This window comes from Flavobacterium algoritolerans, from assembly GCF_030010385.1.
GTDB lineage: Bacteria > Bacteroidota > Bacteroidia > Flavobacteriales > Flavobacteriaceae > Flavobacterium > Flavobacterium algoritolerans.
In genome coordinates this window covers 56,021-113,691 of record NZ_JASCRZ010000002.1, presented here as the reverse complement: position 1 = coordinate 113,691, position 57,671 = coordinate 56,021, and the positions used below count along the sequence as shown (strand labels likewise).

The following is a 57,671-nucleotide window of genomic DNA, read 5'->3' as shown; positions in this document are numbered from 1 at the left end:
CTTTCCATTGCAGTTTTTTGTCTAATTTGAAGAAAGACTGTAATCCCATAATAGCCAAAACTGGGAAACACAATTCCAAAACAACTTGTATAGAAGATACCGCTCTGAATTTATCGTACATTGGAACATAATCAATAAAAAAGTCAGTCAAAACAGGGAAGTTTTTACCCCAAGAAAGAACTAACGCAACTATTGAACCAGAGAGAAAAACATATTTAATCTTTCTTTTATCGATAAATAAAGCCAAAATCGCCAAAAAGAACACTACAATTCCAATATATGCAGGAGCTGCCACAATAGGCTGATCACCCCAATACGTTGGCATTCCCGAAACAAAATCAGTTGCCTGATCCTCCGGAACTCCCTGACCTATCATGAATTCATACATATTACTGTCTTTACCTACAGCCTCATTATTAGAACCACCAAAAAGTCGGGGTGCAATAAGATTAAAACTTTCCATTACTCCATAACTGTACTCCGTAATATAGTCCTTAGACATTGAAGAAGTAGTTTCGTTTTTTGAACCGTTTGGATTAAATGTCAGTTCGCTTTTCCCACGAATACTAAAATCAGCATATTCAGAAGTTGCTAATAGATTTGTAGCATTGGCACCAATAGCTAAAATTCCTGCCGCAGCTAATATCCCAAAGGAATACAACAAGGATTTATATTCCTTCTCTTTTACTTGCTGATATATAAAATAAGCAGAAAGTATCAATAGGAAAATCAATAAGTAGTACGTCATTTGGAAGTGATTCGCATTGATTTCTAATGCTGTCGCAAAAAGAGTAATCAAGCCTCCCAGAATGTATTTTTTTTGAAATACCAAAATAAATCCGGCAATAACCAGCGGCATATAAGCAATAGCATGCGCTTTGGCATTATGCCCAACTCCAAGAATAATGATCAAATAAGTAGATAAACCAAAGGCTAATGCACCAAAAAAGGCTTTCAAAGGATCGGCTTTTAGTACCAGCATCAAACCGTAAAATCCAAGGAAATATAAAAACAAATAATCCGCAGGACGCGGTAAGAATCGCAATACATCGTCTATTGCACCAATATAATCGTGTGGATATTTGGCTCCCAATTGATACGTTGGCATTCCACCAAAAGCAGAATTAGTCCAATACGGTTCAACATCATCAGTGGCTCTAAAGTCATTTTGTTCTTTGGCCATTCCTGTATACTGCACAATATCTGACTGGAAAATTTGTTTTCCTTGCAATACAGGATAAAAATATAGGAGAGAAATTACAACAAAACCAAATATGGCTAAGGCGTGTGGATAGAACTTATTTATTATTTTCAATGTAAAATGGTTTGGATTAGAGTAAAAACGGTGCTAATAACGACAAATTTAATCTATTTCTTCGTAATCAACATAATCTCCCACTTTTTTGGTTTCGCGTGGATTTTTAGCATTTGCCGTATTGTATATTACTTCATCCTTACTTTGTGTTTTTTTCCAAGTATTATCTTGCGCGTACTGTTGCTGCTTCTGCATATTTTCGCCCGCTTTTTCGACTACTTTTTTAACCAATAATGGCAAAAATAGTTTTGCTAGAAATCTAAAAATATAATAGAAAGCGATCATATAAAAAAGCGCTTTTATAAAACCAGTGAAAGAAGCTGTTTGCATATAAGTGTAATTTTTTCCAAAATTAATAAATCAACCGTTCAAAATTAAAATATCTCTCTTAAATAAATAATAAAATATAGTACATTTGAAAAGCGTTATTACTTTTTAACCCAAAAAAAATAATATGTCCAAAATCAAAATCTTACTTATCGCTGCTATTTCAATGATTCCAAGTATTCATTATGGCCAACATACCGATCAAATAAATTCTAACAGACCGGGAGAAACCATGTCGGCTTACGCAGTTGGAAAATCAGTAATCCAAATAGAAACAGGCGTTTACGGAATAAAACAAAATCACAGCTTATTGAATTATGATGCCAATGGTTTTGGAATCGATGCCACCTTGCGATGGGGATTATTCATGGAAAAACTGGAATTGATAGCCGATATACAATACCAAAATGAAAAATACACCACCTTATTCAACAGTTCCAATCGAGCAGATTTCAAACAAACTGTTTTAGGAGCCAAATATTTGATTTACGATCCTTTCAAAAATTACGAAAAAAAGGTAAACATATACAGTTGGAAAGCCAATCGAGCATTCAATTGGCGCCAATTAATTCCTGCCGTTTCCGTATTTGCTGGAGCTAATTTTACTATGGCAGGCAACCCCTATTCTTTTTCACCAGAATCCAGCATATCACCAAAAATTATATTAATTACCCAAAACCACTTGGGTGATGGAAAATGGGTTTTTGTAACCAATATCATAGCTGATTATGTGACAACGGACTATCCAAGTTATGGTTATGTCTTGACTTTAACAAGAGGATTTAATGACAAATGGTCGGGATTTGTAGAAAATCAAGGATTTAAAAGTGATTTTTACAGCGACGCTATTGTTCGTGGTGGCGCAGCTTATCTGTTGAATAAAGACATGCAAATTGACGCATCTATAAGTACAAGCCTTAAAGACACTCCTTCTGCACTTTATGGCGGAATTGGTTTTTCTTGGCGTTATGATGCCAATTACCAAGAAGTAAGAATAAACATTGACAATAAGGATTCTGATAAGAAAGCATTAAAAAGAGCAAAAAAGACAAAAAAAGGATAATGATTACAATTAAAGAAGCTAAAACAAAAAGTGAATTAACGGATTATATCAAATTCCCTTTTTCCCTATACAAAAACAATAAATATTGGGTTCCGCCAATCATTGCCGATGAATTGGAAACCTTCGACAAAACAAAAAATCCGGCTTTTGAAAATGCCGAAGCCTATTTTTATATTGCCTACAAAAACAATGAAATAGTAGGCAGAATTGCAGCAATCATTAATTGGAGCGAGGTAAATGACCAACAAAAAAAGAAAGTTCGTTTTGGTTGGTTTGATGTGATTGACGATATCGAAGTGACAAAAGCACTTTTGGAAAAAGTATATGAGTTAGGTCGAAAAAATAACTTAGACCATGTTGAAGGTCCAATGGGATTTTCCAATTTAGATAAAGTTGGTGTTTTGACGGAAGGTTTTGACGAGATTGGAACTATGATTACATGGTACAATCATCCATATTATGCCCGTCATTTTGAGCAGTTGGGATATCGCGTAGAAAAAGAATACTTAGAAAGTAAATTTCCTTTCGAAAACGTAAAACCAGAGTTTTTTGAAAAGGCAAATGATTTGGTAAAAAGAAGGTATCAATTAAGTCCGCTTAATTTCAAAACTACCAAAGAAGTGATGCCGCATGTAGATAAAATGTTTGATTTATTCAATGAATCGTATGCTTCCTTATCTTCTTTTGTAGCTATTTCTGACGTTCAAAAAGAATATTTCAAGAAAAAATACATCAGTTTTATCAATCCCGAATTTATCAAATTTGTGGAAGATAAAGACCATAATATTGTTGCTTTTAGTATTGTAATGCCTTCCTTTTCTGAAGCATTGCAAAAATCAAAAGGAAAATTATTCCCATTTGGATTCCTTCATTTGCTTAAAGCAAAAAATCAAAGTAAGGATATGATTTTCTATTTGATAGGCGTTCATCCTGATTATCAAAACAAAGCGGTTACAGCGATAATTTTCAATGAATATTACCATACTTTCAAAGAAAAGGGAGTTGTCAACTGTTTCAGAACTCCAGAATTAGCGGATAACCTTGCCATTCATAACTTATGGAAACATTTTAATCCTGTTGTTCACAAACGAAGATGTACTTTCCTAAAGAATTTATAACAACTTAGATTGTACTACTTAAAACACAAAATCCATTTGCCGCGGCAAATAGATTTTGTGTTTTAAATAATGCTGTTTTATAATGAAAACTACATTTTGCAATCAACTTTTGACAAAACGATATTTCCTTCAAATTTTAGTTGTTTCTTGTCTTTAAAAGTGACTCTTCCTTTATTGTCATCTACAACATCTCCATAACCTTCAACATACGTATTTCCTTTTTTCAAAAAAGCAACTTGACGTATTGACGAAACTCCTTCGGACATAAAAGTATAGTCTGCAAAAAGCGTATCGCCTTTTATTTCTCCCACTAAAGTACCTTCATTTTTATCTTTCTCAAAAAAATTATAACTCAATTTCCCAGAAGCAATTTGATTTCCTTTAATATTCAAAGACAAAGAAATAGTGTCTTTTTTAATAATTGCACTATAGCATTCTTCTGAAACTGGTTCTTCTACAACTATTTCTTCAGATGGAGCCGGCATTTCTTCCATTTCTTTTTCTTTTTTACAAGAGACAAAAACACTCATAAAAACGACACTCAATAAAATTACTTTTTTCATAAAATTCAAATTTTAGATTGCATAAATATACTCTTTATTGGCTAAATACATTTCAAAAAAAATCCATCAACAAAAGCTGATGGATTTTTATAAATTTAAAATTGCAATATTTTAGAAACTAAGCATCTAAATCTACTGTAGTTTTAGCTGCAATTTCTTTGTATGTTCCGTTTACTAATTTCTCACGAATAGCTTCAAAAGCCGTTAGTGTTTCGTCAATATCATCCAATGTATGAGGAGCAGTAGGAATAACACGCAATAAAATCATTCCTTTTGGAATAACTGGATAAATTACGATTGACAAGAAAATACCATAATTCTCTCTTAAGTCATTTACCATTACCATCGCTTCTGGTACACTTCCTTCCAAATAAACTGGTGTAACGCAAGTATTGGTATCACCAATATTAAATCCTTTGCTTCTCAAACCATTTTGCAAAGCATTTACATTCTCCCAAAGTTTGTCTTTCAATCCTGGATTATCACGCAACAATTGCAAACGTTTCAACGATCCAACTGTTTGAATCATTGGTAATGCTTTAGCAAACATTTGCGAACGTAAGTTGTATTTTAGGTAATCGATAATATCTTTATCAGCTGCTACAAAAGCACCAATATTAGCCATCGATTTTGCAAAAGTCGAGAAATAAACATCAATTTCATCTTGGCAGTCTTGCTCCTCACCTGCTCCTGCTCCTGTTTTACCAAGAGTACCAAAACCGTGAGCATCATCAACCAAAAGACGGAAATTGTATTTCTTTTTCATTTCTACAATCTCTTTCAACTTTCCTTGTTGTCCACGCATTCCAAAAACACCTTCAGTAATAAAAAGAATACCTCCACCTGTTTCTGTTGCTATTTTGGTAGCACGTTGCAAGTTTTTCTCCATACTTTCGATATCGTTGTGTTTGTAAGTAAAACGTTTTCCACTATGCAAACGAACTCCGTCTATAATACAAGCGTGCCCATCAACATCATACACAATCACATCATTTCTAGTCACCAAAGCATCAATTATAGAAACCATTCCTTGGTAACCAAAATTCAATAAATAAGCCGATTCTTTCATTACAAAAGCAGCTAATTCATTCTCTAATTGTTCGTGATATTTAGTATGACCACTCATCATACGAGCGCCCATAGGAGCGGCTGCACCAAACTCTAACGCTGCATCCGCATCTGCTTTACGCACTTCGGGATGGTTTGCAAGACCTAAATAATCATTCAAACTCCAATTCAAAACCTCTTTTCCTTGAAATTTCATTCTTGGGCCTAAATCTCCTTCTAATTTTGGAAATACAAAATATCCTTCTGCTTGTGAAGCCCATTTCCCTAACGGTCCTTTATTGTTTTGAATCCTTTCGAATAAATCTTTTACCATGATATATTAAGTAATAATTTTAATTTTAAGAAGTTGCAAAAATAATTATTTAAATTTTATAATGGTATTGAAAGTAAATTTATTTTTCAGGAGCTAATTCCTGCTCTCCACTATATCTTTTGTGCCGTCAAAGAAGATTGCTTCGTCCCTAGCAATGACGGCACAAAAGGATGCCGTTTCGATCAGGGCTAATCCGCAAACTTCGAGTCGTATTCCGTAATAAACTTTGTATATTTGAATAAATATTTCAACATTAGAAATTTATGTCACAAGATACAAAAGAATTAAAACTGGCCGTTCTCATTGATGCTGACAACGTTCCTTACAGCAATGTAAAAGGAATGATGGAGGAAATTGCCAAATTTGGAACACCAACCACCAAACGTATTTATGCCGATTGGACCAAACCCAATGCCGGTGGATGGAAAAGTGTTTTATTGGAACATGCCATTACACCAATCCAGCAATACAGTTATACCGTAGGCAAAAATTCATCGGATTCTGCCATGATTATTGACGCAATGGATTTATTATATTCGGATAAAGTGGATGGTTTTTGTATTGTTTCCAGTGATTCTGATTTTACAAGACTCGCAATACGACTCCGCGAATCCGGTATGAAAGTCATTGGAATTGGAGAACAAAAAACGCCAAATTCATTCATCGTTGCCTGCGACAGGTTTATTTATATTGAAGTTTTGGACGGAGCTATCAAAAAGAAATTACCAAAACGAACTGCCTCCGATGCTAAAAAAGCAACTCCAAAAAGCCTGAATAAAATTGATTTACAAACTATAGAATTAATAGAATCTACCATTGAAGATATTGGTGATGATAGTGGTTGGGCATTTCTTGGGGATGTAGGAAACCTTATTGTAAAGAAAAAACCAGAATTCGATCCAAGAAATTATGGTTTTTCTAAACTTACTCCAATGCTAAAGTCACTTACCGATATTCTAGAAATCGACGAGAGAGATTCAGATAAAAAAGGCATCAAACACGTTTATGTACGATTGCGTTTTAGTTAAACTAAGTTTTTTACCGCACGATATAAAGTGTCATTCTTAATTGGTTTAGATAAATAATGATTCATCCCAATTTCTGCCACACGTAATTTAGTACTTTCCATCACATCAGCCGTTACTGCAATAATGGGGACAGAAGCATTCGCCGCTCCTGCTTCCCCATTTCTAATCGCTATAGTTGCTTCGTAACCGTCCATTACCGGCATTTGAAGATCCATTAATACAATATCAAAATGATTTGTTTTAAACGCATCTAAACATTCCTTACCGTTATTAGCATAAACTACTGTCGTGTTCAACCATTTTTTAGTGATCATTTTAATAACCATCTGATTAATCGGATTATCTTCTACCACTAAAACTGATTTACCTTTTAAATCGTAAACCATAGGTGTAGCTATAACTTCTGTCTTGTTTTCTTGCGGAACTATATCAAAATCAAGAGTAATTATACAAGTTGTGCCTTGGTTAACTTTACTTTCCATTTCAATGGTACCGTTCTGCATATCCACTAAAGTCTTTACAATGTAAAGTCCTAATCCTAGCCCTCCAAACTTTCGCTTATTATCTATACTATTTTGAGAAAACGAATCAAAAATACTATCCATTTTTTCTTTGGGAATTCCTACTCCGGAATCTGAAACTGTAAATCTTAAACATGCACGATTATTTTCCTTAATCATGCAGTCTATATCAAATTTTACAAACCCTTTAGGAGTGAATTTAATGGCATTATTTAATACGTTATTCACAACTTGAACTAATCGGTTGACATCACCAATTACAAAATCAGGAATTGTATCTGATTTCGAAAATTGAAAATCTAATCCTTGGTCATTAGCTCTATTAACTGCATTATTTTTTAAATTTTCCAGAACTCTCGAGGGATCAAACTTAACGGATTCCAATTTTAATTCCTTTTTCTCAATTTTAGAAAAATCTAAAATATCATTGACAGAACTTAATAAACTATGCGACGAATACTTTATAATTTGGCAATTTTTTCTAATCTTATCATCCTGAACCTCAACAGAAATTGAATCAATCATATTCATAATGGCATTCAAAGGCGTTCTTAATTCATGACTGATGTTCGATAAAAAATAGGATTTCAAATCATTCATTTCTTCAGAACGAACCAAAGCAAGTCGATTGAGCTCGTTTTTTTCATTCTTAAGATTTCTGATCAAATTTGCCATCGAAAGCGAAAGGAAAATAACCTCTAAACCAGTCCCTAATTTCGAACTGTTCTCTGTCCAAAAAACAGAAGGCAAAACACTAAAGTTTTTTAATATGAAAATAACGAATCCGCTAATTAAGAAAAAAACACCAATTGAAAAAAACTTGTCAATCTTTTTAGTCTTGTAATAAACGACTGCAATAGACACAATAATCAACAATAATAAAAACAATCCTAATACATTAGCTAAAGGATATAAATATTTCAGAGATCCAGGATATACTAACAACGCTGTAATAGAAAGTAGATTTAAGCCATATAAAACATAGAACATTATATAAATCGTATAACTATACTTCTTAATATTTAAAAATACTTGCGAATATTTCCCTAAAAAAAAGTTTGCTAACGTAGCAAATATTATTACTGAATGGGAAGACAACCAACCATTATTTGGAGTGAAATATTGATAAAAATAACCATCCACAGAGAATTGTAGTAACCCTATGAAAGTAACGTATAAACTATAGAATAAAAAACTTCGTTCTTTCATAGCAAAGTAAAAGAACATGTAAATTATTGCTGTTATGAACAATAGACCATAAAAAGCCCCAAAAATAAATTGTTCAAATGAAGCCGTTTCTAATTCCTTCTCAGCAGACTTCATATAAATTGGAGCATTTATTACCTCGCCATCGCTTTTTAAATGAAGGTAAAAACGAGTTTCCCCATTCGGCTCTAAAGCGGGTCTAAATAAAGTTTTTGTAGAGTTTAATGATCGTTCTTTAAAAGGTATTAAATCCCCACTCTTTAACAACTCAATTTTTCCACTTGGATCAATGACATACAATTCAGCAACATCAACTATTGCTCTGGAAGTTTCTATAAACGGACGCAAATCGCTTCTTGTATCATTAACAACCTCAAATACAAGCCAATAGTTATCATCCGTAAATCCTAAATCTTTATTTTCTATGAGTAATGGTTCAAACTTAAGAGAGGTATCATTAATGATCTCTTGTATCGTATAGTTACGCTGACCTACATTTACAATTTTGGCATATTTATGTAATGAAACTATATCTTTAAATAAAGAGTCATTTACTACATATTGGGCTTTTGTAGAAATGCTTAAAAACAAAAAAATCAGCACGAATAAAAACGTGCTTAATTGTATTTTATAATTTTTAAAATTCATTTATAGTGTAATTTATTTCTTCATTTACGTTTAATTAAAACAATTGGTTTTGCATTGATTAAAAAAATCAGGCAAATTAGATATTTAACATTTAATAACTTACTTTACAGATTTTCGGAATTATTTTAAAAACGAAATCCTTTTAAAATCAATTCTATAAGTAGTTTACAAAACTATCAAAAAATTAGAAAATTCTGAGTAATTTAGAAAATTTAAACTACAAATAACATGAGGAAGCAATTTTTTATTTTTGGGATTATAATTTTATTTTTAAGTTCAATTATTGCTTACTATTATAAATATAGCATCTTTTTTCCTTTAACAATTTTAGCCATAATTGTCATTGGATTTGCAAACAGCATTCAAACCAAACATGCCATTTTAAGAAACTTTCCTGTTTTGGGTTATTTCAGATATTTATTTGAAATGATTGCTCCGGAAATTCAGCAATATTTCATAGAACGATCCACAGATGGAGAACCATTCTCCAGAAACCAACGTTCTCTTGTGTATCAAAGAGCCAAAAACATTGATTCGACAACCCCATTTGGAACACAATTAAACTTGAATCAATCAAACTATGAAGGAATCAAACATTCTATTTTCCCTACAGCTGTCAACGAAGAATTACCCAGGGTACTGGTTGGAGGCAAAGACTGCACACAACCTTATCTTGCGTCACTATTAAACATATCTGCAATGAGTTTTGGTTCTTTAAGTGAAAATGCCATAGTTTCATTAAACAAAGGAGCGCAAAAAGGCAAGTTTTATCACAATACAGGCGAAGGCGGATTAACTGAATTTCATTTACAAGGAGCCGATGTTACTTGGCAAATAGGTACAGGATATTTTGGTTGCCGTGATGACAGAGGTGGTTTTGACGGAGGTAAATTTGCTGAAAAAGCGAACTTACCGGAAGTAAAAATGATTGAAATCAAATTATCACAAGGCGCAAAACCGGGTCATGGAGGTGTTTTACCTGCTGCAAAAAACACCGAACAAATAGCCAAAATAAGAGGCGTGCAACCACACACCACTATCCTTTCTCCTCCCAGCCATTCTGCGTTTTCTGACACTAAAGGTTTAGTAGAATTTATTGCAAAATTACGATTGCTGTCTAATGGAAAACCTATTGGTTTTAAATTATGCATTGGAGAAACCCGTGAATTTGAAATGATTTGCCAAGAAATGATTTCTCAAAATTGCTTTCCTGATTTCATCACCGTTGATGGCGCCGAAGGTGGAACCGGTGCTGCTCCACTAGAATTTGCAGATGGTGTGGGAATGCCATTTGAACCAGCGCTTATTTTTGTAAATAAGACTTTAGTCCGTTATGAAATCAGAGACAAGATACGTGTCATTTGTAGCGGCAAAATCATATCTGGATATTCAATCCTTAGAGCGATAGCCCTTGGAGCAGATATGTGCAACAGCGCACGTGGATTCATGTTTTCATTAGGATGTATTCAAGCCTTACGATGCAATAACAACCAATGTCCAACCGGAGTCGCGACACAAGATAAAATGCTGATGAAAGGACTGGTTGTAACGGACAAATCAGAGCGTGTATATCATTTTCATAAAAACACTTTACACGCAGCTAATGAACTTCTTGCTGCTGCAGGCAAAAAAAGTTTTGCCGATGTTGACATTAACATTTTCATGCGTGGTGATGAATTTGCCCATTTATCTGATTTATATTTCCCTGATAATTTAAAAAGTGTTCAAAAACATTAAAACAAAAAAGGAGGACCTTTAGAGTCCTCCAGTTGTCGGTTCTGATTTACCATTATCAACTCATACAATTATATTAGTATAGCTGACTATTGAATTATCATATCTTATTGCAAGATTGATATACTCAAGTAATTAATCAAAACCACACTCAAAGATACAATCTTATTTCATTTAAAACATTGAAAAACATACGTTTAACTAATAATTAACGCACAAGCTCATCGCGTTAGAAATCACAATAAAATAATCATTCCATACCTATAAAAATTATTTTTCTAATTCTTATTTAAAAAAGTAAAATCCTTAGAATTAAACCATAAAAAAAGGAGGTCTTTTTAAAGGACCTCCGATTGTAAATTTTGATTTACCATTTATCAAACATACCGTTCAGTATGAAATGACAATTTGAATACTCTTCTCCTTGCAGATAGTTTTTATTCAAGTGATTAATCAAAACCACACTCAAAGATACAACTTATGTTCGTTAAACAATTAAAAATCAATACTTTAACTATTAATTAACGTACTGAATTTCAATTAATTACAACCGAATATACTTTTAAAATCCAAATACACAGCTATTCTTATTATCAATAGACTCTTCATACTGTTATTCGCACATCATAACACACTGTCTAAAAAAATGTATCTTTGAACTTTAAAATTAAACCCAATAAAATGCAACTTGTTTTCGCTTCCAACAACAAAAATAAAATACTGGAAATACAAAGTATACTTCCTGAAACGATTGAAATTCTTAGTTTAGAAAGTATCGGCTGTTATGAAGATATTCCGGAAACTGCCGCAACAATTGAAGGCAATGCAGTTCTAAAAGCCAATTACGTTACACAAAAATACGGTTACAATTGTTTTGCTGATGATACCGGATTGGAAGCAGATTCCCTGAATGGCGAACCTGGCGTTTACTCTGCAAGATATGCCGGAGAGCAACGTAATGCTGATGATAATATGAATAAATTATTAGAATGCTTATCTGATAAAAGTAATCGAAAAGCACAATTCAAAACAGTGATTGCATTGAATTTAAACGGAAAACAGCATCTTTTTACAGGAATTGCACGAGGCGAAATTACTTTAGAAAAATCGGGAGATCAAGGATTTGGTTACGACCCTATTTTCAAACCTGAAGAATATCAAGAAACTTTTGCACAATTATCATTGGCTATTAAAAATAAAATCAGCCACAGAGGAAAAGCTACACAGCAATTAATTGATTTTTTAAAACTGAATAAATAAACGTCTTAAAATAGAACATTTTTATAACAAAAAAACAAATTTCAAGGCGTAATTTCACACTAAAATCCTAAATCAAAACGCACAATTCGCAAATAAAAAATATAACTTTCTGATAATCAAATTATAATAAAACATTAAATCTTAAAATAGCATTAGTTTATATCGATTATTAACAGTAATTTTGCACCCTATTTTAAAAATACATATGAATAAATTTGAACAATTAGGATTGAGTGAATCGTTACTGAAGGCGATTTTAGATCTAGGATTTGAAAATCCGACCGAAGTACAGGAGAAAGCGATTCCCCTATTATTGGAAAAAGACACAGATATGGTTGCGTTGGCTCAGACAGGGACAGGGAAAACGGCAGCTTTTGGTTTTCCAGTTATTCAGAAAATTGATGCCAACAACAGAAATACACAAGCATTAATTTTATCTCCAACACGCGAACTTTGTTTGCAGATTACCAACGAAATTAAAAACTACTCTAAATACGAAAAAGGTATTAATGTGGTAGCAGTTTACGGTGGAGCTAGCATTACAGAACAAGCGAGAGACATAAAGAGAGGCGCACAAATTATTGTGGCAACTCCAGGAAGAATGCAAGACATGATTAATAGAGGATTGGTAAACATCTCTCAAATTAGTTTTTGTATTCTTGACGAAGCTGACGAAATGTTGAACATGGGTTTCTACGAAGATATCGTAAACATCCTTTCTACTACGCCAGACGAAAAAAACACATGGTTATTCTCTGCAACAATGCCTGCTGAAGTAGCACGTATTGGAAAACAATTCATGAAAGACCCAATTGAAATTACAGTTGGTGCTAAAAACTCAGGTTCTGCTACAGTTTCTCACGAATTTTACCTTGTAAATGCACGTGACCGTTACGAAGCTTTGAAGCGTTTAGCGGATGCTAATCCAGACATTTTCTCAGTAGTTTTCTGTCGTACCAAAAGAGATACGCAAGCTGTTGCTGAAAAATTGATCGAAGATGGATACAGCGCTGCTGCATTGCACGGAGATTTATCTCAAGCGCAACGTGATGGTGTAATGAAATCTTTTAGAGGAAGACAAATCCAAATGCTTGTAGCTACTGACGTTGCTGCTCGTGGAATTGACGTTGATAACATTACTCACGTAGTGAATTATCAATTACCTGACGAAATCGAAACGTACAACCACCGTTCTGGTCGTACAGGTCGTGCTGGAAAATTAGGAACTTCTATCGTAATTGTTACTAAAAGTGAATTGCGTAAGATTTCTTCAATCGAAAGAATCATCAAACAAAAATTCGAAGAAAAAACAATCCCTTCTGGAATTGAAATCTGCGAAATCCAATTGTTACACTTAGCTAATAAAATTAAAGATACAGAAGTTGATCACGAAATTGACAACTATCTTCCTGCAATTAACAGCGTTCTTGAAGGTTTATCGAAAGAGGAATTAATCAAGAAAATGGTATCGGTTGAATTTAATCGTTTTATCAATTACTACAAGAAAACAAGAGATATCTCTAATCAATCTTCAGGTTCTGAAAGACGTGATCGTGATGATAGAGATGGTGCTCCAAGAGAAAACAACAATGGTGGTGCAACAAGATATTTTGTGAACATAGGTTCTAGAGATAACTTTGATTGGATGTCATTGAAGGATTACTTGAAAGAAACATTAGACTTAGGTCGTGATGATGTTTTCAAAGTAGACGTAAAAGAAGGTTTCTCTTTCTTTAACACTGATCCGGAACATACAGATAAAGTAATGGAAGTATTGAACAACGTACAATTAGAAGGACGTAGAATCAATGTTGAAATTTCTAAAAATGACGGTGGCGGAAGACGTGACCATAATGGAAGAAGTTCTGGTGGAAGTTTTGGTGGTGGAAGAAGTTCTGCACCAAGAAGAGAAGGAAGCTTTGCTCCAAGAAGAGAAGGTTCAGGTGGTGGATTTAGAAGCGATAGAAATTCAGCTCCAAGAGAAGGTGGTTTCAGAAGCGACAGAGGACCAGCTCCAAGAAGAGAAGGAGGTTTTTCATCTGACAGACCTAGAACTGAAGGTTCGTCTGACAGAGCACCAAGACGTTCTGAAAGCTTTGGTGACTCACCAAGACCAAGAAGACCAAGAAGAGACTAACATTCATTGTTAATTTTCTTATAATTATATACTGGAACTACAAAATATTTAATCCTGTTTTATTACTTTTAAAGTCTTAAACCAGTTTATGAAATATTTTGTAGTTTTCTTTTTTTTAGTACTATCCGCAACTGCTTTTGCGCAAGTTAAAGAACCCTCCCAAAAAGTTAATGGTATCATTATCAGCAATACAACTAGACAAGCATTATCTAGTGTAAATATCATTAATATCAATAAAGTTAGAGGTGCAACTACTGATTCAGGAGGATATTTTGAAATAGATGTACAACTGAACGACACGCTTCACATTACAAGTTTAGGATTTCAATCGCTTCGCGTTCGCGTAACCAATGACTGGATAAAAAACAAAAGCACCAAAATTCAACTTACTGAAAAAGCAATTGCACTTGAAGAAGTGGTAATCAGACCCTTTAATCTAACAGGATATCTTGAAGTAGACACTAAAATTATCCCCGTTAGAGAAAACTACAGGTATAGTATTTCCGGTTTAACGCAAGGTTATGAAGCAGGGGAATATTCTCCAAATGCTTTTGGAAGAGTGCTAGGTTCTATATTCAATCCAGCGGACATGCTCTATAATTTCTTTGGGAAGAATCCAAAAGAGCTCAAGAAACTGAAAGAAATGAAGAAAGATGATACGGTACGAAACCTTTTGGAATCTAAATTTGATAGAGAAACAATATCAGTTCTTTTAGGTGTTGACAAAAATGAAATTGCCGAAATTCTGCAACGCTGTAACTACTCTGAATCCTTTATAAAAACGGCTAATGATTTACAAATTATGGATGCTATAAGTGGCTGTTACGAAGAATATAAAGTCTTGAAGAAAAAATAAACCCAGTATTCCATTACACAAACAACTAGTTATTTTGAAATAAAAAAAATAATTTAATCCCCGATTCCGAAAGTAGTTGGGGATTTTTATTTTAAAACAGTTAAATTTGAGTTTTAACACTCTAAAAGTAAAATCTATGTCTACTATACCTTTTCAAACTATTAATTGGGATTCAATAGAAAAAACTGAATATATCGGAACAACAGGAATAGCGCATTGGCAAACAACTCAATTAGGTGGACTTAGAATTCGTAAAGTAACCTATTCCAAAGATTATCTGGCAGACCATTGGTGCCAAAAAGGACATATTGTGCATTGCCTTGAAGGTGATTTTATTAGTGAATTAGAATCAGGAGAACAAGTCCAGCTTTCAAAAGGAATGACTTATGTAGTTTCAGATGACGCAAGTTCCCATCGCTCTATATCCACTAATGGAGTTGAATTATTAATCATAGATGGGGATTTTTTGAAATAATCTTTAAAATCAATCAAAATATTATATACATTTACTTACATCAAAATTAAAAACAAAATTAAATACCTATATCATGGCAAAAAGTCAAGACGCTAAGAAGACCGTAAAAAAAGAACCTTTAAAAACGGCTAAAGAAAAGAAAGAAGAAAAAAGAGATAAGAAAAACAGTCCTAAAAGAGACTAAAAATTTAGTATTCAGTATCCAAAAAAATAGTGTTCAGTTTCGTTTATAACTGAACACTATTTTTTTTACACTGAACACTGAATACTATTTCACAGGAATGTTAGCTAAAATTTCCAATACAAATTTCCAAAATTTCTGAGAAGAAGAAATACTGGCTCTTTCATCAGGGGAATGTGCTCCGTGAATCGTTGGTCCAAAAGAAATCATATCCATATCAGGATAATTCGTTCCCAGAATTCCACATTCTAATCCTGCGTGACATGCCACTACTTTTGGTTTTTCACCGTTTTGTTTTTCGTAAATTGGAACTAAAACATCCAAAATCTCTGATTCAGAATTTGGTGTCCAACCCGGATATGCTCCCGAAAACTCAACTTCACAACCCATTAATTCAAAAGCGGAACGCAAAGCATTAGCCAAATCAAATTTGGAGGTTTCTACCGAAGAACGTGTTAAACATTGTACCGAAAGTTGCCCTTCGCCAACAATTACTTTAGCAATATTATTCGATGTTTCCACCAAGTTATCAAAATCAGCACTCATTCTATAAACGCCATTATGAGCTGTATACATTGCTCTTACAAAGTAAAATTGAGCAATTGAAGGCATTACTTTAGTAGGAGTTGCATCCATTTTTTCAAAAACAACTTCTAAATTAGGCTCCGTCGTTTTTAACTCCGTTTTGATTTCGTTTACAATTTGCTGCATGTCAAAAACAAAAGCCTCATCATAAACTTCAGCAATAATTACTTTTGCTTGACTTTCACGCGGAATCGCATTACGCAAACTTCCACCTTTTATTTCAGAAATTTGTAAACCAAAATTATCAAAACCATCAAATAACAATCGGTTCATGATTTTATTGGCATTACCCAAGCCTTTGTGAATATCCATTCCGGAATGCCCACCTTTCAAGCCTTTTACAGTAATCGTATATCCTACAGAACCTTCCGGAGTTTCCTCTTCATCATATTCAGCAGTAGCCGTCACATCAATTCCTCCCGCACAACCAATATCTATTTCGTCATCTTCTTCGGTATCTAAATTCAAAAGAATTTGACCTTGTAAAATACCTCCTTTTAAGTTCAATGCTCCTGTCATTCCTGTTTCCTCGTCAATAGTAAACAAAGCTTCAATAGCAGGATGTGGAATATCCGTACTTTCTAAGATTGCCATGATAGCAGCAACTCCAAGACCGTTATCAGCACCAAGAGTTGTTCCGCGAGCACGAACCCAATCTCCATCTATATACATATCGATTCCTTGTGTATCAAAATCAAAAACGGTATCCGAATTTTTTTGATGCACCATATCCAAATGTCCTTGAAGTACAATTGCTTTTCGGTTTTCCATTCCAGCAGTTGCCGGTTTACGGATAATTACGTTGCGAATTTCATCTTCAAAAGTCTCTAATCCAAGGCTATTTCCGAAGTTTTTCATAAACTCAATCACACGCTCTTCTTTTTTAGAAGGACGCGGTACAGCGTTTAAATCGGCAAACTTATTCCAAAGTGCTTTTGGTTCCAGATTTCTTATTTCTTGACTCATTTATTTTTGTTTGAGGTTTAACATTTACAAAGCCCAAAGTTACAAAGTTTAAATTCTTTATCGATACTAATTGATATTGTAATTATATTTACACTACTAAAATTCATGCTGTGCGAACAAAATATTTCCTTTCTTTCTTTCTTTTTGTCCAAATATTAATTTTGCAGGTACTACCTTATTTTCCGCTACAAGTAGAACAGTTTTACAGTAATGGTTTTTATCCGATACTTTCAAAATTCTCAAGATTAGCATTGGGAAGCATTCCATTTTCTTTGGGAGATGTAATGTATATTATTGTTATTGCTTTTGTCTTAAAATGGTTTTGGAACCAACGAAAATCTTGGAAGTCAAAATGGAAAAGCAATATATTATCCATATTAAGTTTTGTTTCAGTGTTCTATTTCTTGTTTCATTCACTGTGGGCATTTAATTATTACCGCCAACCTCTTTTTGAAAAAATGGAGATTAAAAAAGACTATTCAGATACTGATTTATTGGTTTTCACCAAAAAGTTAATCGCTAAAACAAACGCTATTCAAAAACAGATTACAAAAAATGATAGTTTAAAAGTAGTATTCCCATACACACAAGATCAGGTTTTTAAGATGAATTTGAATGGTTACAAAAAACTAGCTGAAGAATATTCGTATTTCACTTATAACCATTTAAGCACCAAGAAATCACTTATCAGTTTGCCTTTGACCTACATGGGTTTTGGTGGTTATCTAAATCCGTTTACCAATGAAGCACAGGTTAATTATCTGGGTCCAATGTACAGTTTCCCCATGACTACCAATCATGAAATGGCGCATCAAATGGGTTTTGCCAGCGAAAGTGAATGCAACTTTATTGGTTTTTTAGCTTCCATAAAAAATGAAAATGCTTACATTCAATATTCAGGCTACAGCATGGCTTTGCGGTATTGTTTGGGTAATTGGCAAGTTCGAGACGAAAAAATTTTCAAAGAACTACTAAAAACAATTCATCCAGGAATTTTGAAAAACTATAAAGAAAGTGAGCATTTTTGGAAACAGTATGACACTATAATAGACAAAGGTTTTCATGCTTTTTACGATAGATTTCTGAAAATAAACCAGCAAAAAGACGGTTTAGAAGGCTATAGTAAATTTGTAAATTTGATGGTGAATTATTATCAGGAAAAAAAGTTATGAGTTATGGATTATGAGTTATAAATTTTCATACCATTTAAAGCCTAGCTTAACTCTTAAAAAATTATATTTTTTCCAGTAACAAACCTGTAGCTGTAAGTCCAGGTCCAAATGCCATTGCTACAATTTTCTTGCCTGATTCAATGTTTGGATCGTTTACAATTTCGTTAAAAATATGAGGAATCGTGGCCGAAGACATGTTCCCTTGACGGCGTAAAATCTCATAAGACCAATTCGCTTGTTCTTTAGCCAATCCAATTGCATCTATAACATAATCAATGATTTTTGGTCCACCCGGATGTATAGCAAAATGCATATTCCCTTTTTGCTGTTCAAGATCAACATTCCCTTTTTTACAAAGTGCAGTCAAAAAAGGTTTGATATTTTTACGTATAAAAACAGGCACTCGTTTAGACAAGGTCATCAAAAAATTATATTCCCCTAAATCCCAAGACATATCCTCTAATGAATCCGGTATAATGACTTCATGTGAGGCAATAATTCGCAGTCCTTTTTTCTCAGGAAACGAATCATCATTCAGGAAAGATTCTTCATCAAATAAGGAATAACCAATAAATCCATCTGCAAAAAGAGAGCAAATCATAATATTTGAATTCGAAAATTCGGTCAGATTTAAGTGCGCCGATAATAATTCTGTGTGAACTACATCTACTCTACCTTTAGTTGCACTGGTACACAGTAAACTTCTTCCTGTACGAATTGCAGGAAAAGCTCCATAACAACCCATGTGATAGGAATGTGTGACTTGTACTATTTCCCAATCTCTTTCTATAACGGCTTCTTGAGCTACACTTGGCGAAGAATATCCGGAACAAGTGACATGTATGAGATTTTCCGGACTAGTATTTGTTTTTAAATAAAATTGATCAAAAACATATCCCATTTTCCTTTTGAACCATTCCATGCGAACCTCAATTTTAGGCCCATAAAGATTTCCGGATTTGACTTCGAAACCAACTGGAAAATGATATCCTGAAGGCGACGTAATTTCCATAATATGTTCAATAAAATCCTCTACTTCTTCAAAAATAATACTTTGTCTGCTATTAATGTTTTCAGAAGAAACAGCATACTTATCCACTTGATCAGATATAAATTCAAAAGTAATAGGTTCATTATCAAAAACTCCATTTCCAGTCACACCTGATTTTGGAAGATTTTGAAAATGATAATACAAAAATTTTGTGTACTGATTTAGCTTTTTTTGATCTATCAATTTACCCACTAAAATTGGATGAAAATTGGAAAGTATAACGCTTTTCATGAACTGTTGAATTTTAATTGAAATATAAAATTAAATCAAAAATCATTCAAAAAAAATTAAATCAGGATAATTAGTGAATTAAAAAAACACAAATAATTGATTTACAATTGTTTATGATAATTATAATTTTGTTAAAAAACTGAAAATCAATTAGTTATAAGAATTACTGCACACAATCACTAAGTGCTGATTATCAAGTATGTAAGAATAAAAATACAACCCTAAAACTGCTATTTTTAAATGTAAATTTTCTTGATTTTTTAAAAATTAATTAAACTTCATCACTAGTAAATGTCGTGAAACTTTTCTTTTTATAAGGCCTGATAATCAAACGCCCTTCACGATCAAAACGAATGTAATTATAGACCCAATTTAAGAAAACTACAGCTTTATTTTTGAATCCAATAAGTGAAAACAAATGTACAAACATCCACACAAACCATGCGAAAACGCCGTTGAAATGGTATTTAGGCAAATCGACTACCGCTTTATTCCTTCCTATGGTTGCCATAGAACCTTTATCATTATATTCAAAAGCTTCCATGGGTTTGTTTTCAATTAACTTTATTAAATTTTGACCTAATAATTCCCCTTGTTGCATTGCAGGTTGCGCCATCATGGGATGTCCTTGTGGATACATTTCAGATTCCATAGAAGCAATATCACCTACGGCAAAAATATTACTATATCCTGCGACCTGATTGTATTCATTTACCCGAATACGTTCTACTTTTTCAACCAAAGATTCTGCATCCAAACCAGCTACAAGAGCTCCTTGAACACCCGCAGTCCAGATTACTGTGGCGGTTTCAAAAGATAAATCGGAATTTGTGGTTATGGTACGCCCATCGTAATTAGTGACGCGAACGTTTTTCCAGATTTTTACGCCTAAACTGATTAGAAATTTTTCGGCAGCTTGAGAGGATTCCTCGCTCATCGTATTTAGAATTCTATCCCCACTTTGAATCAGATTGATTTCCATTTTGGTAATATCGAGATCAGGATAATCTTTTTGCAGAATGGCTTTTTTCATTTCGGCCAAAGCGCCAGAAAGCTCCACTCCTGTAGGTCCGCCACCTACGAGTACAAAATTAATCAGGCCATTTTGTTCGGCTACATCGGTGGTTAAAACAGCTTGTTCAAAATTTTCAAGAATCAGACTTCGAATATTGAGCGATTGCGGTATGGTTTTCATGGCCATACTGTTGCGCTCAATTTCTTTGTTGCCAAAATAATTAGTTTTAGAACCAGTGGCAATGACTAAATAATCATACTTTAATTCGCCAATTTCGGTGATAATTTTTTGATTTTTAGTATCGATTTCTTGGACATTGGTGAGTCTAAAATAAACGTCATCGTATTCTTGAAATACTTTTCGGATTGGGTACGCTATAGAACCTGCTTCGAGCCCGCCTGTGGCAACTTGATATAATAGAGGCTGAAAAGTATGGTAATTGTGTTTGTCTAAAAGAACAACCTGTACTTTTTTATTTTTTAGCTTTTTGGCTAATGCGATTCCTGCGAAACCTCCGCCAATGATTACTATTCTGGGTAAAGTTGAATTTGGGATGTTCATATTTAAAAAAGTTCTGAATTGTTGATACTCAAAGATACAATGTTTTCTACTTTTGAATTTCATCAAATAGTATCGAAATTTTTGTTTTTTGGAAAAGGTCTTCGGAAAACTAAACGTGTAAATTAGCCCCGATAGTCCCGAAGCTTCGGGAGAAATCCTTTCTAATCCTGAACTTGTTTCAGGATCCTGAAACAAGTTCAGGATTAGAAAGATTGTAATGTACAGCGGGACGAGTCATAATTATGAAATGAATACTGTGTGCTACTGATTACTTTGAAGCTCACAATGACAAATTTGAGAAGTATAATTTTATTCCTTAATTTGTAACAAAATCTACTTTTGAATTACTAACGTATATATGAGTGATAATCTAGAACATTCTTTTGTAAAGCAGTTGCAGGAAAATCAGAATATAATCCACAAGATTTGTAGGTTGTATACTAATGGCGATGATGCTCATAAGGATTTGTTTCAGGAAATTACGATTCAGTTATGGAAGGCTTTTCCAAAATTCAGGGGCGACAGTAAATTTTCTACATGGGCCTATCGAGTCGCGCTGAATACAGCGATTACTTTGTACCGAAAAACAAAACGATCCATAAATACTATTGAATTTGAAGGGCGACAACATTTCCTGAATGATGTGGAATATGATTATGAGGAGGAAGAGCAATTAAAATTAATGTATAAAGCAGTTTACCAGCTGAATGATATTGAAAAAGCGTTGATATTTATGTATCTGGAAGATAAAGATTATCAGGAAATATCAGAAACATTGGGAATTAGTGAAGTAAATGCAAGGGTGAAAATGAATAGAATTAAAGGAAAATTAAAAAAAATATTAAATCCATTAGGCGTATGAAAGAGTTGGATTTATTAAAAAAAGACTGGCAGAAGAGTACTAATTCTTTTGAGCAAGTTTCGGAAATCGAGATTTACAAAATGATACATAAAAAATCATCTTCGATTGTGAAGTGGATTTTGATTATTAGTATTTTGGAAGTTTTATTGTGGACCTGTTTAAGTCTCTGTTTTAACAGTGATGATTATTTAATTAAAATGAAACATCCTGAGTTAATTCAATACTTTGAAGTGTTTACTTATTTTAATTATGGTGTGATACTGTTTTTCATCTATTTATTTTATAAAAATTACAAAATTATCTCGACCACCGCTTCTACAAAACAATTAATGTCTGACATTTTAAAAACCCGAAAAACGGTTCAATACTATGTTTGGTATAATCTGGGAATGATTGTTCTGAGTTCAATCATCGCCTTCTATATAACTTTTGCGTATAATCCCGAGATGAGTGCTTTGAAAGATCAAATTGCCACTAACGGAAAAGTGATGGCAATAACAATAGGAGTCATAACACTGACTACTTTAGTATTCTTTGGAGCATTCTGGCTGTTTTATAGAGTTGTATATGGCATACTGCTTCGAAGATTGTATGCTAATTATAAAGAATTAAAAAAGATAGATTTATAAAAAAAAGAGTTCGCCGTAGCGAACTCTTTTTTTTATTTTAATACTCCCATTTTCGTAATCGATTCAATTCTTCCTGTTCTTTAATTTCTTCAGCAGGAATAACTTTTAGGAATGAAGGATGTTGTTCGATTGCATATTCTACTTTTTCTACAATTTCTTCAATGGTATCATTATCATAATCTATATCCAGAGGTTCTTTGATGATAAAGGACTGCAGGATTCCTTTTTTCTTCATTCTAATTCCTTTTTTGTCAAACGAACGACGGAAACCGTCAATAACGATAGGCACCACAATAGGCCTGTGTTGTTTGATAATATGAGCTGTTCCTTTACGAACCGGTTTAAACGATTTTGTTGTCCCTTGCGGGAAAGTGATTACCCAACCATCAGCTAGAGCAATTTTAATATTCTCAGTATCGTTAGGGTTAATATCTTTTTTCTCCTGGACATCAACTCCTTTAGCACGCCAAGTACGCTCTACAGAAATTGCTCCGGCATACGCCATGATTCTTGGCAATAATCCCGCCTGCATAGTTTCTTTGGCAGCAACATAATAGATATTCATTTTAGGTTGCCACAAATAGCAAACATTCTTAATCGTATCATCGCGACCACTCAAACTTGCATTAAAAACATGAAACATGGCAACGACATCAGCAAAATAGGTTTGGTGATTGGAAATAAAAAGTACGTTATTGTCTGGTAAATTTCTAATAATTTCCGAACCTTCAATTTGTAATTCATTAAATCCTCTATAGCGTCTATGTGTCATGGCTCCAAAGATTCGGATTAGCCATTTTTTTATAAATAATATGTGTCCGAAAGGATTTCTCTTCAACAATCCCATAAAATTGTGTGTTTTTTTGTGAATTTGGATTACAAACTTACGAAATTTATATTTGAAGTTAATCGTTGAATTCAATAGAACAATTTGAAAAAACCAACCAATTAATTTGCTCTTTTTTAACGCTCAAAATTAAAATTTCCTATCCAAGAACCTCTTTTAAAACTTCTTTTAACTCACTCAACATCATTGCCGTAGCACCCCAAACTATATGCTCCTCTATTTTAAAAGCAGGAATACTGATGTTGTCAGCGTATGAAGTTGTCAAATTTGTATCTACTACAAGTGCATCGTCTAAAAAAACTGATAAGGGCAATTCGATAATATTTGCCACTTCCGAAGGTTGCGGTATAAACACCAATTCTTCTTTACTGATACCCAAAAAAGGATGTACCATAAAGTTACTTGGCGGAATATATAATTCTGTAAAAGGTTTAAGGATTTCAATTTTATCCGGATGAATTCCTACCTCTTCATGCGTTTCCCGAAGTGCGGTTTGAGCAAAATTCTCATCTTCGAATTCGTATTTACCTCCCGGAAATGCAATTTGAGCAGAATGAACTCCTTTATAAGAATTTCGGACAATTAACACCAAATGTGTTGTCTCATTTTTAGGATAAAAAAGCATCATTACTGCTGCAATTCTTGGCTTTTTATCTTCAATATTGATATTCTTTAAGCTTTCCAATCGTTCTAAAGGCGCCATTTTTACATGTGCGTCAAAAGCTGGAAGCCTTGCTTCAATTAATTTAGGAACATACTGTAAAAATTCTTGAAAATCCATAATCAAAGTCTATTTTTGCATATAAAATAGCATATAAATATAGTTTAGAAAATACAATTGCACAAGTTTTTCTATAACCAAAAAGTCATAACAGATGTACAGCAAAGAAGAAACACAAAGGTTAAAACGAGAATTCTGGGTTGCTTTCGCAGAAAAATATCCTCGAAAATGGGTATTATACGATACTAAAATCAAGGATTTTTCTTTTAAATTTTATGTGGACAATAAAAAAGCTCAAGTTTTAATAGATATTGAACATCGAAGTGATGAAAAAAGAATTGCTTATTTTGAAAAACTGGAGGCGCTAAGAACTATTCTCGACGAGGATTTCATCAAAGACTTGATTTTCGAAAAAGAATACACACTGGAAAGTGGCAAAACAATCAGTAGGATTTGGGTTGAAAAACTAGGAGTCGGGGTGAGTAATCGCAATTATTGGGATGAAATATTTGACTTTTACAATGAAAAAATGAATGCCCTGGAATTATTTTATTCAGAGTATGATGATTTTATAAAGGATATCGTGTAATACGCCTTTATAAAAACATTTATTTTCTTACAAATGTCAGTATTTTTTTTATATTTGATAAAATCTTGTCTCAAATGAAAAAAATATTTTTTGCCTTACTTATTGGCTATTTTTCGAAAACGTATTCTCAAACTGACTACTCAATTGTATACGATAATGATGCAATAATAAATAAAGGCATCACACTTTATGATACAGAAAAATACAATGAGGCAATAATTGAATTTGATAAAATCGTGTCAATTGATCCTAAATTTCTCAATGCACAATATGAAAAAATATTGTCTCTTTCTGCCTTAGAAAAAAAAGATGAATTAAAAGTACTTTTAGACGATCTGTATAAAAAGGGTAAAATGCACGAACTTCCTTCACTTTACACCCTTTACGGAAGCTTCTTGAGCGATGAAAAAGAATACGGAAAATCAGAAAAAATCTTTGAAGAAGGAGAAAAATACCTTTCGAATTCTTCTAATTTCCTATACAATTTTGCGCTTTTATATCTTAGAAAAGAAGAAAATCAAAAATGCGTCAATCTTTTAAAACGTGTCATATCAAATGATCCTAATCATGCTTCTTCACATTATCTATTAGGGTTAATTGCATTTGATAACGGGAAAATTACAGAAGGTACATTAGCTTTAATGAGTTATTTAATTATTGCTCCTAATGGGCGTAATGCAGAAAAAGCAATATTAAAATTGAATGCTAAATTTGGTGAAAATTATTTAGCAGATAACAAATTAATTTTTTCTAAATCAGGTGATAATTTTGAAGAAATAGAAACTATTCTTAGAAATCAATTGCCTTTAAAAAGCGCTTATAAAATCAAATCAAAAATTGATGATGTTATTATTCGTCAAGTACAAGCTGTCGCAGAATATACCTTAGAACATAAAATGGGAGACGGTTTTTTTGAAACGATTTACATTCCTTGGGTTAAAAATCTCGTAGAGCAAAATCAATTTGAAGGATTTTCATATTACATGCTCCTTTCAATGGAAAATAAGTTAGGGAAAAAACTTAGCGAGCAAAAGAAAAAGATAAACACTTTTAATGAAGATTATGTGTTGAAAGAATTTTGGTCTTTTTATGCTAAAAGAAACCTGAATCTTTTTGGAAATTCTCAAGAAGTTATTGTAAGTTTAAAAAACAACAAACCATATCTTATTGGTGCGCAAATAAACGGTAAAAAAGAAGGAAGATATAAGTACCTGAATGAAGATGGCAATCTAAATGGGGATCTGAATTTTCAAAATGATGCTTTGGAGGGAATACAAAAATATTATGACGAAAAAGGAAATCTGACAGAAGAAAAATCTTTTTCAAATAATAAACTAAACGGAACAAGGACAACCTATTTCTCTAATGGTTCAGTTAATTTAATAGAAAATTACAAAGACGACTTATTAGAGGGAATTAGCACATCTTATTACCCAAATGGTGGAAAACAATGTGAAATTAATTTTACAAATGGTGAGCGGGACGGAAAATTCATTTGTTTATATGAAAACGGGACACAAAAATCAAATATGTTGTACTCAAACGGAAAACTAAACGGTACCGTTTTCAACTATAACGAAGTAGGTGATTTAATTGACATTTCAAATTATATAAACGACCGAATCGAGGGGGATTATTTTGAATATTACAATGGAAAAACGATCAAAACACAATCTTCATACAGCAACGGAAAAAATAAAAATTCCTATAAAAGTTTTTATAGTAATAACATTTTAGAAAAAGAAAACACTTTTGAAAACGGGAAAATAAAAACCGAAACTGATTATTTTACAAATGGAAAAAAATCAACCGAATCATTATATAATGAAAATGAAGAATTAGAATCCTATAGTTATTTTGACACCGATAACAATAAATATTTTGAAGAAAAATACAAATCTGGAGAATTAAAATCTGGACTTCAATTTTCTAAAAGCAATCCAAAACCTATAGCAATCAATTTAACTAAAAACACCTTTGAACTCAACAATTTCAAAGGAGAATTATTAGTTTCCGGAACATTCGAAAAAGGTAAAAAAGCGAGTCAATGGAACCATAATTACGAATCCGGAATATTAAGGTTAAAAGAGTTTTACAGTAATGGAAAACGAAATGGGCTTAGTACTGATTACAATAAAAACAGCTTGTTAAACTCCATTAAAAACTACACTAATGACACTATTAACGGAACATATGAAGTATATGAAGAAGGCTTATTAGATCAAACTTTTAACTATGTTAAAGGATATCAGAATGGTCCTTCAAAGACCTTTTATGCAAATGGAAAAATAAAAACAGAAGGATATTTTACAGATGGTAATTTAAATTTTGAAAAAAGGACATATTGGCAAAATGGTTCTATAGCCAAAAAAGAAAATTATATCAATAATTACAAATCATCTCTTATTAGTTATAATACAAAAGGAGAATTAGAGAATGATTTCAATTTTAAAAACAAAAGCGGAAAGTTCACTTTTAACTATAATAATGGGACAATTATAGAGGTTTGTAATATGATAAACGGAAAATTAAATGGAAAATATACAATCAAAGACAAACTAAATACGCCAATTGCAGAATACGAATATGTAAATGGCTTATTAAACAATACTTACAAAACCTACAATCCACTTGGAACTATATATTCAGAAAGAATTTACTATTGTGGAAAACTTCATGGAACATACAAACAAAATGATTTGATAGGAAATATTCGACTAAGTGACGAGAATACTTTTGGTCAAGAAAACGGAAAAACAATCCGTTATTATCATACAAAATCAAAAATGACAGAATACAATATAATAAATGGAACTGTCGAAGGTGAGCAAGTATATTACAATCAAAAAGGGGATGGTATCTTAATCTTGGGATATAATAACAACAGTCTTTCATATTATATTCGCAGAAGTGAAACAGGTGCGTTGGATGAAAAGGTAGAAGTTATTGGAGAAACCGCTGAAATTATTTCTTTGTATCCTGATGGAAAAATAGCCATTCAAATGCAGTTTGTAAAAGGGAGTTTAGAAGGGAAATTTATCATTAACAACAACGACGGAAAACCAGAATTTGAATGTGTTTATACGACTAATTTATTAGATGGAGAACGAATAGAATATTATGCAAATGGTGCTATTTATAAAAAAGAACATTTTATCAAAAACAACTATGAAGGTTCTCAAGAATACTTCAAAGAAGACAAAAAACCATGGCTGACTGCAATGTATAAAAATGATGAATTACACGGCAACACTTTAATTTACAATGATGGAAAGTTAGTACTAACAAAAAAATATGATTCAGATGAATTGGTTGAAATTATTAAATAAAACATTTTTTTGCATGGGGCTTTATTGTTTTTGCCTTTTCACTACCAATGCACAAAATACACTACAAGAATATAAAAACATCTACCCTAATTATAATGAACTCGTTGTAAATGATGTTCAAAATTACAACATAACTATTGAAGATAAAAAGCTAAAAATCATTCAGGATAATCATTATGAATCTATCATTTTAACAGAGAATGGGATACAGAATAATAAAGAATCTTTTTCCTATTCAGAATTAATAAAATTAAAAAGTTATGATGCCTATTCTATTATCAATGAAAACGGAAAAGAAAGAAAAATTAAAGTTACTCAAACTACTGAAAAACAAGCTCAAGAAAGCTCCGTTTTTTATAATGATGTAAAGGAACGCGTACTTACTTTCCCAAATCTAGAAGCAGGATCTAAAAAAGTTTACGATTACCAAACAGAATTTATGGATCCCTACCTTTTACACAAATTTATTTTTGGTAACAATATCCCCATCCAAAATTCCAGTTTAGAAATTAAAACGGATAAAGAAATCACTATTGGCTACAAAATTTTCAATGACCCTAACAACAATATTATTTTTTCAAAAACAGAAAAAAAAGGAAAATGGATTTATAAATGGACTTTGAAAAATATAACACCATTAAAATTTGAAGATAATTCACCTGGGTTCTTATACATTGTACCCCATATCAATATCTACATCAAAGACTATACTGTAGACAATAAAGTAATTGAAGTATTAGGTAATGAAAACAAATTATTTGAGTATTATAAAGGTTTTGTAAAAAATTTAAACCAAAAAGAAAATGTTGATTTAAAAGCTTTGTCATTAGACCTCACAAAAAACCAAATAAATGATGCTGACAAAATTAAAAGCATTTTTTATTGGGTAAAAAACAACATTAAATACATTGCTTTTGAGAACGGTTACGAAGGTTTTATCCCTCGAGAAGCTAATTTTGTTTTCGAAAGAAAATTTGGAGACTGTAAGGACATGACGAGTATCATATCCAGTATGGCAAAATATGCTAACATTAAAAATGTGAATCTTGCATGGATTGGCACAAGAACAATTCCATATTCCTATGCAGAAATACCAACACCATCAGTAGACAATCATATGATAGCTGTTTTTAAGGATGGCGAAGATTATTTGTTTTTAGACGCAACAGACAAAGAAACCCGATATGGTATTCCTACGGCTTTTATCCAAGGAAAAGAAGCTATGCTAAATGAAAACGGAAGTTATAAAATTATATCTGTACCCGTTGTTGCTGCCGAAAAAAATGAAATCAAAGAAGTAGTCAAATTGGCTATTGAAAAAAATAAACTAATAGGTTCCGGAAAATTAGAACTTCAAGGATATAACCGAAGCCATACGTTGTCCAGAATAGGTGATGCATCAAATAAAACCCGATTTGAAATGATTAAAGAGATGGTTTTAAAAGGTAATAACAAATTCAACCTAAAAGAATATTCCGAAGAAAACCAAGAAGAAAGAGATAAACCCTATGTAATCAACTTCAATTTTGATTTAGATAATTATATTGTAAAAGTTGATAAAGAAATATACATTAATCTTTTTTTAGATAAGATTTATGACAAAATGACAATCGAGAAAGGTCGTGTTTCAAAATTTGAATTTGAATTTCTAACATGTTTCAATACGAAATATGAGTTAGAAATACCTCAAAATTGCAGTATAAAATACCTGCCAAAAAACTTTAGTTTAGATAATGAACTCCTAAAAGCCGACTTTATCTATGAGATAAAAAACAACACATTATTGTTAAACATTCAACTTAAACAAAAGAAAATCCTACTTGAAACCAGCGATTTCCAGCTTTGGAATGAAACCATCAAAAAACTAAAAAACAACTATACCGAAACTTTAATTTTATTAGAAAAATAATGAAACAAAACATCCTAAAAAGAATTTTTATTTTTGCAACAATACTAAATTGTAGCATGTTTTATGCCCAAGAACATGAATACACTTTCAAAAACTATGATTGGAATGAAAAAGCAAGTATTGAAATCCCAGAACAGTACAAAAATGAAAAAGAGGTAATTCTGGATCGTATTATGAAGATTGAAATAGCGGTAGCAGGCAAAAATGTCAAACAATATCGCTTATTACATGAAAAAATATTCATTAATTCTGATGATGCGATAGAACGAAATAATAAAATTTACATTCCGTTTGGCAAAAATGAAAATGTCATTGCCAATAAAGCGAGAGTTATCCTGAAAAATGGCAAAATTATTACTTTAGAAAAGAACGACATAAAAGAGGAAAATGATGAAGAGAAAGGAGTTAAATACAACTACTTTGCCATTAACGGGCTAGAAAAAGGAGCAGTTATAGAAAAGTTTTTTTTATTAGAGGAGACACCTGACCTAAATGGGAAAACTTACAAAATGCAAGACCAATATCCAATAGCAAACTTGAATTTTGAATTAATTTATCCAGAACATTTAATATTCAAAACAAAAAATTACAATGGATTAGCTGAGCCAATAATAGACAGCAAAAAATTTGAAAAAAAATCGGTACTTAGTATTTCTGAAAAAAACATAATTGCCTTAAATGACGATGAACAATATTCTAATTGGGATGTTAAGCTAAAATTATTCCGTTACAAACTAGATGGGAACACTTATAGCGGAGCAAATAATTTATACAATTTTAAAGAATTTGCAACCAATTTACACGAAAGGTTGAATCCTGCATTGGATAAAAAAGAAATAAAAACTATTGATGATTTCTGCAAGAGTATTGCCAAATCAAACGATATACAAGAACAGATTTGGAATATTGAAAACAAAATCAAAAAAACAATTGCTTATGGTAAATATATAGACCAAAAAACAACCCTATCTGATGTAATTGCATCTAAACAAGCAAGCGAAATTGATATTCTAAAACTTTACTTAGCAGTTTTTAAAAATTTTAAGATAGAAAATAACGTTGTTTTTACTTCTAACAGATATAAAATTCCATTTGATAAAGATTTTGAGAGTTATGAAAACCTGAGTGACCTTTTAATTTATTTCCCAACAATCAAAAAGTATTTAACTCCAACAGAAATTGAATATCGTATTCCTCTTATTCCTGTAAGACTAGCCAATAACAATGGTTTATTTCTAAAAGAAAAAATATTTTCGGGAGTAGCTATGGGAATTAGTGAAATCGGTTTTATCGAAATTCCAGGTACAGAAATCACTCATGATTTTATGGACATAATCATTGATTTCACTAAAGACATAGAGAATCCTAGTGTAAACAGTCGTATTGCTTTTGGCGGATATGCTGGTTTAAATTTTCAACCTATTAAAGATTTTGCTTCAGCTGAACAATACAAAACGATGTTGAAAAGCGTAGCTGAAAACTACACTGTAGAAACCGAATATCAAACCTTGACGACTGAAAATGACGGAACCGATTTTATAGGAAAAAAACCTTTTATAATGAATGTAACTTTCGAAGGAAAAGACCTTATTCAAAAAGCAGGTGAAAATTATTTATTCTCTGTGGGACAAACCATTGGAAGACAAATGGAATTTTACCAGGAAAACAAAAGGGTATTACCTGTAGAAATTGATTATCCTCATTATTATACTAGAACAATTAAGATTATACTCCCTAAAGGAGCGTCAGTCAAAAATCTAGATAAATTCGTTATGGATTTCAAAACTGATATAAATGGAAAAACAGAAGCTGCTTTCAACAGTAAATTTATTAAAGAAAATGAAGAAATAACAGTTGAAAACACAGAATTTTATAATATAATAAATTATCCTTTATCTACTTTTGAATCTTATAAAGCAGTAATTAATGCTGCTGCAGATTTCAATAAAATTGTTCTAATTGTGACTAAATAAAAAATAGAAGCCCAACAATTTGTTGGGCTTCTATTTTTATTAAACTATAGACTTAAGAAAAATATAAATCACAATTCATCACATATTGAAAATATTATACACAATAATCCGATCTTCATAATTGATATACAATTGCTTCCTATTATCCTGTTTTTTTCTGGTGATGATAGAAACCGTACAATCTAATCCTTCATTATCCTTACAGGTAAAAGAGTAAACAATATCAGTTTCATTCTCCTCGATAGGTTGATAATCTATGATTTCAAATAATTGAATGATTTGAGAATAGACTACTATTCTATTTTTATCGGTATCCAATGTGACTAAAATATTGACTAAATCTAGATCAGACCACTTCCCCCATTTCCCTTTTTCTGTTTTTTCTAAAACGCTAAAACCAGAAGTTTTAAACTTATAATTTTGACCAAAAGAATGCTGTAATCCCATTACTAAAAAAAGCAATACTATATATATTTTTGTCTTTGTCATTCCTAATAAATTAAAAATCAAAATTAACTATTTCTTTTCTGGCTGTTTCAAAATCGGCTATCATTTCCTGAATGATTGTTGCGGCTGGTTTTATATTGTGAATCAATCCTGCTATTTGTCCAATCTCTAATTCTCCTTCGATTAAATCGCCTTCAAACATACCACGTTTTGCCCTTGCTCTTCCCAGCAAATCTATTAATTCTTCTTTGGTTGGACATTTTTCATACAATTCCTGAACATCCTGATAAAATTTATTTTTAATCAATCGAACAGGAGCGAGTTCTTTCAAAGTCAGTTGTGTATCGCCCTCTTTAAGATTTATAATCGTTTCTTTAAAATTATCATGTGCCGATGATTCTAATGATGCTGCAAATCTACTTCCTACCTGAACTCCATCTGCTCCCAGTACCATCGTTGCTAGCATACCACGACCGGTTGCAATACCTCCAGCTGCAATTAAAGGGATAGTAATTTTTTCTTTCACCATCGGAATCAGCGTAAGCGTAGTAGTTTCTTCTCTACCATTATGTCCGCCGGCTTCGAAACCTTCGGCAACAACTGCATCAACACCTGCGTCTTGTGCTTTTAATGCAAAAACAGAACTGCTGACTACATGAACAACAGTTATGCCATTTTCTTTCAAATAAGAAGTCCACGTTTTTGGATTCCCTGCCGAAGTGAAAACAATTTTCACACCTTCATCAACGATGATTTTCATGATTTCTTCGATATTGGGATACAACATCGGGACGTTTACTCCAAAAGGTTTTGAAGTGGCCTTTTTACATTTTTGAATGTGTTCCCGTAAAACTTCAGGGTACATCGAGCCTGCTCCAATCAATCCTAAACCTCCGGCATTACTCACTGCACTTGCTAATTTATAACCACTATTCCAAATCATTCCTCCTTGAATAATTGGATATTTAATTTTAAAAAGTTCTGTGATTTTATTCATGTACTATTGCTGCTATAATTTTTTAATTATTTTTCCCGTTTTAGAAAAACCATCTGATTCCATTTTATAAAGATACACTCCTTCATTCAGAGATTTCAATGAAATAATAGATGCCTGTGGCGTTATTTCTTGTTCTAAAACTTTTTGTCCTAAAATGGAATAAATAAATACTGTACCCATATCAAATTTTGCAGGTAAAGAAACCGAAACGGTATCACTTGCTGGATTGGGATAAAGAATAAAATCATCTTTAGAAAAGGATTCTAAAGCCAACTGGTTATTTAAGGCCAATGCAAAATCAGGAATTCCAAATCCATATTGATTATTGGGAGTGGAAAATTTATCTGCTGATTTTAATACTAATTCCCTAATTTCCCGGTTTGTTTTTTGGGGAAATGCCTGCCATAAACAAGCAATCATTCCTGCCATTATAGGGCTTGAAAAAGATGTTCCATTAGCAGTCACGATATTTCCCGCAGCATCTGACACTATTGCCGCTTGACCTTGTGCCATGACTTCTGGTTTTATTCTTCCGTCAAATGAAGGTCCTACTGAACTGAACGAAGTTAATACTTCTGAAGAATTTACTGCACCAACAGCAATTACCGAAGCTGCATCTGCAGGAACAGCAATATGTGGATCTGATGTACCACCTGAATTACCGGCCGATGTCACTATAATCATACCTCTGCTAAATGCAATTTCAGCCCCACGGGATATGAATGCAGTTGTACCATTTATTTCACTATATGTATGACTATACGCATCATTATCGTAATCAAAATACCCCAAAGAAGTATTGATAATATCCACTCCTAAACTATCGGCTGTTTCTGCTGCTTCGACCCAAAGCGATTCTTCAACAGGATTTTCTGAGGTATCATCTTCGGTGATGAATAAATAATAAGATGCATCTGGTGCTGTTCCCACTAACGAATTTTCTTTGTAACCACCCATTGAAGAAAGTACCGAAGTCCCGTGTGAAACTCCAGTATAAAAATCAGGATTTCTTAATACAAAATTATAACCTCCTAAAATCTGGTTATTTGTTCTTAATCTTTGAAAAGGCTGAACGGTATTCACTCCCGGAAATCCAGCATCCAAAACCGCTATTATTTTACCGGAACCCGTATAATTTTGTTGGTGCAACTGATGCCCGTTAAGCATCTGGATTTGATTCGATGAAGAACCATAAGCATAGTCTATTTGGGTTTTCTTAGTTTTATTTACCCTCTTTATTTTTGACAGCTTCGCTATTTTTGCAGTTTGATTCAGTGTTTTATTTGCAAAATCAACTTTACTGACAAAAGAAAGCATTGCCAATCCATTTATATTTGATTGTGATCCACGTACATGGACCGCGTTCATCCATTTGGACTTTGCCATGACAGTAATTCCCGTTGCTGATTTCACTTGATCAATAAAGGATTCCTCAACTGGAATATCTTTAAAATCTAAAGCAATATTTTGATTGGTTCTTCTATCTAATGCTCTTTGGGTTAGCATTTCCAAAGGTGTATCTAAATAAAATTGGGAATTGGGTTTTGCATTAAAATATACCCAAGCATCTTGTTGGGAAAAAGCAGCTGAAGTAATCAGTAAAAAAAGAAATATGTAGGTTTTTTTCATAGTAACTTTATTTGTTTAGTCCTAAAAACTTCAACTATCGCTGGGATTGAATCATTATTATTGATTTTCAGGATGTTTTAATCCCAGAAAAACATTTGTTTTTAGAGCTTTTTATAAATAAAGTACTAAACTAAGAAATTACTCCCGAACCAACTAATTCTTCCCCTAAATACCAGGCCACAAATTGCCCTTCTGTTATTGCAGATTGTGGTTCGTCAAAGGCAACGTACATTCCGTTTTCAAATTGATGCAAGGTAGCACTCTGCAAAGGTTGTCTGTATCGGATTCTAGCCATTACTTGCATAGTTGCTCCATTGGCCAAAGACAAATCTTCACGAATCCAATGCACTTCATTTTTTTCTATAAATAAGGCGCTCTTGAATAATCCAGGATGTTGGCTGGTCAATCCAGTATAAATAGTATTGGTTTCCACATTAGTGGCAATAATAAACAACGGATCAGTTGTTCCTCCAACATTTAGTCCTTTACGTTGTCCAATGGTGAAATAATGAGCACCTTGATGTTTTCCCACTACTTTACCCATGTTTGGAGTGTACGGAATCTTTCGTGCATCAGACATCAAACTCTCTTCCAAAGCTAATTCAGTGTCTTTTTCAAAACTGTAAACAGGATCGTTTTTATCAATTTGAATTATAATTCCGTCTTTTGGTTGCAATTTTTGTTGTAAAAACTCCGGCAAACGTACTTTTCCAATAAAGCATAATCCTTGCGAATCTTTCTTTTCGGCAGTAATCAAATCCATTTGAGCCGCTATTTCACGAACTTCCGGTTTTGTCAATTCGCCAATAGGAAATAATGATTTTGCCAATTGCTCTTGAGATAATTGACACAAAAAATACGATTGATCTTTATTAGTATCAGCACCGGCTTTCAGTTGATAAACCGTTTTTCCGTTTACTTCGATTTCACTTTTTTGGCAATAATGTCCGGTAGCCACATAATCGGCACCAAGACTTAAAGCGATTTTCATGAAAACATCAAATTTTATTTCGCGGTTACAAAGCACATCAGGATTTGGAGTGCGTCCTTTTTCATATTCGTTGAACATATAGTCCACGATTTTCTCTTTGTATTCTTCACTCAAATCAACTGTTTGGAAAGGAATTCCTAACTTTTCAGCAACTAATAAAGCATCATTACTGTCTTCAAGCCACGGACATTCATTAGAAATAGTAACCGAATCATCATGCCAATTTTTCATAAAAAGACCTATGACTTCATACCCTTGTTGTTGCAATAAATAAGCAGCAACACTTGAATCTACACCTCCAGAAAGTCCTACAACAACACGCTTCATCTTCAAAAAATTATAATTTTACAAGGATGCAAAGTTACAAAAGATTTACAACAGTATTTGTTAACTATAAAGTTAATTATTTTTGGATTTTGTTGCATTCTCCGGAAAACTCATATTCGTTTCTTTTACTAATTTCCCTTTTTCAAAAAACTGCCAAATTCCGGATTTTTTACCATTTACGAACTGCCCTTTAGAAACTACATTACCATTTGTATCGCTAAAAATTGCTAAACCACTATAGATGTTATTCTTAAAAATTGACTCTTCCAATACAATTCCTTTTTCAGTATATTTTTTATAAAAACCGTTTTTCAAATTGTTTTTATAACTGATTTCTTCTGCTATCTTTCCACTGATATAAAAAACGGTTCGCAACCCTTCCAACTTTCCATTTACGTAATTTTCTGTAGTCATAATATTTTTTGAAGCTTGATGGTAGTACTTCCATTGTCCTTCAAATAATTTATTAACCACTTTACCCTCACTTACTTTATTCTTATTCTGGTCATAGAAAATGGTATACGCTGAATTGTCTTTTGCATTAAATTCCCTTGTGGCAATTATGGATTTAGCTTTGGTATCATCGTAAAAATTAAAAACTCCAATTTCTTTTCCGTGATCAAAAGTCCCTTCATATCTGGGTCTTTTTGATTCCTCATAAAACCCTTTCCATACTCCGTGCTTTTTCCCTTTATCATCTAGCTTATTGAAATCTGTTTGTGCATAAAAAGAGAACACATTCAAAAACATTAAAACTAACAGTCCTTTTTTACAAAATGTCTTCATAATTACTTTTTTATAATAACGAATTTGGATCGCTTAAATTATATGTAAATAAAAAAATCCCGAAATATATCGAGATTTTTTTATTTATTACTTTTTCTTTTGTTGTGCTTTTTGAGCTTCAGCTTGTTCCATAACTTCTTGCAGTTTTTTCTGGAATTTACCTTGTTTTTTCGGCTCTTTCAATTTATTTTCTTGAATTTGAGCATGAATCTTATCACTATCGATAAAGTATCTTTTGATGACAATCATAATCCCAATAGTAATTAGATTGGAAATAAAGTTATACAAACTCAATCCCGCACCATAACTATTAAAGAAAAACAACATCATGATTGGCGATACATAAATCATGATTTTCATCATCTTCGCCATATCCGGCATTCCTTCTTGTTGCGGAGCCGCCATTTGTTGGTCACCAGAAGTCATTTTCATATAGAAGAAAATAGCAATCGAAGCAAGCACTGGAAACAAACTGATGTGATTTCCGTAAAAAGGAATATAGAAAGGCAAACGTATTATTTCATCAAAAGAAGATAAATCATCTGCCCAAAGGAAGCTCTTTTGTCTTAATTCAAAAGCTGATGGAAAAAACTGAAACGAGGCATACATAAAAGGAAGCTGAATCAAGGCTGGAATACATCCTGCCATAGGATTTACTCCTGCTTTATTGTACAATTTCATAGTTTCCTGTTGTTTCTTCATTGGGTCTTTTTTGAATTTTTCTCCCAATTCTGTAATCTCAGGTCGCAATACTTTCATCTTGGCTTGTGACAAGAAAGATTTGAATGTAATAGGCGACATTGCTAATTTTATAATTATTGTAAAAATAATAATAGCAATTCCGTAAGCTATATAAGTACTTAAAAATCCGAATAATGGAATAAAAATAATTTTATTGATCCATCCGAAAATTCCCCAACCTAATGAGATGATTTTTTCTAAATTTTTATCATAATGACTTAAAGTCTTGTAATCTGTTGGACCAAAGTACCAACTCATTTTATGATCTAATTCTCCATTTTCAAAAGCTAATGGGATATTTGCTTTAAATTGTTTCGTAAAAGTGGTATCGATTTTATCATCTTTTACCAAATTATCAGACTTCACTTTAGCTGTTTCGAAAGGAGTTTTTGACAATAGTATCGTTGAGAAAAAGTGCTGTTTGAAAGCTACGAAAGTTGCTTTTTCAAGATCTGATTCTTCTGATTGACCTAAACCAGCGTAATCAACTTTTCCTTCTTTATGCTCAAAATAAATTTCAGTATAACGGTTTTCGTAAGATACACTTTTCTCATTTCTAAAGGTTTTCAAGTTCCATTCTAAATCCAACGGTTTAGCTGTATTTAAAACTTTGTTCAATCCTTGAGAACGAATATCAAAACCAATCATGTAATCGTTTGGTTTTAATATGTATTTGTATTCCAAGAATTCATTAGCTCCCGCTTTTAATTTCATGGACAACACTTGATCTGCTCCAACTTTTGTCAAAGTAGGCTCAAAATACAAGTCTTTAGAATTTAAAGTACGGTTATCGCTGGTTAGCAATTGTACATTTAAATTAGCATTATTGTCTTTTATCAATTCAACTAATTGCCCGGAACCTTTTTTGAATTTTTCAAACTTTTTCAAAGTAGCTTCAACAATAAATCCCCCTTTATTGGCAATTTTTAATTTAACCAATTCGTTTTCAATAGTTGTAAAACCAGCTGTAGCTGAAGGAAGCGTAGCAGAATAAGCAAAATTCCCTAATGTTTTTTGCAATTGGGCCAATTGTGTAGAATCTCCGGTTGCTGCAACGGCAATAGTAGCTTTTGCAACAGTTTTCGCCTCTAATTCTTTGGCTTTAGCCTGCTTAATTGCAAGCTCTTTTTGGGCTTTCTCAGCGGCAACCACTTTAGGATCTGGCTGATTTTGGTACATAATCCAAACCAAAATACCAAAAATTAATGCAAAACCTATAATCGAATTGAGATCAAATTTTTTTTGTTCCATTATAATTAAAAAAAGTTTAAAAGTTTAAAGTGTACCGTTTATTGGAACCAAATCATTTCCAGTTATTTTTTCTTTGCCTGAACCGCTGCTGCTACAAAATTCACAAAAATAGGATGCGGATTCGCTACCGTACTTTTGTATTCCGGATGGTATTGTACCCCAATGAAAAATGGATGATTTTCTATTTCTATAATCTCAACCAATCCTGTATCTGGATTCACACCCGAAGCAATTAGTCCTGCATTTTGCAATTGCGCTACATAATTACTGTTGTACTCATAACGGTGACGGTGACGTTCCGAAATAGTCTCTTTCCCGTAAATTTTATATGCCAATGAATCTTGTTTGATATCACATTTCCATGCACCAAGACGCATTGTTCCGCCTTTATCTGTAATCGTTTTTTGCTCTTCCATAAGGTTTACAACCGGATGGGAAGTATGCTCGTTCATTTCAGTAGAATTTGCATCAGCATATCCTACAATATTTCTTGAATATTCGATAATTGCCATCTGCATACCCAAACAAATTCCGAAAAACGGTACTTTATTTTCACGGGCATAACGAACAGCTTCGATTTTTCCTTCAATTCCTCTTTCTCCAAAACCAGGAGCAACAAGAATTCCGTCTAAACCGGCTAATTTCTCGTTTATGTTTGTTGCGTCAATGTGTTCTGAATGAATAGAAATCACATTTACTTTGGTTTCATTTGCTGCACCTGAGTGAATGAATGCTTCCAAAATAGATTTGTAACAATCTTGCATTTCAACATATTTACCAATCAAACCAATGTTTACAACATGCTTTGGATGCTTCAATCTGCGTAAAAAAGTATTCCAGTTTTTCAAATCCGGAGCCGCTTTTTTAGGTAAATCTAGTTTCTTTAATGCAACTACATCAAGTCCTTCTTCCAGCATTAAATTTGGCACTTCATAAATAGTCGAAGCATCAATAGACTGAATAACAGCTTCTCTTTTTACATTACAAAATAAGGCCAATTTATTTCTTAATTCTTCAGAAATTTCATGCTCTGTTCTACAAACTAAAATGTCCGCTTTAATACCGCTTTCCATCAAAGTTTTAACGGAATGCTGTGTTGGTTTAGTCTTTAATTCTCCTGCGGCAGCCAAATAAGGCACCAAAGTAAGATGAATCACAATTCCGTTGTGTTCCCCTAATTCCCAAACCAATTGACGAACGGATTCTATGTAAGGCAAAGATTCAATATCTCCTACCGTTCCACCAATCTCCGTAATTACAATATCATAATCACCTGATTTACCAAGCAATTGCATTCTATCTTTAATTTCATTGGTAATATGAGGTACAACTTGTACCGTTTTACCAAGAAATTCTCCTCTTCTTTCTTTTTCAATAACCGAAAGATAAATTCTTCCAGTAGTAACATTATTCGCCTGAGAAGTAGGAACATTCAAGAAACGCTCGTAATGTCCTAAATCTAAATCTGTTTCTGCTCCATCATCAGTAACATAACATTCCCCATGTTCATAAGGATTTAATGTTCCTGGATCTACATTAATATAAGGGTCAAACTTTTGGATAGTTGTACGATACCCTCTGGCTTGTAACAATTTTGCCAAAGATGCTGCTATGATTCCTTTCCCCAGAGAAGAAGTCACACCGCCAGTGACAAAAATATATTTCGTTTGATTCATTCTGTTGTTGTTTGTGTTGTAGTTGTGTAAAAAACTTGGCAAAAATACAATTATAAATTGAGAAAAAGCTAATTTGAAAATGAGATAATTTGGAAATTTAAGAATTGGTAAACGTTCTAATTTAAAATTCAGAACATTATTGAATTCATAAATTAAAGTGGTTTCGGGTATCTTTTTTTAATATTTCGTATCAATTCCTCTAATCCGTTCAATTTTAGTTCATAAATCAGTTGAAGCTGCTGCCCTAACTCGCCTTTCGGAAATCCTTTATTGCTGTACCAAACCACATAATATTCAGGCAAGTCAATAAGATACTTTCCTTCGTATTTACCAAAAGGCATTTTAGTATGAGCAAGTTTGATGAGTTGTTTTTGATTTTGATCCATTTTTTTAATAAAAAAGAAGCAAGAGATAAGAAACAAGAACTATTAATACTTCTTGTTTCTTACCTCTTGCTCCTCAAACCTCTTTATTTCCAGTTAAAAATAATACGCTTTTCGATTTCACTATTTAAACTCAGAAAAACAGGACAAGTCATGGCAACTCTTTCCAAAATAGTTTTATTCTTTTGATCCGCATCTCCATACATTTCAAAAGTAATTTCGATTGCACCAATGCGTCTTGGTTCGGCATTCATGATTTTAGTAACTTCAGCGGTGGAGCCTTTCAAATCAACTTCTAAATCACGTGCTTTTATCCCCATAACCGTCATCATACAACTTGCCAAAGCATTGGCTACGGTATCCGTTGGAGAAAAAGCCTCGCCTTTTCCATTATTGTCTACTGGAGCATCTGAAATAATTTCATTTCCTGATTGTAAATGAATGGAAGAGGTTCTTAAATCCCCTAAATATGTCACTTTTGATGTCATTAGTTTGCTTGTTTTATAGTTAAATCAGTGTCATAATACAAGATGTACACTCCTTTATTAATATAGCCACCATCTTCTTTTTTGTAAAATTCGAACTTATTATCTACTTGCTCCGTAGCTGTAGTTTCAATCGTTTCTTGATATTTCTTGTCTTGTGACAATCGCATCATGGTATCAAAAGTAATATCAAAACCTCGAGTTGCAAATGCACTAGGATAAATTTTGTTTTTCTTTTTAAATTCTTTTTCAAAAACTAAAGCTTCAGGAGATTCGTTTTCACGAGTAACAGAAGGATACATTAATTTCAATTTTGTTAAATTCACAAAACTAATCTCATCCGTGTCTAATGTTTCATTTGGTTCCAAAATAACCAATTGCACTTTATAAGCAGCCATAGCACCTAACATAGTCGCCATTGTTGATTTAATCATTCCAGTGTTTCCGGTTTCCATCACCACATAGTTTATTCTGTCTTTTACAAATAAACTTTTCAAATTTTCAGCAGATACACCACCATTTGCAGTAAGCGTTGAAAATTTTACATCTTTATGATTTTCTTTAATATACTGTATAACCGATTCTTTTTTCTTATCTACTACCGCTATAATATTCCCATTTTTTGCTCTCATGAAATCGAACATCGCATTTTTAACAGCTATGGCAGTAGGAATCGTTTGAAGCATATTGCTAAACGAATTACCTGTATCTTTTGATAAAGGAGAAATCACCGGCACTTGATTTGCATTTAATAGTTCAGCTGTTCTCTCCACATTATTTTGATAGAAAGGTCCAATGATAGCGTCTGAATTTTCCAGATTATTTTCTTTGATTATTCCAGCAACATTAGAGGTATTTTTAGTTTCTTGAGAATCAAACACACTCACATCTATAGCAAGTCCTAGTTGTTTAGCAGAATCAATCGCCACCAAAGCTCCTGCATAAAAATCCAAAGTCATGTTCAAGAATTTATCTTTTTTCAAGCGCATTGCAGTCGAATTGACCGTATCGCCTTCAATTTTTGAAATATTGAAAGGCAAAAGCAGCACTAATTTCTTTCTACCGTTACTTTTCTTTGAGATTACAGCGTATTCTTTTTTAGTTTCTTGTGGGATACTAATCGTTGCCGGAAATTTCAAAATCATACCTTCCACAACACCTTGACCTTGAGATAAAGCAGGATTAAGAGCAATTAATCCTTCCTGACTCATTCCTGCCATTTTTGACAAACTATAAAGTGTTTCTTTTGGTTTTACCGTATAATTCAAATAATTGACTGCAGTAGAAACTTTTTCGGGACTGGCTTTTACAATTTCTTTTTTAGCTTCAACCGTCGGTGCAGTTTTATCTACTTTTGGAGCATTTCCTTTGATAATTAATTTATACCCAACAGGCAAATTCGAAACTATATCAGGATTTTTTTTCTCTAATTCTTCAATGGTAATGCCATATTTCTTGGCAATAGAATATTTGGTTTCTTTTGGAAGAACATCATGATACACTACTTTTGTTTGCACTGGAGTAGTATTTTTTTGTCCAATGCCAGAAGGAATAGTAAGGGTTTGACCAATTTGTAATCCATCTTTTTCCAAAAAAGGATTTGCTTGTTTTAACGCTTCGTCAGAAACACCATATTTTTTTTCGATTCCATACAAAGTTTCTTTTGGTGCTACTTCATGGGTTACCGTTTTCGCAACTGACTTATTTTGAACCGCTACTTTTTGTTTTCCGTTGTTTTTTGGAATCAGCAAAACACTATTGGGTTTTAAACCACTTAGTGCATCTGGATTTAATTGGTAAATATCATACGGAGTAACGCTGTATTTTATTGCAATCTGACTGATTGTCTCTCCTTTCTCTACTTTGTGCGTAGTCGTTTTTTCTTGTGAAAAAACGCTGTAATTAAAAAACAAAACCGTTATACAAATCGCAAAAAAATATTTCATCATTTTTATTTATAAAATTATTCAATAATTAATAACGGAACGGTATCAAATTTTATTCCAAAAATCTGATACCGTTTTATAGAGAACATTAAAAACAATGATGTTCAAAAGATTAGATTACAATCTAAATTATTATTCCCACTCAATAGTTGCTGGCGGTTTTGAACTAATGTCATATACCACTCTATTGACTCCTTTTACTTTATTGATGATATCATTAGATACTTTCATCAAGAAATCATACGGTAAATGTACCCAGTCAGCGGTCATACCATCCGTAGATTCTACTGCACGAAGCGCAATCACTTTTTCATAAGTACGCTCATCGCCCATTACACCTACACTATTAACCGGAAGCAAAATTGCTCCTGCCTGCCAAACTTTGTCGTATAATCCCCAAGATTTCAATCCTTCGATAAAAACAGAATCTACTTCTTGTAAAATTCTAACTTTCTCCGGCGTGATATCTCCTAAAATTCTAATAGACAATCCTGGTCCTGGGAAAGGGTGTCTTCCTAATAATTCTGGGTCAATTCCTAATGAAGCTCCTACTCTGCGCACTTCATCTTTAAAAAGCATACGCAAAGGCTCCACAATTTTTAATTTCATGTAATCAGGCAAACCTCCTACATTATGGTGTGATTTAATAGTCGCCGAAGGTCCTTTTACCGAAACTGATTCAATAACGTCAGGATAAATTGTTCCTTGTGCTAACCATTTTACATCTTCTATAAGGTGTGATTCATCATCGAAAACCTCGATAAATACACGTCCAATAATTTTACGTTTGGTTTCCGGGTCACTTACACCTGCTAATTCAGATAAGAAACGATCTCCGGCATCTACTCCTTTTACGTTTAAACCCATTCCTTTGTATTGATCTAATACGTTTTGGAATTCGTTTTTACGAAGCAACCCATTATTTACAAAAATACAGTACAAGTTTTTCCCAATAGCTTGATGCAATAAAACTGCCGCTACTGTAGAATCTACTCCACCAGAAAGACCAAGAACTACTTTATCGTCTTGTAATTTTTCTTTTAATTCTGCCACCATTTCTTCAACAAAAGCATTTGGCGTAAAATTTTGAGGAACTTCTGCTATTTTTACTAAAAAGTTTTCCAGCATTTTTGATCCATCCGTAGAATGGAAAACTTCAGGGTGGTATTGAATTGCATAAGTGGTTTCTCCTTCAATTCTATACGCTGCAAATTCCACATCATGTGTACTTGCAATTTTCACACCATCAGTTGGCAAAGCCTTAATACTATCACTATGGCTCATCCAAACTTGGCTGTTCTCAGAAACACCTTCAAAGAAAACTTCATTCTCTTTTATGAAAGACAAATTAGCTCTACCATATTCCCTAGTGTTTGAAGCTGCTACTTCACCTCCACTAAAATGAGATAAATATTGTGCTCCGTAACAAACGGCTAACAAAGGTAGTTTTCCTCTAATTTGAGATAAATCAGGATGTGGCGCATCTTCTCCTCTAACAGAAAAAGGGCTTCCTCCAAGAATTACTGCTTTATAAGATGATAAATCACTCGGAAAATGATTGTAAGGGAAAATTTCGCAGAATATATTTAATTCGCGAACTCTACGCGCAATAAGCTGTGTATATTGCGATCCGAAATCTAAAATAAGTACGTTGTGTTGCATGCGCAAAAATACTTTTTATATTTTGAATTGAAAAATTGATTTTTGAAAAATATTCTTTTTATTTGTATCACTTGGATTATTCCTCTAAAAGCAAATTAAAATAATCTTAAAAAAAACCCAAATCCTATAATTTTCGTAAGTGAACTTATACATTCTAAAAATTAATTTAAAGACAAAACAACATTTCAATGAGAACAAAAATTTATGTATCAATAGTAACTGTAATGCTTTTAATAACTTCCTGTAATGTAATTGATGATTTATTGACTTTTTCAATAGACAATCAAACAACTTTTAAAATTGAAAGTGGATTTCCTCTTGGTACTGCATTTAATGTGGTTACTCCAGATGTCACGACAAACTCGAGTTCCACTTTTGAAAACAACAATACCAAAGCTGAATTAGTAAAAGATGTAAAATTAAGTGAGTTGAAATTGACCATCACAGATCCAAGCAATAAGTCATTCAGTTTTTTAAAATCGATTCATTTATACATTTCAACAGATGCAAATGACGAAATAGAATTGGCTTATTTAGATGAAATCAATTCGACTTCAAATACTATAAATCTAACGTGTACTTCTCAAAAATTAGACAAATACATCAAAGCATCTTCTTACAAAATAAGAACTAAAGCTGTTATCAAAGAAAGTTTAACACAAGACATCAGTGTAAAATCTGATATGAAATTCAGAGTTACCGCTGATCCATTTTAAGAAATCAGCGGTGCTAAATTATTCTTTTGTAACAATAATAGTTGCTTTAAAACCAGTTCCAAGATTCCATTGACTGGCCGAAATCAAACCGCCATTGTCATCATAAATCTGAAATTCAGCAGTATTTGGACCAGAACTTCCTTGATTCAAGGCTTCAAAGTCTATTTTGTTGAATCCTTTTTCCAGTACTATTTCAAAACCCTGGAAATTACTGTCTAAATTCACTTGATATTCAACGACTTTATCATTCAAGTACACACGAATCTTATCGCCATCGACATAAGCTGCATCTCTGTATCTTACTTTTGCAGTAAGCGAACTTGTTGTAAAATTTCCTAAATTTTGATTTTTTCTGTAAACGATACCTTCAGAATTGTCTTCCTTTTTGTTTAATTTATCTCTGTAAACATCTCCCGGATTAATAAATTCATTTTTCGGAGTCATTGAAAAATTAGTGGTCGGAGTAATCGAAAGTGAAGGACTCGGATTCGGGTTTAAAAGTTCTGGATTTTTAAATACATTCGGAGTCTTTATAGGAGGAATCTCTGCTTTTGGCGGAGTTACTTTTTTAACTTTTGGTGCATTATTTTTGAGTGGAATAGGCGTAAATTTTGAACTAAATTCATTCTGAGCATATCCACTTAAAGACATACTTATTGCAATCATTAAAAATAAAATCCTTTTCATAACTTTTTTAAATTAATTTATCAGTGCTTGTAAAATTTTAAAAATAAAAAACTAATCATATAAAATGACTAATTATGGCATAATTTAACTTTCATTTATAACATTCAATTTTTAAATTTATTGCCTTTTAGAACCTAAAATATTCTAACAATTCTCAGTAAAAATTGAAGTTTTTAATTAAAAATTACTGTTTTTCATTTCAGTATTTTTTATAAATTGCAAATATTATGCCACACCAAAAATTGCATTTAAACAATGCAAATAATATCTAAACACAATTAAAATGAAAAGAGAAAACATATTAACAGGTTCACCTTGGGAAGACAAAATGGGATATTGCCGTGCAGTACGCATTGGAAACATCATTGAAGTATCAGGAACGGTAGCCATTGTTGATGGTGAAAAAGTAAAAGCTGACGATGCTCATGCCCAAACACTAAACATTTTAGAGCGCGTAGAAAAAGTTCTGGAAGACCTGAATGTAAGCATGAAAGATGTCATTCGTACCCGCATATTTACTACTGACGTTTCTACATTTGAAGCTGTTGCAACTGCTCATGCCAAGTTTTTTAAAGACATAAAACCAACCACTGGTTTCTACGGAATTAATCAACTCGTAGCACCTGAATATTTAGTTGAAATCGAATTTACAGCTATAGCTTCTGAAAAACCATTAATTCAGGAAGGATTATAATACTTTTGTAAAAAATACTTCTCTAATTAAGGTAATGAATTTAGAAAATACTAAAAAAATAATGCTTGTCACACTCAAATGGATTCTCATTTGTGTATTGACAGGGATTTTTTCTGGATCGGCATCTGCCTTTTTTTTAGTGGCACTGGATTGGGTTACAAAATATAGGGAACACAACAACTGGATGATTTGGCTTTTGCCAATAGGCGGACTGATAATAGGATTGCTCTATTATTATTGGGGTAAATCTGTAGTTAAAGGCAATAATTTATTGCTGGAAGAATACGAGAATCCTCAAAAAATAATTCCTTTAAAAATGGCTCCCTTAGTACTTTTTGGCACCTTAATCACGCATCTTTTTGGAGGTTCAGCGGGTCGTGAAGGAACCGCAGTACAAATGGGTGGTGCCATCGCCGATCAATTCACAAGACTATCATCTCGAGCGCAGTCGAGAGATAAACTTGATACTACCGACAGAAAGACATTAATCATTCTGGGAATAAGTGCAGGTTTTGCTTCCGTTTTTGGAACTCCTTTGTCTGGAGCCTTGTTTGCTTTGGAGGTTCTTTATTGTAGCAAAATCAGTTACAAAAGCATTCCATTGTCCTTTTTGACAGCATATATCGCTTATTTCACTGTTGAGTTTTCGCACGTAAAACATACCCATTATAGTATTCCAATTATCCCCGAAATGAGTTTTACCACCTTATTTTGGATAATTCCAGTGAGTATTCTTTTTGGTTTAGCAGCCATGTTATTTTCTCGAAGCACTCATTTTTGGGGTCATTTATTTTCAAAAACCATATCCTTTCCTCCGCTTCGACCTTTCGTTGGAGGAATAATTCTTGCCGTTACCATTTACTACATTGGAACTACAAAATACATTGGCTTAGGAATTCCTGAGATTATTGATTCCTTTTCTAATCCAAATGCCTCGTATGATTTTATTTTAAAAATACTATTCACAGGATTTACACTCGGAGCAGGATTCAAAGGTGGCGAAGTGACTCCACTATTTTTCGTTGGTGCCACATTGGGAAGCGCTTTATCGGTTGTAGTTCCTTTACCCATCGCACTTTTAGCAGGAATGGGATTTGTAGCCGTTTTTTCGGGAGCAACTCACACCCCTATCGCTTGTACCGTTATGGGAATGGAACTTTTCGGGATAGAAAGCGGTATTTTTATTGGCATTGCTTGTTTCATCGCGTACTTTTCTTCGGGGTCGGTGGGGATTTATAATGTTCAAATAGTGAAAGGAGCAAAATACAAGTTGTATCAAAAAGTAAGAAGAAAAAATATGGAACTTTTGTAAAGCAAAAGCACTTTTTTTAATTTTTAAAATTATTTTTTTGTAGTATTGTTCTTAATTCTACATTAATTTAATTTTATGGCAATGGCTTTTGGACTCCCTTCAACTTCTTCACAATACATTCCACTGAATAACTTATCGAAGTTGCAGCTTATTTTCATAGCTATTGAAGTCATTAAAAAACTGAAGTGGGACTTAACTCAAATAGATGAAAAGGGATTAAAAGCCCAATCAAAAAATGATTTAAACACTTGGAATGAAACTATTGTCATTACTTTGGATGATCACGATCCTTTGATAACAAGCTTTAGCAATGGAAATCAGCTCTATGACCGCGGAAGAAATCAAAAGAATATTGATACTTTTTTGGATTTATTCTATGAAGTAAAAAAAGAGGAATCCATTTTAGTATTAGACGAAAGTTCACTGAGGGATTTTATAAATTCTGAAACAACAAAACAGGAATCAGCAATAACAGAAGCTAGAAGTATCACCCAATTTTATTCTTTTTTCTCCTTATTCATACCGACCAAAGATTATTTTATTACCCCAATTCTCATCAATATAAATATTTTTATTTTTCTTTTAATGAGTTTTTCGGGAGTCAATATCTTTGTACCACAAACACAAGATATTGTTGATTGGGGCGGAAACTTTGGCCCTCTAACAACCGAAAACAACTGGTGGCGATTGATTTCAGCATGTTTTGTACACATTGGGATTTTTCATTTGCTAATGAATTGTTACGCAATGGCGTACGTTGGTTTATTATTAGAATCCTACTTAAAAAAAAGAGATTTCCTGCTGACTTATCTTTTTTGTGGACTGATAGCAAGCTTAGCAAGTTTATATTACAATACCGATATTGTAAGTGCTGGTGCATCTGGAGCTATTTTTGGAATGTATGGTATCCTATTAGTGTCCATACTATTTAATACTATTGACAAAAAGGCAAAAAGCTCGCTGTTGATTACAATAGGAACTTTGATTGTCTTAAATATTGCCAACAGTTTCAAAGAAGGTATTGATGGAGCTGCACACATTGGAGGATTACTTTCGGGAATAGTATTTGGTTCTATCCTAGCATTATTGGTTAAAAACAGAAAAATTGGAATTACAATAGTCGCATCAACAACACTAATTCTAACAATAGGTTTATTTACACTTAGTAAAAACTCAAAAGTATATATCTATCAAATCATGGAATATCAAGGAGGAATGCAAGATTTTGTAGATATGGAAAAAATGGCTTTGGAATCCTACACTACTTTCTATGGGGACAGCAAAGAAAATAAATTGTCAGAAATTAAAGACCGAGGCATTTACTATTGGAACGAAAATATAATTCTACTAAAACAACTTGACAAATTATATCTTCCAGAAGCAATACACTTACAAAACGAAACTTTAATTGAATATTGTGAATTAAGGATGGAATTCTATGGACTTGCCTACAAAAAATTAAACGAAAACACTGATAAGTATGATGCTAACATGACAGAACTTAATAATGAAATCAATACAATCATTATTAAAATAAAAAGCACTGCTAAGAAATAGATTTCAAGATTTAATTCTAAATTAAAAAATTAAGACATTGATTCCTAATAAATTTCTTTTCACCCCAGAATCTATTTTGAAGAAAAGAGAAATCAAAAAATACAGCCTTTAATAATCAGTGAAATTCCTGTTAATGATTTCAACATTACATTAAAAAAATGTAATTTCGCAATCTATGAAAATACAAGACATACAAGCAATACAGTTGTTATTATCAACTCCAAAAAAAATTGCAATAATTCCACACCGTGGTCCTGATGGAGATGCTATGGGTTCAACCTTAGGATTATATCATTTTTTATTAAAAAACAATCACCATCCTGTGGTAGTTTCTCCCAATGAATTTCCTGATTTTCTGGCATGGATGCCCGGCTCAGAAACCGTAAAAGTATACGAGAAAGACAAAGAAAACTGTACTAGAATACTGGAAGAAGCGGAGCTTATTTTTACTTTAGATTTTAATGCTTTGCACCGCGTAGGCGAAATGGAACATGTTTTAGCCAAGCTAAAAGCGCCATTTATCATGATTGATCATCATCAAAAACCAGATGATTATGCCACATTTACGTATTCAGACACCTCGTTTGGATCTACTTGTGAAATGATTTATAACTTTATTTTATTTCTTGGAAAAAAAGAAGACATTGATAAAACTATAGGAACTTGTATTTACACCGGTATTCTTACTGATTCAGGTTCTTTTCGTTTCCCAAAAACAACAGGAACAACCCATCGAATTATTGCTGAATTAATTGATTTAGGTGTCGAAAATACGGAGATTCCAACCTTATTATTTGACAACAACTCTTATGGAAGATTACAGTTATTGGGAAGAGCGCTTCAAAACATGAAAGTGTTAACGGAACATAAAACCGCATACACTACGCTTACTCAAGACGAGTTAAATGCTTTTAATTATGTAAAAGGCGATACTGAAGGAATTGTAAACTACGGATTAAGTATAAAAGGAATCGTTTTTACTGCTATATTTATCGAAAATAAAGAAGAAAAAATCATCAAGATTTCATTTCGTTCACAAGGCGATTTTGATGTCAATCAATTTGCCAGAGATTATTTCAATGGTGGAGGACATCGCAATGCTGCCGGTGGAAAATCAGAAGTATCGATGGAAGAAACGATACGAAAATTTGAAGATTTAGTAACAACGCTAAAAATATAATAGATGTCAAAATTTAGTACGTTAATCGCATTTGGATTCTTTTTATCCATAATTGCTTCAAGCTGTAAGCAGCATCAGGATGCTAGAAAGCCTATTTCACAGACTTCGGGAAGCTTTATGAAGAAATCAATCGCGCGCAATAAAAAACTGGTTGCCAACGAAGAAACTCAAATTCAAGCTTTAATTAAAAGCAATCCCAATGTAAAATACATCGCTTCCAAAAAAGGATATTGGTATACTTATGTGACCAAGAATGACATTGATTCCCTTACTCCTAAAAAAGGTGATGTAGCTTTTTTTGACTACGAAATAAAAGATTTAAAAGGTGCAGTTATCTATTCTGAATTGGAATTAAGGCCACAAATCTATTATGTAGACAAACAAAACATCATGATGGGATTGCGTGACGGTATTAAATTAATGCGCAAAAACGAAAAAGTGAGTTTTCTTTTTCCTTCAAATATGGGATATGGTTATCGTGGTGATGAAAAAAAAATTGGTGCCAATCAGCCTTTGATTTGCACAGTAACTTTACGAGATTTCAAGTCGGAAGCAGTGTATAAAAAAGAAGGCGAAGCCTCACTGAAAGTAATTCCTGCTCCAATCCAACCAGAAACTAAAGCCGTACTAAAACCCAAAGACACTATAACCCAATAAAAATAAATTCGTATGAAAAAAAAGATTCTATTCGCACTCCTTGTTATTGCTTCATTTTACTCTTGTAAAGAAGAGCACAACAATTTTCCAGATGGTTTATATGCAAAAATAGAAACCAATAAAGGGGAAATAATTGTACAATTAGATTTCGAAAAAGCACCTATAACTGTTGCTAACTATGTCGCTTTAGCCGAAGGAAAAAACGAATTTGTTACCAATGAAAACCTTAAAGGCAAACCATTTTTTGACGGATTAAAATTTCACCGAGTAATTCCGGAATTTATGATTCAAACCGGAGATCCATTAGGAACAGGATCAGGAGATACCGGTTATAAATTTAAAGATGAATTTTCAGATTTAAGATTTGACAAAGGCGGTGTTTTGGCAATGGCCAATAACGGACCTACAACTAATAGCAGTCAGTTTTTCATCACGCATCTTGCTACACCTTGGTTAGACGGAAAGCATACTATTTTTGGTCATGTGGTAGACAAAGGAATGGATGTTGTGAACAAGATTGTACAAAATGATTACATTACTAAAGTTACCATCATCAGAAACGGTGAAGCGGCCAAAAAGTTTAATGCCGTAAAAACATTCAATGATTATTTTTCAGTAGAATCTGAAAATCAAAAGAAAAAAGCAGCGATTGATGCTGAAAACAAAAAAATCTACGACGCTAAATACAAAGAAGTTCGTGAGCAAAAAATTGCTTATTTTGCTACTTTAAAAGCAAAAGCAACAAAAACACCTACAGGATTGCAATACGTAATCACTAAGAAAGGCGGCGGCAAAAAACCTGCTAATGGTGCTAATGTTTTTATACACTATGCTGGTTTTCTGGAAGACGGAGAATTATTTGATGCCAGTGTAGAAAGTGTTTCTAAAACTTTTGGTAAATACGACGAAAACAGAGCGGCTCAAAATGGGTACCAACCCATCCCTTTTCAATTCGGAAGAAAAGATGGCATGATTCCTGGTTTCATTGAAGGATTGGAGCAATTATCTTTTGGAGATAAAGCGATCCTTTTTATCCCATCTCGATTAGGATATGGTGAAGCGGGAGCTGGTGGAGTAATTCCTCCGGGTGCCAATATCATTTTCGAAATTGAATTATTGGAAACAATGCCTCAACAATAACCGATTAAAAAAGTTAGACCTTAAAATACTTAAAAAATGAAATTTAAAATTCTGTTTTTATTATTTGTGGGAATGTTAAACCTGCATTCTCAAACTACAAAGAAAACTGCTCCGGTAAAAAAACCTTTGACAACAGCAAAAGCTGCTGTGAAACCAGCAGTGAAACCAGTAGTAAAAGCACCAGCAGTAATCGAAGGAATTTTTGCAACAATTTCCACAAACAAAGGAGATATTGTGCTTGAATTAGCATACAAAAAAACTCCGGTTACCGTAGCTAACTTTATTGCGCTTGCTGAAGGTAAAAATACTTTTGTAACCAATGAAAAACTAAAAGGAAAACCATTTTTTGATGGTTTAAAGTTTCACCGTGTGATTAAAGACTTCATGATTCAAGGAGGAGATCCCTCTGGAAACGGGTCTGGTGGACCGGGTTACGCGTTCAAGGATGAAATTACCGACTTAAAACACAACAAACCAGGTATACTATCTATGGCTAATTCCGGACCAACTACCAATGGAAGCCAGTTTTTCATTACCCATAAAGAAACGCCTTGGTTAGACGGTAAACATACTGTTTTTGGTCATGTTACTGAGGGAATGAATGTGGTGAACTCTATTGCTGCAAATGATGTGATTACTAAAGTTACTATCGTTAGAAAAGGCGTTTTAGCCAAGAAATTTGATGCCCCAAAAGTGTTCTCGGATTATTTCAACAATAAATCTGAAGATCAAAAGAAACAGGATGCAATCAACGCTGAAAACAAAGCAAAACAAGCTGCAATTGAAACCGAAGCCAAAAAAGCATACACTGAAAAATACGGTCCAGTAGTAGCTGCAAAAAAAACGTATTTAGCCGCTACAAAAGCAACAGCAACCACTACTCCATCAGGATTAGCATACAAAATAACACAAAAAGGAACAGGCGTAAAACCTGCTAACGGAACTACATTTTATTTCCACTATGCCGGTTATTTTGAAGATGGAACCCTTTTTGACAGCAGTTATGAAGACGTTTGTAAAAACTACGGAAAATATGATGCAAACCGTGCCTCACAAAACGGATATCAGGCATTCCCTTTTGAAGCCGGAAAAAAAGACGGTATGATTCCAGGATTTATTGAAGGTTTAGAGAACATGTCCTTTGGAGACAAAGCAGTCGTTTTCATCCCGTCAAATCTGGCGTATGGAGAAAGAGGCGCCGGTAGCGTTATTCCACCTAATACAACACTTGTTTTCGAATTAGAAATGCTGGAAAAACAAGTAGCTCCAAAACAATAAATCAAAAAAATCACAAATAAAAAACCCGACAGACTTCAAAATCTGTCGGGTTTATTTTTATAGTTTATTTGGTAAGCGTATTGACCCACCAATAGAAATCGGTGTTAATCCGTTTTATCAGTGTTATCGGCATTTCAATTATTTCTTTCCAAATTTCCAGTCAAATTCATCTTTTTGATTGATAATTGCACCAATCTCAAATTTCACCACTTCATCAAATTCCGTTTGAAAAATAATCCAGTTTTCCTCATTGAAATAGTTTTCAAACGTGTCGAATTCCTCTTGTGTGAATTTAGTGATTCCCTTGGCTACCAAATCTTTTTTGACATCACTGATTTTTCTATTGATAATTTTATTACCAAACAACTCCATTTCAGGACTCGAAGCAACGATATAACCCAATTTGAATTCTTCCTCCACATAGAAAGTCAAACGCATTTTTAGTTTGTTGTAGGCAAAAATCACATTATCATCCTCGTCCTTGTAATTCCTGTCTGGTTTCCCGTAAATACCGGTAACATCATTTTGTTTCATTCCGAAAATGAGTTTATCAATTCCGTTTTTTGGATTTATTTTCATATTCATTTATTTGACCGTAAAGTTCGCAAAGTTTTTCGCAAAGTCCACTACCTTTTTATTTAAAAATTAGTAATACAAAAACTCCAATTCCCTTTCTAAAATTCAAACTTTGGGCGTGACCCGCTGAAAAATGGGGTCGGGCTATCCGTTTTAATCTTTTATTCCGCTACGCTTCATAAAAGGATTTCCACTTTTATCCCTCACGCAAAAAAGCCTCATTACCATGAGAACCTTTCGCTTAACAAAACAATATTTGTAAAAAAATCAGTATCATTCAATCACAAAACCAACACATTATGATTTGGGCAGCAAAACTGATAAAGCACAATAGCGAGAATAGAATTGCCGTTTATTTTGAAAAAAATCAAGACCTGATTGCCCGTATAAAACAAATAGAAGGAGCACGATGGAGCCAGCAAAAAACAGTTTGGCACATCCCAGATACAATCGAAAACAGAGAACGTTTCAAGATAAAACCACTTGCAAATTTGATTCCTTCACCCGAGGGGATAGCCCAAATAGAGAAATTCAAGCAATGGCTTCGCTCTAAACGCTATAGTGAAAGCACCATTGGTACCTATAGCGAATCTTTGAAATCATTCTTGGTTTTCTACCGAGAAAAACCCGCTACAGAAATCAACAACGAGGATGTAATTATCTACAATAACGAGTATATATTAAAAAATAACCTTTCGGCTTCCTACCAGAACCAAACGGTTAATGCAATAAAGCTTTTTTTTATGACAGTAAGAGGAACCAAAATTGACATCGATACAATTCATCGGCCTAAGAGAGCAAAGCTATTACCTAACGTATTGAGCAAAGAGGAAGTAAAATTAATCTTGAACGCACACAGTAATATAAAACATAAAATGATGTTGTGTTTAATTTACAGTTGTGGATTGCGTTGTGGTGAATTATTAGCACTTCAGCCCGTTCATATTGACTCAAAAAGGAATATTGTATTACTTAAAAACGCAAAAGGAAAAAAAGATAGAATTGTACCCTTAAGCCAAAAAATACTCGATATGCTAAGAGAATACTACTCCTTATATAAACCAAAAAAATATTTGTTTGAAGGGCAAGTAGCAGGAGTTCCTTATGATGGTCGGAGTTTACAACAAGTACTCAAACAAGCATTACATAAAGCCCAACTTACAAAACCAGCTACACTACATTGGTTGAGACATAGTTACGCCACTCATTTACTAGAAAGCGGAAGCGATTTGCGTTATATACAAGAATTACTAGGCCATAATAGCAGTAAAACTACAGAAATTTACACCCATGTGAGTACCAAAAGTATCCAACAAATAAAAAGTCCATTTGATGATTTGTAAGATAATAATTAAAGTGTATATTTGAAAGTAATACGCTACGCAGTAGCGCCTATTATAATCGGCAAAACGAAAAATACCATTTTACAGAACGAAAAGTATACAATTGAACATGTTCACACAAATACTAATCGCCATTTAATCACTGATTAAACACCATTTAAAAAGCCCCAATTAGGGGCTTTTATCATTACTATGCTACATTCAGATTAAACTTAGCATCATTACCATCAAGCAGCGCCTTGGTATTGTCTATGTTATTCTCATAGATATGCACATTACCTAAGAATAAATTAATACTCTTGAGTGGTATATCAATCTGTTTACTTATCAAATACAAGTGATAAATGTCAGATGGTAAGCCCAGATTAGCATCAGAACTACGCTGATACGCACTCACTACAAGTTTTCCATTCTCTATTTGGAACTGTATTAGGCTCAAACACGGCTGTTGATTGCTCTCCGTGTTGTTAGAACCTAGAAACAATACATAATTCTTTGAGGTGCGCTTCTCCTTATTGATTTTCTCCAAGAGCTTTGGCAATTGTTCAAAGTACGTTGGATAACTATTTACTAAAATAGGACCGCAATAATCCCACCAAGTAACGCCTATATCCCTGTAGGCTTCCGTGGAGCGTTCTCCTGCCATAAATAAACCCAATTCGTCTCTTAACTTCTTTTTAGCAACTGCGTGGCTCTCAAACAAGACTAAGAGGTCTAACGGCTTTAATTCTAAAGCCTGATTCAAAAGATAAGTTATTGATCCTTTTTTATTCTGTTGGTTTTTACCCTTATCAAGGATTTTGCTGAGTATTTCGTGATACTTATTCATATTTATAAAGCATTATATCCGTGTAGCTTGCATTAAAATTTATGGTAGCGTTCATAGTGGCCGTTGTAGCACCAGTAAATGGGTTACTCATAGGTGTTTTAGTCTCAATCCATTCGCATAACTCAATG

49 protein-coding genes (2 of these 49 running past the window's edge) are annotated in these 57,671 nt (G+C 33.1%); 24 read left to right on the top strand and 25 right to left on the bottom strand.

What is annotated here, in order from left to right:
- Both QLS65_RS06115 and QLS65_RS06110 read right to left on the bottom strand, forming a co-directional pair.
- On the bottom strand, nucleotides 1-1,315 hold the 5' portion of the coding sequence (locus QLS65_RS06115) for a YfhO family protein (RefSeq protein WP_282715967.1). 1,103 nt of this gene lie to the left of the window's left edge; 1,315 of the gene's 2,418 nt are visible here — the first part of the coding sequence; the start codon lies at nucleotides 1,313-1,315; the stop codon falls past the left edge of the window.
- A 48-nt stretch (nucleotides 1,316-1,363) separates the two neighbouring features.
- Nucleotides 1,364-1,645 (bottom strand): DUF4834 family protein, encoded by a 282-nt coding sequence (locus QLS65_RS06110; protein ID WP_121342559.1) that lies wholly within the window; start codon nucleotides 1,643-1,645, stop codon nucleotides 1,364-1,366.
- A gap of 124 nt (nucleotides 1,646-1,769) precedes the next feature.
- On the opposite strand from QLS65_RS06110, the gene QLS65_RS06105 reads away from it, so the two are divergent.
- Entirely contained in the window at nucleotides 1,770-2,705 is a 936-nt protein-coding gene (locus tag QLS65_RS06105) for a transporter (protein WP_282715965.1), read from the top strand.
- Nucleotides 2,705-3,823: a GTP cyclohydrolase gene (locus QLS65_RS06100; RefSeq protein ID WP_282715963.1), complete on the top strand. Its 1,119-nt coding sequence runs from the start codon at nucleotides 2,705-2,707 to the stop codon at nucleotides 3,821-3,823. Before QLS65_RS06105 ends, QLS65_RS06100 begins: the two co-directional genes overlap by 1 nt.
- Before the next feature lie 89 nt (nucleotides 3,824-3,912).
- Here the strand turns inward: QLS65_RS06100 and QLS65_RS06095 are convergent, their stop codons facing one another.
- A complete protein-coding gene (locus QLS65_RS06095; protein WP_282712361.1) occupies nucleotides 3,913-4,386 on the bottom strand; it encodes a hypothetical protein in 474 nt (157 codons plus the stop codon).
- Between the two features lie 118 nt (nucleotides 4,387-4,504).
- The gene (gene capB, locus QLS65_RS06090) at nucleotides 4,505-5,767 is read right to left on the bottom strand and encodes a cysteate-C-fatty acyltransferase (protein ID WP_282712360.1); all 1,263 of its coding nucleotides are present in this window, start codon (nucleotides 5,765-5,767) and stop codon (nucleotides 4,505-4,507) included.
- Between the two features lie 263 nt (nucleotides 5,768-6,030).
- Between capB and QLS65_RS06085 the strand changes: the two genes are divergently transcribed.
- Nucleotides 6,031-6,795, top strand: a complete 765-nt coding sequence (locus tag QLS65_RS06085) for an NYN domain-containing protein (protein ID WP_099714738.1) — start codon at nucleotides 6,031-6,033, stop codon at nucleotides 6,793-6,795.
- Here QLS65_RS06085 and QLS65_RS06080 read toward each other — a convergent pair.
- On the bottom strand, nucleotides 6,792-9,170 hold the full coding sequence (locus tag QLS65_RS06080; RefSeq protein WP_282712359.1) for a hybrid sensor histidine kinase/response regulator: 2,379 nt from the start codon (nucleotides 9,168-9,170) through the stop codon (nucleotides 6,792-6,794). The two genes, QLS65_RS06085 and QLS65_RS06080, sit on opposite strands and share 4 nt — an antisense overlap.
- A 228-nt stretch (nucleotides 9,171-9,398) precedes the next feature.
- On the opposite strand from QLS65_RS06080, the gene QLS65_RS06075 reads away from it, so the two are divergent.
- From QLS65_RS06075 to QLS65_RS06055, 5 genes are all read left to right on the top strand, one after another.
- Nucleotides 9,399-10,907, top strand: a complete 1,509-nt coding sequence (locus QLS65_RS06075; RefSeq protein ID WP_282712358.1) for an FMN-binding glutamate synthase family protein — start codon at nucleotides 9,399-9,401, stop codon at nucleotides 10,905-10,907.
- 678 nt (nucleotides 10,908-11,585) lie between these two features.
- The gene (locus tag QLS65_RS06070) at nucleotides 11,586-12,164 is read left to right on the top strand and encodes a non-canonical purine NTP diphosphatase (protein ID WP_282712357.1); all 579 of its coding nucleotides are present in this window, start codon (nucleotides 11,586-11,588) and stop codon (nucleotides 12,162-12,164) included.
- A gap of 205 nt (nucleotides 12,165-12,369) precedes the next feature.
- Nucleotides 12,370-14,301 carry a DEAD/DEAH box helicase gene (locus tag QLS65_RS06065; RefSeq protein ID WP_099714734.1) on the top strand — a complete coding sequence of 644 codons (1,932 nt, stop codon included), beginning with the start codon at nucleotides 12,370-12,372 and terminating at the stop codon, nucleotides 14,299-14,301.
- Nucleotides 14,302-14,389: 88 nt separating this feature from the next.
- Nucleotides 14,390-15,157 carry a carboxypeptidase-like regulatory domain-containing protein gene (locus tag QLS65_RS06060; RefSeq protein WP_099714733.1) on the top strand — a complete coding sequence of 256 codons (768 nt, stop codon included), beginning with the start codon at nucleotides 14,390-14,392 and terminating at the stop codon, nucleotides 15,155-15,157.
- Nucleotides 15,158-15,293: 136 nt separating this feature from the next.
- Nucleotides 15,294-15,632, top strand: coding sequence for a DHCW motif cupin fold protein (locus QLS65_RS06055; RefSeq protein WP_282715959.1), 339 nt, complete (start codon nucleotides 15,294-15,296; stop codon nucleotides 15,630-15,632).
- Between the two features lie 268 nt (nucleotides 15,633-15,900).
- Here the strand turns inward: QLS65_RS06055 and QLS65_RS06050 are convergent, their stop codons facing one another.
- Entirely contained in the window at nucleotides 15,901-17,364 is a 1,464-nt protein-coding gene (locus QLS65_RS06050) for an aminoacyl-histidine dipeptidase (RefSeq protein WP_282715957.1), read from the bottom strand.
- 161 nt (nucleotides 17,365-17,525) lie between these two features.
- On the opposite strand from QLS65_RS06050, the gene QLS65_RS06045 reads away from it, so the two are divergent.
- On the top strand, nucleotides 17,526-18,536 hold the full coding sequence (locus tag QLS65_RS06045) for a DUF3810 domain-containing protein (protein WP_428831871.1): 1,011 nt from the start codon (nucleotides 17,526-17,528) through the stop codon (nucleotides 18,534-18,536).
- A gap of 61 nt (nucleotides 18,537-18,597) precedes the next feature.
- Here QLS65_RS06045 and QLS65_RS06040 read toward each other — a convergent pair whose 3' ends face one another.
- Entirely contained in the window at nucleotides 18,598-19,818 is a 1,221-nt protein-coding gene (locus tag QLS65_RS06040) for a 3-oxoacyl-[acyl-carrier-protein] synthase III C-terminal domain-containing protein (RefSeq protein WP_282715953.1), read from the bottom strand.
- Between the two features lie 271 nt (nucleotides 19,819-20,089).
- Nucleotides 20,090-21,394 carry an NAD(P)/FAD-dependent oxidoreductase gene (locus tag QLS65_RS06035; RefSeq protein ID WP_282715951.1) on the bottom strand — a complete coding sequence of 435 codons (1,305 nt, stop codon included), beginning with the start codon at nucleotides 21,392-21,394 and terminating at the stop codon, nucleotides 20,090-20,092.
- 358 nt (nucleotides 21,395-21,752) lie between these two features.
- Between QLS65_RS06035 and QLS65_RS06030 the strand changes: the two genes are divergently transcribed.
- On the top strand, nucleotides 21,753-22,256 hold the full coding sequence (locus QLS65_RS06030; RefSeq protein ID WP_099714727.1) for an RNA polymerase sigma factor: 504 nt from the start codon (nucleotides 21,753-21,755) through the stop codon (nucleotides 22,254-22,256).
- On the top strand, nucleotides 22,253-22,885 hold the full coding sequence (locus QLS65_RS06025) for a hypothetical protein (RefSeq protein ID WP_282715948.1): 633 nt from the start codon (nucleotides 22,253-22,255) through the stop codon (nucleotides 22,883-22,885). The genes QLS65_RS06030 and QLS65_RS06025 overlap by 4 nt, the downstream gene beginning before the upstream one ends.
- Before the next feature lie 37 nt (nucleotides 22,886-22,922).
- Here the strand turns inward: QLS65_RS06025 and QLS65_RS06020 are convergent, their stop codons facing one another.
- Together QLS65_RS06020 and QLS65_RS06015 are read right to left on the bottom strand one after the other, a co-directional pair.
- Nucleotides 22,923-23,732: a lysophospholipid acyltransferase family protein gene (locus QLS65_RS06020; RefSeq protein WP_099714725.1), complete on the bottom strand. Its 810-nt coding sequence runs from the start codon at nucleotides 23,730-23,732 to the stop codon at nucleotides 22,923-22,925.
- A gap of 139 nt (nucleotides 23,733-23,871) precedes the next feature.
- Nucleotides 23,872-24,513 carry an NUDIX hydrolase gene (locus QLS65_RS06015; RefSeq protein WP_282715946.1) on the bottom strand — a complete coding sequence of 214 codons (642 nt, stop codon included), beginning with the start codon at nucleotides 24,511-24,513 and terminating at the stop codon, nucleotides 23,872-23,874.
- A 94-nt stretch (nucleotides 24,514-24,607) separates the two neighbouring features.
- Between QLS65_RS06015 and QLS65_RS06010 the strand changes: the two genes are divergently transcribed.
- The 4 genes from QLS65_RS06010 (at nucleotide 24,608) to QLS65_RS05995 (ending at nucleotide 32,253) form a co-directional block, all read left to right on the top strand.
- A complete protein-coding gene (locus QLS65_RS06010; protein ID WP_282715944.1) occupies nucleotides 24,608-25,042 on the top strand; it encodes a DUF4268 domain-containing protein in 435 nt (144 codons plus the stop codon).
- Nucleotides 25,043-25,116: 74 nt separating this feature from the next.
- Complete coding sequence (locus tag QLS65_RS06005) at nucleotides 25,117-28,371, top strand: CDC27 family protein (RefSeq protein WP_282715942.1); 3,255 nt, start codon at nucleotides 25,117-25,119, stop codon at nucleotides 28,369-28,371.
- 13 nt (nucleotides 28,372-28,384) lie between these two features.
- Nucleotides 28,385-30,280 (top strand): DUF3857 domain-containing transglutaminase family protein, encoded by a 1,896-nt coding sequence (locus QLS65_RS06000; RefSeq protein ID WP_282715940.1) that lies wholly within the window; start codon nucleotides 28,385-28,387, stop codon nucleotides 30,278-30,280.
- The gene (locus tag QLS65_RS05995) at nucleotides 30,280-32,253 is read left to right on the top strand and encodes a DUF3857 domain-containing protein (protein ID WP_282715938.1); all 1,974 of its coding nucleotides are present in this window, start codon (nucleotides 30,280-30,282) and stop codon (nucleotides 32,251-32,253) included. The genes QLS65_RS06000 and QLS65_RS05995 overlap by 1 nt, the downstream gene beginning before the upstream one ends.
- Nucleotides 32,254-32,331: 78 nt before the next feature.
- Here the strand turns inward: QLS65_RS05995 and QLS65_RS05990 are convergent, their stop codons facing one another.
- The 11 genes from QLS65_RS05990 to guaA form a co-directional block, all read right to left on the bottom strand.
- Entirely contained in the window at nucleotides 32,332-32,742 is a 411-nt protein-coding gene (locus QLS65_RS05990) for a hypothetical protein (RefSeq protein ID WP_282712335.1), read from the bottom strand.
- A gap of 10 nt (nucleotides 32,743-32,752) precedes the next feature.
- The gene (locus QLS65_RS05985; protein ID WP_282712333.1) at nucleotides 32,753-33,697 is read right to left on the bottom strand and encodes an NAD(P)H-dependent flavin oxidoreductase; all 945 of its coding nucleotides are present in this window, start codon (nucleotides 33,695-33,697) and stop codon (nucleotides 32,753-32,755) included.
- A 12-nt stretch (nucleotides 33,698-33,709) separates the two neighbouring features.
- Complete coding sequence (locus QLS65_RS05980; RefSeq protein WP_282712331.1) at nucleotides 33,710-35,326, bottom strand: S8 family peptidase; 1,617 nt, start codon at nucleotides 35,324-35,326, stop codon at nucleotides 33,710-33,712.
- 130 nt (nucleotides 35,327-35,456) lie between these two features.
- Nucleotides 35,457-36,644 carry a tRNA 2-thiouridine(34) synthase MnmA gene (mnmA, locus tag QLS65_RS05975; RefSeq protein WP_282715935.1) on the bottom strand — a complete coding sequence of 396 codons (1,188 nt, stop codon included), beginning with the start codon at nucleotides 36,642-36,644 and terminating at the stop codon, nucleotides 35,457-35,459.
- 72 nt (nucleotides 36,645-36,716) lie between these two features.
- Nucleotides 36,717-37,430, bottom strand: a complete 714-nt coding sequence (locus tag QLS65_RS05970; RefSeq protein ID WP_282712329.1) for a toxin-antitoxin system YwqK family antitoxin — start codon at nucleotides 37,428-37,430, stop codon at nucleotides 36,717-36,719.
- An 87-nt stretch (nucleotides 37,431-37,517) separates the two neighbouring features.
- Nucleotides 37,518-39,422, bottom strand: coding sequence for a membrane protein insertase YidC (yidC, locus tag QLS65_RS05965; protein ID WP_282715933.1), 1,905 nt, complete (start codon nucleotides 39,420-39,422; stop codon nucleotides 37,518-37,520).
- A gap of 62 nt (nucleotides 39,423-39,484) precedes the next feature.
- Nucleotides 39,485-41,098 carry a CTP synthase gene (pyrG, locus tag QLS65_RS05960; protein WP_121342579.1) on the bottom strand — a complete coding sequence of 538 codons (1,614 nt, stop codon included), beginning with the start codon at nucleotides 41,096-41,098 and terminating at the stop codon, nucleotides 39,485-39,487.
- 152 nt (nucleotides 41,099-41,250) lie between these two features.
- The gene (locus QLS65_RS05955) at nucleotides 41,251-41,484 is read right to left on the bottom strand and encodes a DUF3820 family protein (RefSeq protein ID WP_099714715.1); all 234 of its coding nucleotides are present in this window, start codon (nucleotides 41,482-41,484) and stop codon (nucleotides 41,251-41,253) included.
- An 83-nt stretch (nucleotides 41,485-41,567) separates the two neighbouring features.
- Nucleotides 41,568-41,969 (bottom strand): OsmC family protein, encoded by a 402-nt coding sequence (locus QLS65_RS05950; protein WP_282712326.1) that lies wholly within the window; start codon nucleotides 41,967-41,969, stop codon nucleotides 41,568-41,570.
- Nucleotides 41,969-43,915: a LysM peptidoglycan-binding domain-containing protein gene (locus QLS65_RS05945; RefSeq protein ID WP_282715931.1), complete on the bottom strand. Its 1,947-nt coding sequence runs from the start codon at nucleotides 43,913-43,915 to the stop codon at nucleotides 41,969-41,971. Before QLS65_RS05945 ends, QLS65_RS05950 begins: the two co-directional genes overlap by 1 nt.
- 129 nt (nucleotides 43,916-44,044) lie before the next feature.
- Nucleotides 44,045-45,574 carry a glutamine-hydrolyzing GMP synthase gene (gene guaA / locus QLS65_RS05940; RefSeq protein ID WP_282715929.1) on the bottom strand — a complete coding sequence of 510 codons (1,530 nt, stop codon included), beginning with the start codon at nucleotides 45,572-45,574 and terminating at the stop codon, nucleotides 44,045-44,047.
- 188 nt (nucleotides 45,575-45,762) lie between these two features.
- Here guaA and QLS65_RS05935 point away from each other — a divergent pair, with 188 nt between their 5' ends.
- Complete coding sequence (locus tag QLS65_RS05935; protein WP_282712322.1) at nucleotides 45,763-46,290, top strand: hypothetical protein; 528 nt, start codon at nucleotides 45,763-45,765, stop codon at nucleotides 46,288-46,290.
- 18 nt (nucleotides 46,291-46,308) lie between these two features.
- Here QLS65_RS05935 and QLS65_RS05930 read toward each other — a convergent pair whose 3' ends face one another.
- Nucleotides 46,309-46,977, bottom strand: coding sequence for a hypothetical protein (locus tag QLS65_RS05930; RefSeq protein ID WP_282712321.1), 669 nt, complete (start codon nucleotides 46,975-46,977; stop codon nucleotides 46,309-46,311).
- 283 nt (nucleotides 46,978-47,260) lie between these two features.
- Here QLS65_RS05930 and QLS65_RS05925 point away from each other — a divergent pair, with 283 nt between their 5' ends.
- The 7 genes from QLS65_RS05925 (at nucleotide 47,261) to QLS65_RS05895 (ending at nucleotide 54,795) form a co-directional block, all read left to right on the top strand.
- A complete protein-coding gene (locus QLS65_RS05925; RefSeq protein ID WP_099714710.1) occupies nucleotides 47,261-47,671 on the top strand; it encodes a RidA family protein in 411 nt (136 codons plus the stop codon).
- A gap of 34 nt (nucleotides 47,672-47,705) precedes the next feature.
- Complete coding sequence (locus tag QLS65_RS05920; protein WP_282715926.1) at nucleotides 47,706-48,983, top strand: voltage-gated chloride channel family protein; 1,278 nt, start codon at nucleotides 47,706-47,708, stop codon at nucleotides 48,981-48,983.
- Nucleotides 48,984-49,064: 81 nt separating this feature from the next.
- Nucleotides 49,065-50,540, top strand: a complete 1,476-nt coding sequence (locus QLS65_RS05915; RefSeq protein WP_282712319.1) for a rhomboid family intramembrane serine protease — start codon at nucleotides 49,065-49,067, stop codon at nucleotides 50,538-50,540.
- Nucleotides 50,541-50,715: 175 nt separating this feature from the next.
- Nucleotides 50,716-51,720, top strand: a complete 1,005-nt coding sequence (locus QLS65_RS05910; RefSeq protein WP_282712318.1) for a DHH family phosphoesterase — start codon at nucleotides 50,716-50,718, stop codon at nucleotides 51,718-51,720.
- A 3-nt stretch (nucleotides 51,721-51,723) separates the two neighbouring features.
- Entirely contained in the window at nucleotides 51,724-52,377 is a 654-nt protein-coding gene (gldI, locus tag QLS65_RS05905; protein ID WP_282712317.1) for a gliding motility-associated peptidyl-prolyl isomerase GldI, read from the top strand.
- 12 nt (nucleotides 52,378-52,389) lie between these two features.
- Nucleotides 52,390-53,517: a peptidylprolyl isomerase gene (locus QLS65_RS05900; protein ID WP_282712316.1), complete on the top strand. Its 1,128-nt coding sequence runs from the start codon at nucleotides 52,390-52,392 to the stop codon at nucleotides 53,515-53,517.
- 36 nt (nucleotides 53,518-53,553) lie between these two features.
- Nucleotides 53,554-54,795 carry a peptidylprolyl isomerase gene (locus QLS65_RS05895; RefSeq protein ID WP_282712314.1) on the top strand — a complete coding sequence of 414 codons (1,242 nt, stop codon included), beginning with the start codon at nucleotides 53,554-53,556 and terminating at the stop codon, nucleotides 54,793-54,795.
- A gap of 138 nt (nucleotides 54,796-54,933) precedes the next feature.
- Here the strand turns inward: QLS65_RS05895 and QLS65_RS05890 are convergent, their stop codons facing one another.
- Nucleotides 54,934-55,374 (bottom strand): hypothetical protein, encoded by a 441-nt coding sequence (locus tag QLS65_RS05890; protein ID WP_282712313.1) that lies wholly within the window; start codon nucleotides 55,372-55,374, stop codon nucleotides 54,934-54,936.
- Between the two features lie 296 nt (nucleotides 55,375-55,670).
- On the opposite strand from QLS65_RS05890, the gene QLS65_RS05885 reads away from it, so the two are divergent.
- Nucleotides 55,671-56,714, top strand: coding sequence for a tyrosine-type recombinase/integrase (locus QLS65_RS05885; protein WP_282715921.1), 1,044 nt, complete (start codon nucleotides 55,671-55,673; stop codon nucleotides 56,712-56,714).
- A 190-nt stretch (nucleotides 56,715-56,904) separates the two neighbouring features.
- Here the strand turns inward: QLS65_RS05885 and QLS65_RS05880 are convergent, their stop codons facing one another.
- Complete coding sequence (locus tag QLS65_RS05880; RefSeq protein WP_282715918.1) at nucleotides 56,905-57,543, bottom strand: thymidylate synthase; 639 nt, start codon at nucleotides 57,541-57,543, stop codon at nucleotides 56,905-56,907.
- Nucleotides 57,536-57,671 carry the final stretch of a DNA adenine methylase gene (locus tag QLS65_RS05875; RefSeq protein ID WP_282715915.1) on the bottom strand. The gene runs 698 nt beyond the window's last position, so the window shows 136 of its 834 coding nt (coding positions 699-834); the start codon falls outside the window, past its right edge; the stop codon is at nucleotides 57,536-57,538. Before QLS65_RS05875 ends, QLS65_RS05880 begins: the two co-directional genes overlap by 8 nt.

Excerpts from the sequence above, each read along its gene's own strand:
- QLS65_RS06110 (WP_121342559.1), bottom strand. The coding sequence starts at position 1,645 with ATGCAAACAGCTTCTTTCACTGGTTTTATAAAAGCGCTTTTTTATATG.
- QLS65_RS06105 (WP_282715965.1), top strand. The coding sequence starts at position 1,770 with ATGTCCAAAATCAAAATCTTACTTATCGCTGCTATTTCAATGATTCCA.
- QLS65_RS06100 (WP_282715963.1), top strand. The coding sequence starts at position 2,705 with ATGATTACAATTAAAGAAGCTAAAACAAAAAGTGAATTAACGGATTAT.
- QLS65_RS06095 (WP_282712361.1), bottom strand. The coding sequence starts at position 4,386 with ATGAAAAAAGTAATTTTATTGAGTGTCGTTTTTATGAGTGTTTTTGTC.
- capB (WP_282712360.1), bottom strand. The coding sequence starts at position 5,767 with ATGGTAAAAGATTTATTCGAAAGGATTCAAAACAATAAAGGACCGTTA.
- QLS65_RS06085 (WP_099714738.1), top strand. The coding sequence starts at position 6,031 with ATGTCACAAGATACAAAAGAATTAAAACTGGCCGTTCTCATTGATGCT.
- QLS65_RS06080 (WP_282712359.1), bottom strand. The coding sequence starts at position 9,170 with ATGAATTTTAAAAATTATAAAATACAATTAAGCACGTTTTTATTCGTG.
- QLS65_RS06075 (WP_282712358.1), top strand. The coding sequence starts at position 9,399 with ATGAGGAAGCAATTTTTTATTTTTGGGATTATAATTTTATTTTTAAGT.
- QLS65_RS06070 (WP_282712357.1), top strand. The coding sequence starts at position 11,586 with ATGCAACTTGTTTTCGCTTCCAACAACAAAAATAAAATACTGGAAATA.
- QLS65_RS06065 (WP_099714734.1), top strand. The coding sequence starts at position 12,370 with ATGAATAAATTTGAACAATTAGGATTGAGTGAATCGTTACTGAAGGCG.
- QLS65_RS06060 (WP_099714733.1), top strand. The coding sequence starts at position 14,390 with ATGAAATATTTTGTAGTTTTCTTTTTTTTAGTACTATCCGCAACTGCT.
- QLS65_RS06055 (WP_282715959.1), top strand. The coding sequence starts at position 15,294 with ATGTCTACTATACCTTTTCAAACTATTAATTGGGATTCAATAGAAAAA.
- QLS65_RS06050 (WP_282715957.1), bottom strand. The coding sequence starts at position 17,364 with ATGAGTCAAGAAATAAGAAATCTGGAACCAAAAGCACTTTGGAATAAG.
- QLS65_RS06040 (WP_282715953.1), bottom strand. The coding sequence starts at position 19,818 with ATGAAAAGCGTTATACTTTCCAATTTTCATCCAATTTTAGTGGGTAAA.
- QLS65_RS06035 (WP_282715951.1), bottom strand. The coding sequence starts at position 21,394 with ATGAACATCCCAAATTCAACTTTACCCAGAATAGTAATCATTGGCGGA.
- QLS65_RS06030 (WP_099714727.1), top strand. The coding sequence starts at position 21,753 with ATGAGTGATAATCTAGAACATTCTTTTGTAAAGCAGTTGCAGGAAAAT.
- QLS65_RS06025 (WP_282715948.1), top strand. The coding sequence starts at position 22,253 with ATGAAAGAGTTGGATTTATTAAAAAAAGACTGGCAGAAGAGTACTAAT.
- QLS65_RS06020 (WP_099714725.1), bottom strand. The coding sequence starts at position 23,732 with ATGGGATTGTTGAAGAGAAATCCTTTCGGACACATATTATTTATAAAA.
- QLS65_RS06015 (WP_282715946.1), bottom strand. The coding sequence starts at position 24,513 with ATGGATTTTCAAGAATTTTTACAGTATGTTCCTAAATTAATTGAAGCA.
- QLS65_RS06010 (WP_282715944.1), top strand. The coding sequence starts at position 24,608 with ATGTACAGCAAAGAAGAAACACAAAGGTTAAAACGAGAATTCTGGGTT.
- QLS65_RS06005 (WP_282715942.1), top strand. The coding sequence starts at position 25,117 with ATGAAAAAAATATTTTTTGCCTTACTTATTGGCTATTTTTCGAAAACG.
- QLS65_RS06000 (WP_282715940.1), top strand. The coding sequence starts at position 28,385 with ATGGGGCTTTATTGTTTTTGCCTTTTCACTACCAATGCACAAAATACA.
- QLS65_RS05995 (WP_282715938.1), top strand. The coding sequence starts at position 30,280 with ATGAAACAAAACATCCTAAAAAGAATTTTTATTTTTGCAACAATACTA.
- QLS65_RS05990 (WP_282712335.1), bottom strand. The coding sequence starts at position 32,742 with ATGACAAAGACAAAAATATATATAGTATTGCTTTTTTTAGTAATGGGA.
- QLS65_RS05985 (WP_282712333.1), bottom strand. The coding sequence starts at position 33,697 with ATGAATAAAATCACAGAACTTTTTAAAATTAAATATCCAATTATTCAA.
- QLS65_RS05980 (WP_282712331.1), bottom strand. The coding sequence starts at position 35,326 with ATGAAAAAAACCTACATATTTCTTTTTTTACTGATTACTTCAGCTGCT.
- mnmA (WP_282715935.1), bottom strand. The coding sequence starts at position 36,644 with ATGAAGCGTGTTGTTGTAGGACTTTCTGGAGGTGTAGATTCAAGTGTT.
- QLS65_RS05970 (WP_282712329.1), bottom strand. The coding sequence starts at position 37,430 with ATGAAGACATTTTGTAAAAAAGGACTGTTAGTTTTAATGTTTTTGAAT.
- yidC (WP_282715933.1), bottom strand. The coding sequence starts at position 39,422 with ATGGAACAAAAAAAATTTGATCTCAATTCGATTATAGGTTTTGCATTA.
- pyrG (WP_121342579.1), bottom strand. The coding sequence starts at position 41,098 with ATGAATCAAACGAAATATATTTTTGTCACTGGCGGTGTGACTTCTTCT.
- QLS65_RS05955 (WP_099714715.1), bottom strand. The coding sequence starts at position 41,484 with ATGGATCAAAATCAAAAACAACTCATCAAACTTGCTCATACTAAAATG.
- QLS65_RS05950 (WP_282712326.1), bottom strand. The coding sequence starts at position 41,969 with ATGACATCAAAAGTGACATATTTAGGGGATTTAAGAACCTCTTCCATT.
- QLS65_RS05945 (WP_282715931.1), bottom strand. The coding sequence starts at position 43,915 with ATGATGAAATATTTTTTTGCGATTTGTATAACGGTTTTGTTTTTTAAT.
- guaA (WP_282715929.1), bottom strand. The coding sequence starts at position 45,574 with ATGCAACACAACGTACTTATTTTAGATTTCGGATCGCAATATACACAG.
- QLS65_RS05935 (WP_282712322.1), top strand. The coding sequence starts at position 45,763 with ATGAGAACAAAAATTTATGTATCAATAGTAACTGTAATGCTTTTAATA.
- QLS65_RS05930 (WP_282712321.1), bottom strand. The coding sequence starts at position 46,977 with ATGAAAAGGATTTTATTTTTAATGATTGCAATAAGTATGTCTTTAAGT.
- QLS65_RS05925 (WP_099714710.1), top strand. The coding sequence starts at position 47,261 with ATGAAAAGAGAAAACATATTAACAGGTTCACCTTGGGAAGACAAAATG.
- QLS65_RS05920 (WP_282715926.1), top strand. The coding sequence starts at position 47,706 with ATGAATTTAGAAAATACTAAAAAAATAATGCTTGTCACACTCAAATGG.
- QLS65_RS05915 (WP_282712319.1), top strand. The coding sequence starts at position 49,065 with ATGGCTTTTGGACTCCCTTCAACTTCTTCACAATACATTCCACTGAAT.
- QLS65_RS05910 (WP_282712318.1), top strand. The coding sequence starts at position 50,716 with ATGAAAATACAAGACATACAAGCAATACAGTTGTTATTATCAACTCCA.
- gldI (WP_282712317.1), top strand. The coding sequence starts at position 51,724 with ATGTCAAAATTTAGTACGTTAATCGCATTTGGATTCTTTTTATCCATA.
- QLS65_RS05900 (WP_282712316.1), top strand. The coding sequence starts at position 52,390 with ATGAAAAAAAAGATTCTATTCGCACTCCTTGTTATTGCTTCATTTTAC.
- QLS65_RS05895 (WP_282712314.1), top strand. The coding sequence starts at position 53,554 with ATGAAATTTAAAATTCTGTTTTTATTATTTGTGGGAATGTTAAACCTG.
- QLS65_RS05890 (WP_282712313.1), bottom strand. The coding sequence starts at position 55,374 with ATGAAAATAAATCCAAAAAACGGAATTGATAAACTCATTTTCGGAATG.
- QLS65_RS05885 (WP_282715921.1), top strand. The coding sequence starts at position 55,671 with ATGATTTGGGCAGCAAAACTGATAAAGCACAATAGCGAGAATAGAATT.
- QLS65_RS05880 (WP_282715918.1), bottom strand. The coding sequence starts at position 57,543 with ATGAATAAGTATCACGAAATACTCAGCAAAATCCTTGATAAGGGTAAA.